The organism is Mucilaginibacter sp. P2_A4, assembly GCF_056405015.1.
Window position 1 is genome coordinate 115,343 of sequence record NZ_JBFUCX010000014.1, and the last position, 57,671, is coordinate 173,013.

Here is a 57,671-nt window from a genome sequence, read left to right on the forward strand (position 1 = left end):
CCATCGCTTTTTTTATTATATGAGAGCCTGCAAACTGCAAACCCAAAACTGCAAACTAACCTAAGCCGGCATTTGTTTCATGGTTTCTGCCAAATCAAGCTCAAGGCCTTTGGCAATAGCCATACCTAAGTTAATATCAGCCCTAAACCAGTGACAAAGCTGGCGGTTGGTGATAATGTCCTTCTTAGGGCCATCTATGCCACTCATAGAGTTCACGATATTGTTGATCAGATCCTGTTTGGCCTGCGCATCCATTAAACGGTATAAGTCGCCTGGCTGCGTGTAATGGTCGTTCTCGCCCTCTGCGTTCCTGTCATACCAATCGCCAACAGAGTTTCCAAAATCCCAGGCTGGTTCTTTGTAGCTTTGATCGGCTTCTATATCATCAAAGCTGTTTGGGAAATAGTTAGGTCCCGAACCACCATTGCCGTCAACCCTCATTTGTCCGTCCCTTTCATAATTGCTTACCAGGTAAGGGCATTTATTTACCGGAATTTGCTCATAATTACCTCCTAAGCGATAACGGTGTGCATCCGGGTATGATAATATCCTTCCCTGTAACATTTTATCGGGCGAGTAGCCAATACCATCTACCACATGCGCCGGGGCAAAAGCAGCCTGCTCCACATGAGCAAAATAATTGTCGGGGTTTTCGTTAAGTTCCAACACACCTACATCAATCAGCGGATAATCTCCATGTGGCCATACTTTGGTCAAATCAAAGGGATTAAGGTGGTACGTTGCAGCATCAGCTTCCGGCATTACCTGTATTTTCAGGCTCCATTTTGGAAAGTCACCGTTATCAATATGTGTCAGCAGATCGTGCTGGGCAAAATCAGGTGCTTTACCACGCATATCTGCAGCTTCTGCATCTGTAAAGTTTTTAATACCCTGCTGGGTTTTGAAATGGAATTTCACCCAAAATCTTTCGTTTTTGGCGTTGATGAACGAAAATGTATGGCTTCCAAAGCCATCCATATGGCGATAGCCGTAAGGTGTACCTCTATCACTCATCAGGATAGTTACCTGGTGAAGGCTTTCGGGATTAAGCGACCAAAAATCCCACATCATGGTAGCGCTTTTGCTATTGGTGTATGGATCGCGTTTTTGGGTATGGATAAAATCACCAAACTTTTTAGCATCCTTTATAAAAAACACCGGGGTGTTGTTACCAACCAGGTCCCAGTTACCATCTTCGGTATAAAATTTAATAGCAAAACCACGCGGGTCGCGCTCGGTATCTGCTGATCCCTTTTCGCCGCCAACGGTAGAAAAACGTAAGAATACCTTTGTTTCTTTACCAATCATGTTAAATATTTTGGCACGTGTGTATTGCGAAATATCATGCGTAATGGTGAGCTTTCCATAAGCGCCGGAACCTTTTGCGTGTACAACACGCTCAGGGATACGCTCACGGTTAAAATGCGCCATTTTTTCATGCAGTATAAAATCCTGCAGCAAAATTGGCCCCCTTGGTCCCGCGGTTTGGGTATTCTCATTTTCCGCATAAGGCTTGCCAGAGGCAGTGGTCAGCTTTCTTTTATTGGTTTCCATATAGGTTAGTTTTATTATATCAAACTTCACAATAATAAATCAATAGAAAAAATCAATAATTGCTATGTTTGTATAGAATTTATCTATATGACAATTACCCAACTCGAATACATAGTAGCCGTTGACACTTACCGGAGTTTTGTGTTAGCCGCCGAGAAATGTTTTGTTACCCAGCCAACCCTGAGCATGCAGGTGCAAAAGCTGGAGGATACCCTGGGCGTAAAGCTATTTGACCGCAGCAAACAGCCCGTAACACCTACCGAAATAGGTATAGAAATAATTACCCAGGCACGCGTTATGCTGTCAGAAAGTGAGAAGATTAAGGAGATCATCACCGACAGGCAAAAGGAACTATCCGGCGAATTACGGGTTGGCATCATCCCTACTATTTCACCTTATATATTACCCAAGATAATCCATGGCTTTATTGAAAAATATCCGCAGGTAAAATTGATAGTATGGGAGCAAACTACCGAAGAGATAGTTCAACAGTTAAAGCTGGGTATGATTGATTGCGGTATCCTATCTACCCCACTGCACGAAAATAACTTAACTGAGATACCCGTGTTTTATGAAAATTTTGTGGCCTACGTATCCAAACACAGCAAACTCTCCAAAAAGAAAAGCATCACACCGGATGATATTGATATGGAAGAGATCTGGATCCTGAACGAAGGGCATTGCATGCGCGAGCAGGTATTAAACATCTGCCAACGCCGTAAAGCGACCAAAGGATTTCAGCATTTTGAATATAATACCGGCAGCGTGGAAACTCTTAAACGCATGGTTGACCAAAACAATGGCGCAACCATACTGCCCGAACTTGCACTGGCCGAACTTTCTGACAAGCAATTAGACAAGGTGCGCTATTTTAAATCGCCAGAGCCCGCCCGTGAAGTGAGCATCGTGATACAACGCAATTTTTTAAAGCGCCGCATGATAGAAGCCCTTAAGAACGAAATACTTGAATTTGTACCCAAACGAATGAAAAGTAAAAAGAAGAAAGAATTGATGGACATTTAATTGATGTGCAGATTTCAGATGTGCAAATTCAGATGTGCAGATTTCAGATGTGCAAATATGCAGATGAAGATTGATATTGTTTAATGACTTCTTCATCTGAAAATCCGTTGCCCAGTTATTGCTGACCTACCGGCGCAAACTCCGCTTATCTGCAAGCCTATATTCCTAAGGTTTTGCTACTTGATACTAATTACCTGATACTTTCCCGGCGTCCTATTTATAATCTTTCTAAATAAATTTGGATGGATAGTCATGTTGGAGTATTTTTGGGCATTATTTTTAATTAGTCTAAATAAAATGAAGCAACCCCAACTATCTGGTCACAAACTATTCTTTTCTCTTTTTCTATCCATCGTATTACTCTCCAATACCATCCCGGCACTGGCTCAGCAAACCCGCGGAACAATTAAAGGGCATGTAATAACCAACACTAATCAACCGGCCGATAATATTTCTGTATTGCTTAAGGGTACTAAATACGGGGTGATAACCGATGAAAACGGGGATTACACCCTAAGAGCCCCTCATGGAAAATACACTTTAGCCTTCACACATGTGGGTGTTAAAGTATATGAAACCGCGGTTGAAGTAATAGCCGGCCAAACAATAATAGTAAACGCTACTTTAGAAGCTACTGCCAACCAGCTAAAGGAAGTAGCCATATCCGGCACCAAACAGAAATATAAAATCAGCAATCCATCGCCAAGCTTAAGGCTGAATGAGCCATTGCTGGAGGTTCCGCAGAATATCCAGCTGGTTACCTCACAAGTACTGGCCGATCAGCAGGTAATAAGCATGAGCGACGGTTTAATACGCAATGTTAGCGGTGCCGTAAGGTTAGAGCATTGGGGCGATTTATATACCAATATCACCATGCGCGGTTCGCAGATTCAGGCATTCAGAAACGGGTTTAATGTAGTAAGTTCATACTGGGGACCGCTTACCGAAGACATGAGCTTTGTTGACCATATTGAATTTGTTAAAGGCCCTGCCGGTTTTATGCTGGGTAACGGCGATCCGAGTGGTTTATATAACGTGGTTACTAAAAAGCCTACAGGCGAAACCAAAGGTGAGTTTAGCTTAACCACTGGCAGCTTTGGTTTGTACAGAAGTACGCTCGACCTGGACGGCAAATTAAGTAAGGACGGTAAATTTTTGTACCGGTTAAACCTGGCAGGCCAAAAGAAAGGTTCTTTCCGCGCCAATGAATTTAATAACCGTTACAGCATAGCGCCGGTAGTTTCATACCAGGTAGATAGCGCCACTAAACTAACCGCCGAATACACCCTGCAGCATGCTAACATGTCTGATGTGGGCTCATTCTACGTTTTCAGTCCTAACGGTTATGCCACTTTGCCGCGTAATTTTACAGCGCTGCCGGCAGGCCTACCTCCTACAAACATCAACGATCAAAGTTTTACCATAAACCTGCAACACCAGTTAAATAGCAACTGGAAACTAACCGCGCAGGCCGCTTACTATAATTACAGTCAAAAAGGTTCGTCCATGTGGGCCGATTCTGTTGGTGCAAGTGGTAAATACATCAGGAGTATAGGTATTTGGGACGCTAAAAGCGATATGACCCTGGCCCAGGCCTTCATTAATGGAAAGGCAAATACAGGCAGCATCCACCACAGGATACTTGCCGGTATAGACATGGGTACAAAAAATTACGATGCAGATTACGCTCAGTCGCACCCCTTAGACAAAGCGGGGGCTGAGTTTGATCCGCAAAACCCTAATCTTGGTGTGCCCAGCAACGGCTACCCCGTGTTTGATCGCAGCACCAACCTGGAAGCACGATCTGCAGCAGGTTACGGCAATATTAACCAAACTTACAGCAGCTTATATGTACAGGATGAACTTGGCTTTATTGATAATAGGGTAAGGCTTACTTTAGCCGGCCGGTATACTTATGTAAAACAAGGCGATTTCGGTAGCGCAGCTGTAACTGGTAAACATTTTACCCCGCGTATTGGCTTAAGTGCTTCGGTAGATGAGCACACATCGGTATATGGTTTGTACGACCAGGCATTTATACCACAGGGTGCAGCCAGGCTTTTAGATGGTGGATCAGTTAAGCCGATAACCGGCAGCAACCTGGAGTTCGGCATCAAAAAAGATTGGGCCGACAGCAAATGGAACACCACCCTATCGGTTTATCGCATAATTAAAAACAACGAGGCACAAGCTGATCCGGGCAGTACACCTCAAAGCCCGGTCAGCTTTTTGCTTGGTCAAAAAAGGGCTCAGGGTATTGAGTTTGATTTACGTGGCGAAATATTGCCGGGTTTAAACCTGACCGCCAACTATGCGCTTACCGATTCGAAAGTGAGCAAGGTTGACCAGTATACGCCTGCAACTATCAAAGTTGGCGATGTTGTGCCGGGTTATGCAAAACACACAGCCAACGCCTGGTTAGGTTATAAATTGCAAAACGGCGCATTAAAAGGCACAGGTGTATCTGCTGGCTTTACCTACCTGGCTGGTCGCCAAACTGATAGCTGGAGCGAATCGGACGTAAGATTGCCAAACTATTTTAAATTGGATGGTGGTATGTTTTGGGAAGGAAATCAAATGAAGATCACCGCCAACGTGTTCAACGTGCTTGATAAATATTTATACTCAGGTTCATATTACTCCTATTTAAAAGCGTTTTACTGGCAGGCGGAAGCGCCGCGTAACTATCGTTTAAGCATCGCCTACAAATTTTAATAATGACCCGGTTTAAAAAAGTCATATTATTTATACACCGCTGGCTGGGCTTTATTGCCGGGCTGGTGGTGTTTATTGTAAGTATCACGGGCTGTATATTTTGTTTCCAGGATGAGATACAGGATGCATTATATAATTACCGCAAGGTTGAATTTAACCATAAGCCCTACCTGCCTCCATCAACCCTAAAAGCCGAAGGACTGAAAGCACACCCTGGCGCTACGGCAAACTATATGTATTATTATGGCTTTGACAGGCCCGCAGCACTATTGGTAAATTTGCCCAAGGAGCAAGGGATGTTATATGTATACATGAACCCTTATACAGGGCAGATTACCCATACCGAAAACCCGGCCCGTAACTTTTTTATTGTTGTTGAATACATCCACCTTTACCTGTTGCTACCTCCCAGTATTGGCAGCCTTGTTGTAGGTATCTCTGTTATCATATTTATAGTACTGATGATCAGTGGTATCATCCTCTGGTGGCCCAAACGTAAAAGCGACCGTAAGCGCAGCTTTAACATTAAATGGAATGGCCGCTGGCGCAGGGTAAATTATGATTTACACAATGTACTGGGCTTTTATGCAACCAGCATTGCCCTTATATTAGCACTAACAGGTTTGTCAATGGTTTTTGAATCGGTACGGGAAGGCATTTATGCTACCGCTAACCTGGGCAAAAGTTATCCATCTGAAAAAGTATTCCCAAAATCCGATTCGTTGTTAAAGACCAAGACGGATAACCGCTTTGTTATTGATAAGGCATTTTCACAGGCACAAAGTAGTTCTCCGCAGGCTAAGATGTTCCTCGTTTATGACGATGCGGCGGCGGCAGGTACCATTGGGATAACAGCATACGCCAAAAGCCTGCATTTTTACAAAAGTGATGGCTATGTGTTTGAGAAATATACAGGCAAACTATTAAAACAAACCCCACATACCCAAAAAAGCCCGGGCATGAAGATGAATGATATGAATTACGATCTTCATGTTGGCCAGGTACTGGGGCTGCCCGGCAAGATCATTGCTTTTTTAGCCAGTTTGATTTGTGCCTCGCTGCCGGTAACCGGTTTTATTATCTGGTTAGGGAAGCGAAAAAAAGGCAAATCAAAAAAAGTAAAAGAGGTAGTGCATCGCAAGGTGCAGAAACAGCATATAGAAAAGAAATTCTAACCGCTGATAAACTATAAAATACCCCGGCTCAGTGCAAGTTTAAAAATCCTGGGATACTGAATGAAAAATAACATTTTGAAATATTTGTCATCCTGAACGCAGTGAAGGATCTGTTATTCGCCCTGTAAAGTCTGCGATTAGATCCTTCACTGCGTTCACTGTTGTCCGGTAAAAGATTTGAATAAAACTTTACCGGACAGCCGGTTGAGAAATGGCTGTGATATTTTCAGTGAAAACTTTTTTTTGAAGCTGTAGCGCATTCACAACAGGTTAAATGGCAAAAATATCGAGAATTGCGTGCTTTTTTTACCGGACAGCCGGTTCTTAAAAAAGAAATGAATTATTGAGTTTTTAGGGGGCTTGGTTTTGAAAATGCACAAAAAAAGGCCTTTTTTAAGCCTTAAGAGATGTTTTTATATATCAAACAAGATTTTACCGGACAACAGTGCACTGCGTTCAGGATGACAATTTTTTTCAAAAAATCGTCATAAGCAATGACGATAATAATCCTTACTTACTTCCCCTTTACCGCTCCTGATGGCTCGGCCAATAAATCATCTGTCAGTTTCTCAAACTCATTGATAAACCCGGTGTAATATTCACCTGTGCCAGGGCCGCTAAAACCGGTGTGGATCTTGCGCACATCGCCGCTTTTATCAATGATGATGGTTGTAGGAAAACCAACCACTTTTGATAACATGGGCAGGCTTTTTGATGTTTCAGCCTTATCACTGGTGTATCCGGTTATCAGTAGGGGATAAGGCACATTAAAGCGATTTTTTACTTGTTGCAAAGCTTTTTGCGATTTGGCAAAATCGGCGGTGCGCTCATAAGCCAAACCAACCACTTCTACACCTTTAGCCTGGTATTTTTTATAGTAGTTAACCATATAGGCTGTTTCATCCATACAGTTGGGGCACCATGACCCTAATATCTGTACAATAACTACCTTGTTTTTATATCTATCATCCTGTAAGGAAACCGTTTTACCGTCGATGTCTTTAAAAGCAAAATCTATCTTTTTAAAACCCGGCTTAAGCGCGGTTAACGAATAAGCATCCGGCAATTTAGCGTTCGGATCTTTTACCCCAGCCCATGATTGTACAGAGGAGGAGCCCGCGTAAAATTTACCATCAGTAATGGTTTGTTCATCTTTAATAGTTGCGGTAAACGTATAGGCATGGCCGCCATCAAAGCAGGAAAGGTATAGTTTATCTCCAGATACAATTCCTTCCAGGTAACGGTAATCGCCGGTGGTAGTTAAAAATGTACCTGTAAGCTTTGCGCCCACCTGCTTAAACTCACCAACTGTGGTATCCCGTCCATCACCCTCACCAATTACGGCCGACCATCTGCCTCCTATATTAAAGGCAGGCTTTACAGGGCTCTTTAAAAATCGCCAGGCCGTGTTGGGCTCCGCTGCAAACTTAACCAAAACATCCTGACTGGCCAGGTGCCTCACCCAGTTGCCGGTTAGCTTATCATTTTCCAGTTTCAGTTTAAATTCCGAATTGAAAAGGGGCATTTGTATAAAAACGGAGTCGCCCCGGGAAGTAACATCAGTTACCTTAAACCTTTCGGCGCCGTTAATAATAGCAAGCTGCTGTTTCCCGGCGGTATCTTTAACTTCAAAATTAAAAGGGATCTCGGTATCTGATTTAGTGGTCAGCGCTCCGCGCCAAACACCTGTTTTAAGCTTGGTTTGGGCTGATGCTACCTGCAAAAGCGCGGCGGATGATATGATGGTTATGATTGCCTTTAAATTCATGTCGATTAAAAATAGTCTACTAAGTCGATATACTTTGTCAAAAGTATAAAAATCAGCCCACTATTTCAACACTTCGCGCGAAATGACAATTCGCTGAATTTCTGATGTGCCCTCATAAATCTGAGTAATTTTAGCATCCCGCATTAAACGCTCCACATGATATTCCTTTACATAGCCGTATCCTCCATGTATCTGTACTGCTTCAACGGTAACGCGCATAGCGACATCTGATGCAAAAAGCTTGGCCATTGAACTGGCTTGTGCATAAGGTTTTTTATGATCTTTTAACCAGGCGGCTTTAACGCAAAGTAAACGGGCAGCCTCAATCTCGGTAGCCATGTCGGCCAGTTTAAATTGAATAGCCTGTAAATCGGCAAGGCTCTTTCCAAAAGCTTTACGATCTTTTGAATATTGTAAAGCCAGTTCATAAGCCCCGGCCGCTATACCCAAAGCCTGCGAGGCGATACCTATCCTCCCGCCCTCTAACATAGTCATGGCAAATTTAAACCCGAAACCTTCCTCTCCAATCCTGTTTTCCTTAGGTACTTTAACATCGGTAAACATAATTGAATGCGTGTCAGACCCGCGGATGCCCATCTTGTTTTCCTTTGCACCTATGGTAAAGCCTTCCATCCCTCTTTCAACAATAAGGGCATTAATACCATGATGCCCCTTTGAAGCATCCGTTTGGGCCATTACAATATACGTTGAGGCGGTGCTACCGTTAGTGATCCAGTTTTTCACCCCATTTAACAGGTAATGATCGCCCATATCAATAGCAGTAGTATTTTGGGAGGTGGCATCAGAGCCGGCTTCCGGTTCCGAAAGGCAGAAAGCACCTATCTTTTCACCTTTGGCCAGGGGGACTAAATATTTTTCTTTCTGAAAATCATTTCCAAACCGCTCCAGCCCATTACAAATCAATGAATTATTTACAGAGAGCACCACTGCCGTAGATGCATCTATCCTTGAAATTTCTTCCATGGCCAGTACGTATGATATAGCATCCATACCGCTGCCACCATATTGCGGCGAAACAATCATTCCTAAAAAACCAAGTTCGCCCAATTTCTTTATTTGTTCGGCAGGGAACTTTTGCTGGTCGTCGCGTTCAATTACGCCGGGTTTTAATTCCGTTTGGGCAAAATCACGGGCAGCCTGTTTAATCATCAGCTGCTCTTCTGTATATTTAAATTGCATAGTATGATAAAAAGCTAAATATAGTAATTACTATGCATGCATAGTAAAAAATAGTAAACAAAAAAAGAGAGCCTTTTTGGAAGCTCCCTTTCCCCTAATTAATTTAAACTATTGATTAAACCCAAAACAAAGAACAAAAAATCTCAACTTGGGCGTCTGAGAATTCAAAAAAAGTTTTTCACAGGTAGGTGATTTTAATTTTTTTTTTCACAGATTTTATGCAGGGCAAAACATACTAAACAAATTCGTTGCCACTAATTGTTGCGCGGCATATACTTTAACTTAAATAATAGTTGTTTGCACATTATTATTGCAAATATTTTTCACGAACTTTAAATACAAATTGCCAATTATTTTTGAAGCCCCTATCAAAGATCATTTTTTTCAATAAATCAAATTGAATTATGCTACTTACTGACTTTGAATATCTTAGCAACTCCGATGAGGCATTTAAGAAGAAGATCGCGCTTCAGATCAAAAATCTGCGCAGGCAAAATCAAGTTACCCAGGAAAAGTTTTTCGCCGAAACTAATATTAACATTGCCCGGCTGGAGTCTGGAAAAATAGATATCAGGCTGGATACCCTCAGAAAAGTATGCTATTATTTCGACGTTTCTTTAGCCGGTTTTTTTCAGGGCATTTATTAAAGTTGTCCTTTTTACTTAATTTGCTGTCCTGAATTCTATTATTCCATACAATCGTTGTATTTTTTTTTATACACTAATAAATCTATGATAAAAAAGTTTTCGTCATTGGCAATATTAACCGGTGCACTGAGCCTTACCTTAATTACAGCTTGCAAAGACAACGCAAAAATTTACGCCGAAAATGATCCGATAATTAAAAACATGGATCTCAAAGTGAAGCCGGGCGACGATTTCTTTAAATATGCAAACGGAACCTGGCTCAGGAAAAACCCTATTCCCGGCGCCTACTCCTCATGGGGTATAGGCAATGTTGTGCAGGAAGAGCTGCGCGATCGCATGAAAAAAATCAACCAGGACGCACTTGAAGCAAACGCTCCTAAAGGAAGCAGTACCCAAAAAATAGGCGATTTTTATTACAGCGGTATGGATACCGTTGATATTGAAAAGCAAGGCCTTTCCCCGCTTAAAGACGAACTGAAGAAGATTGATGATATAAAAGATATAAAGAGCCTGGTGGAGGAGTTTGCTCACCTCGACGGGATTGGAGTAACTACTCCCTTAGGCACCTATGCCGGGCAGGACAGCAAAAACAGTGATAAGATCATGCTGCAGTTGGGCCAATCGGGAATAGGATTGCCAAACCGCGATTATTATTTCAATAAGGATGCGCACAGCGTAACCGTGCGTACAGATTATCAGCAGAAACACTTACCAACCATTTTTAAACTGGGTGGACTATCTGCCGATGCCGCGAACGCCGCCGCTAAAAAAACATACGCTTTAGAAATATCCCTGGCCGATAGCAGCCGTAAACTGGAAGACCTGCGCGACCCATACCATAACTATAATAAAATGACCATGGCCGGCTTAAGCAAGCTGGCACCGGATGTTGACTGGAAATCCACATTTGATAAAATGGATTACAAAAATACAGATTCGGTAATTGTTGGTCAGCCGGAGTATTACCGCGCATTAAATAAAGCCTTACATGATTATAGTATTGACGATTGGAAAAATTACCTGCGCAAAAACCTGGTAACAACCTTTGGTTCTTATTTAAGTAAGCCTTTTGATCAGGAGCTTTTCCGCTTTTATGATATGGTGCTTTATGGCAACAAAGAACAGTTACCCCGCTGGAAACGGGTGCTTGATGCCGAGAACGGCTTGATGGGTGAAGTTTTGGGACAAATTTTTGTAAAAGAATACTTCCCCGAAAAAACAAAAGAACGCTATGTAAAACTGGTGGAAACCATGCGCGAAACTTTTAGGGAACACATACAAAAATTGGATTGGATGAGCCCCCAAACCAAAGAAAAAGCCTATTACAAGCTAAGCAAAGTAATGCCTAAAGTTGGGTACCCGGATAAGTGGAAAGATTTTTCGACCCTGGATATCAACCGCGGGCCATTTGCTTTAAACGTAATGCGTGCCAATAACTGGTGGCACAAATTTAACGCGGCCAAATTAGGCAAAGCTGTTGACCGTACAGAGTGGGGGATGACGCCGCAAACTTATAATGCTTACTACAATCCATCAAATAACGAGATTGTATTGCCGGCGGGGATCTTTACCATCCCCGGTTTTAAGGATGAGAATATTGACGATGCCATCATCTACGGCTATGCCGCCGCCTCAACCATCGGCCACGAAATGACCCATGGCTTTGACGACCAGGGTCGTCAGTTTGATGCCAAAGGAAATTTAAAAGCATGGTGGTTACCGCAGGATTCGGTAAAGTTTACCCAGCGCGCTCAAATGCTAATAAACCAGTTTAATGGGTATACCATTTACGGCCTGCATATCAACGGCAAAGCCACCCAGGGCGAAAATATTGCCGATTTAGGTGGCATTGTGATTGGGCTTGATGCGTTCAAGAAAACTGAACAATATAAAGAAGGTAAGCCTATCAACGGGTTTACACCATTGCAGCGCTATTTTTTAGGCTATGCTTTAGGATGGCTTGGGCAAGACAGGCAGGAATCACTATCCAGCCAAATCCTCACCAACGAGCATTCCCCCGGCTTTATGCGCGTAAATGGTCCGTTTACCGATGTACCCGAGTTTTACGAGGCTTTCCATATCAAAAAGGGCGACAAGATGTGGTTAGATCCGGATAAGAGGGTGAAGATTTGGTAACCTCTAAGTCGAAAATGGCGTTTGAAAAGTTTGTCATCCTGAGGAACGAAGGATCTATTCGCACACTGTACAGGGCGAAGAAGCATGGTAGAGAGTAGATCTTTCACCGCGTTCAGGATGACAAAAAGTTTTTTTTTTGCGACACGCTGATGGAAACGCTCGCAATGACATGACGAAAAATAATTCACACAACACTGTTACAAACGCCTTTTAATAAGGCGTTTGTTTTTTAATTAAATTTGATGCAAACGTATTTCTGCATGATGAAACATTACACAAAAATTATTTTAGGGTGCGTGACCTTAACCACGCTGGCACTAAGCGCGTACATAGCTATACCAAACGACCCAGTTTTCAACAACCTTGATCAATCGGTTAAACCAGGTGACGATTTTTTTAAATACGCCAACGGCGGGTGGTTGAAACGTAACCCTATCCCGGCCGCCTACTCCAGCTGGGGCATAGGCAATGTGGTATCAGAAGAACTGCGCGACAGGCTAAAGAAAATAAATGAGGATGCCTTAGCTGCCAATGCACCCAAAGGGACTACAACTCAAAAAATAGGCGATTTTTATTTTACCGGTTTAGATACTGTTAATATCGAAAAAAGCGCCATCGCTCCATTAAAAACACAACTGGCACTCATAGACCAGGCAAATGACATCACCGGGATACTAAACGCGGCGGCTGTTTTAACAACTACCGGTACACGTAACATGATTGGCAGCCGGGTTAGCCAGGATGCTAAGAATAGCTCCAAAATGATGCTGCAATTAGGCCAGGCAGGCCTGGGTTTACCTAACCGCGATTACTATTTTAAAACGGATGCCCGTACGGTTAAAATTCGTGCGGATTATACTACCAACCATCTGCCTGCCATGCTCAGGTTAACCGGCTATGATGAGCAACAGGCTAAAACGGGTGCCGAAAGTATTTATAAAATAGAAAAATTTTTGGCCGATAGCAGCCGGAAGCTTGAAAAGTTGCGCGACCCTTATGCCAACTACCATAAAATGCCCATTGCGCAATTAAACGCGCTTACGCCAAACATCAATTGGAATACTGTTTTTAAAACGCTGGAATTAAAACCTGTAGATACCGTAATTGTTGGTCAGCCGGAATATTACAGGGCTTTAAATACCGCCTTAAAAACTTTCTCTGCCGATGAATGGAAAGCGTACCTGCGCTGGAAACTAATCTCATCCTACTCGCCATACCTTAATAATGCTGCCGACCAGGAAAGCTTCCGTTTTGGGGGCAAGGTGATATCCGGTCGGAAAGAACAACTTCCACGTTGGAAACGTGTATTGGATACCGAAAACGGTCTGATGGGCGAGGCTTTGGGTCAATTATTTGTGAAAGAGTATTTCCCGGTTACAGCAAAACTCCGCTATACCGAAATGGTTGAAGCCATTCGCCAGGCTTACCGTGAGCATATTGCTAAATTGGATTGGATGACTCCCGAAACGAAGCAAAAGGCATTGGCTAAACTCAATGCTATCCACCCCAAAGTAGGCTATCCGGATAAATGGAAAGATTTTTCGACATTGGTGATGGACCGTGAATCATACGCCGGCAACGTGATGCGCGCCAGGCACTGGGCCTACATGGTGAACATCAACAAGCTGGGCAAACCGGTTGACCATACCGAATGGGGGATGACACCGCAAACCTATAACGCCAGTTACAGTCCATCAAATAACGAGATAACTTTGCCGGCAGCGCAGTTCACTATACCGGGTGTAAAAGACAGTGAAGTTGATGATGCTGTAGCTTATGGATATGTAGCGGCATCAACCATTGGCCACGAAATTACACACGGCTTTGATGATGAAGGCCGCCAGTTTGATGCTAAAGGAAACCTCAAAACCTGGTGGACACCAACAGACTCTGTTAAATTCACCAAACGCGCCACCATGCTTGCTGATCAGTTTAGCAGTTACGTTGTATTGGATAGTCTGCATGTAAATGGCAAAGCCACTTTAGGTGAAAATATTGCCGATTTAGGCGGGATTGTATTAGGTATAGATGCATTTAAAAAAACCAAACAATATAAAGATGGCAAGCAAATTAATGGCTTAAGCCCTATGCAGCGTTTCTTTTTAGGCTATGCACTTGGCTGGCTTGGGCAAGAACGCGATGAGGCCCTTGCCAACCAAATCCTGACCGACGTACATGCACCGGGCTTTTTAAGGGTGAATGGTCCGTTTAGCGATGTGCCGGAATTTTATGAAGCTTTCCATATTAAAAAAGGAGATAAGATGTGGCTTGATCCTGGCAAAAGAGTAAGGATCTGGTAAAACTTCATCTCACTAAAGCTATTGTAGTATACCTAAAGCAAATAAAAGTAAAGATGCTCTGTCGGGAGGCTACCTGTTTGCGGAAAAACCTGGCTCCGGAGTTATCTTCTAATCGCGGAGTTAATCCCAATGGGATTGTCTGAAAAATATAAGCATAAAAAAAATGCCCCCTCATAATTACACAAGGGGGCATTTTAATTTCATTTAAATCAACAGACTATCTTCCTCCCGGAGGGCAATGTTCTTTCAAATACTTGGTGAACATGGTATGTAGGTGTAGCGATGTGCCTGGTCCTTCAAAAATACCATGGGTACGGTTAGGGTATGCCATTAGCTCAAATTGGCGGTTATATTTAACCAATTCGTTAATCAGCTCTTCGGCATTTTTGTAATGTACGTTATCGTCGCCGGTACCGTGTATGTACAACAAGTTACCACGCAGGTTTTTAGCGTAAGTAATGGGCGAGCCTTTGATAAATGCTGCCCTGCCTTCGTCATTCACCGGTACGCCCATGTAGCGTTCCTGGTAAATATTATCATATGTTAATTGGTCGCCTACGGCGGCTACAGCTATCCCTGTTTTGTAAACTTCAGGAAATTGGAACATCAGGTTTAGGGTTGATGAACCGCCACCGCTCCAGCCGTGCACCGCTATGCGGCTTGAATCAACAAATGGCCATTTCAGGATCTCTTTGGCGGCCATCGCCTGGTCGCGAATGTTGATGATGCCAATGTTTTTGTAGATAGCCTTACGCCATGCAGTGCCTTTTGGTGCAGGCGCGCCACGGCCCTCAACCGACATATAGATGTATCCATCATCGGCCATGCTGCCTACGTATAAGCCATTACGACCTGCTCCCCAGCTATCGGTAACAGTTTGCCCTGCGGGTTCGCCATAAACGGTAAATACAACGGGGTATTTTTTATTGGGGTCGAAATTGGTTGGCTTCATCATCCAGCCATCCATCTCAATGCCATCGGCTGTTTTTACCTTAAAAAATTCCGGTTTGTTTTTGGCATTCTTGTTCAGTACAATCATATTACCGCCAATGTGTTTATGGTTGGGCAGACTTACTACCTCACTCACCGGCGGCGTGTAGCTATTGCTGAAATTGTGCAAAGCCACCTTACCATTTGGCGAAATATCATAACCATGAGTTCCCGGCTCATCGGCAGGTGAAACACGCTCGGCATTGCCACCAGCTATTTTTATGCGATAAAGGTATTTCTGGGTAGCGTTATCCGGCGAAGCCATAAAATAAATATAACCACCGGCCTCATCAATCAGGCTTACCGTGATCACATCATAATTGCCTTTGGTGATCAGGGTTTCTTTGCCTTCGCGATTTACGCGGTAAATATGTTTCCAGCCATCCATTTCACTCACCCATAAAAAGTCTTTCCCTTTGTTGATCCACTCCCATCCAATCGGGTCGCCATTATTCCAGCGTTCTTTACCATCTATCCATGAGTCGCTTTTTTCTTCACGAATGATGCGGGTTGTGCCGTTGGATATATTACCGATAAAAACGCGGCTTTCGGTTTGTGCGCGGTTCAACTGCTCCAGGATAATCTCGTTCGGGCTCAGCGTCCACTCCATGCGGGGGATATAATGTTGTACTGCATCGCCAGGTATATTGATCCATTTGGTTGCCGCTGTGTTAACATCAACCACGCCAATTTTGGCCGAGCTTGGGTCTTCGCCCGCAACAGGATATTCAACCGGTACTACAAATGGGTAAATAGAATCAGTAGTATTCAGCATCAAATAGCTTTTAATTTTGGTGGCATCTATTTTCCAGTAAGCTATATTGCGGCTATCTGGCGACCAGCGAAAACCATCGCGGCAGCCAAACTCTTCCTCATAAGCCCAATCAAAAGTTCCGTTGATTAAATGTGTGCTGCCATCAGTAGTGAGTTGCTTTACAACTCCGCCTGCCAAATCCTCCACATAAATATTATGCCCGCTTACATAAGCCGCCTTGCTGCCATCTGGCGAAAGCTTGGCAAACATCAGTGATGACTCTGGCAGGTTTTTACCTAATTGCCAAAGCTTTTGCGTGCCGGTATCAAATACCCAGTAATCGCCGCGGGTATCATAACGCCATACCTTTTGGGTGTTGGTGTTGATGAGTACTTTTTTACCGTCATCGGCTATCGTAAATCTTTTTATACCAATAGGCTTGCCTCCTTTGGGTGTAAGCATGGCACTGCTTATCCAAACAGTTTTTTTGCTGGTATCGCGGGTATCAAAAACGGTTATTTCGCCGCCTGTAATTTTATAATACAGGTAGCCATTGTTTGCCCAGTGGGTGAGCGCACGTTGTGCTTTTACCAAATTGCTGCTCAAAACGAATAAAACGATCAACAGGAATAATGATCCTGAACGGAAAAATCTCATATATTTTACTTTGAATGATGAATGCGGCATTATTTTGAGAATAATTAATGCCGTCGTAAAAATTGCGTTAATTTAGTACATTAACAAAGTATAAGATCTGTTGTAATGAAAAAAATACTCCTACCTGTCGTCCTCTGCCTTTTATTTATAAATTTTACCCATGCCCAGCATGCCGACAGGAGCAAATTCATCAGGGATAGTTTGGACCTTTATGTAAGCCGGGCGCTTACCAACTGGCGTATTCCGGGTGTGGCGGTATGTATTGTAAAAGACAACAAGGTAGTGTTGATGAAAGGCTACGGCATCAAAGAACTTGGTATGCCCAATAATGTTGATGTAAACACCCTGTTTATGATAGGCAGTAACACCAAAGCCTTTACAGCTACCGCTTTGGCCATGCTGCAGGCTGGCGGCAAGCTTTCACTTGATGATAAGGTAACCAAATATATACCAGAATTTAAATTGGATAATCAACTGGCCGGCGAGCAGGCTATAGTACGCGATTTGCTGTGTCATCGCCTGGGCTTGCAAACATTCCAGGGCGATTTTACTTTTTACAACACCAACCTCAGCCGCGACGAGGTGATTAAAAAATTAGGACAAATTAAGGCGCCCTATGCTTTCCGCACCAAATGGGGGTATACCAATGCGGCATTTTTAACCGCCGGGCAAATTATCCCTAAAGTAACCGGCAAGCCATGGGAAGTATATCTTAAAGAAAATATTTTTGCACCATTGGGCATGAGTAATACACTGGCTTTAACGGCCGATATGCCCAAATCATTAAACCGTACGGTGCCCCATACTTTTACCGATGGCAGGCTATCTGCCATACCTTATTGCCAGATAGATGGACTTGCACCCGCGGGGGCCATCAGCTCATCGGTAAATGATATGAGCAAATGGGTATTGGCTTTGCTGAATGATGGCAAGGTTGGCAACAGGCAGGTGATACCATCTGCAGCGATACAAGCAACCAGGCAGCCGCAGGATATTGTAAGCAGCATTCACCATTTAAATGGCGAAGATAATTTTGAGTTATATGGTTTGGGATGGTTTATACAGGATTACTCCGGTCATCGCCTGGTGATGCATGATGGTGGGGTAAATGGTTACCTGTCATCAGTAACGCTATCGCCAAAGGATAATCTGGGTATCATCATCTTAACCAACACCGATCAAAACCTTTTTTTTGAGGCTCTGCGCTGGGAAATTCTTGATGCTTATTTTGGACAGGGATACCGCAACTACAGCGAGGCTTACCTAAAAAACTTTAAAACACAAACGGCTACTGCCCAGGCAACCGATAAAAAACTGCGCGACTCTGTATTGTTAAACCTTCGCCCATTATTGGCTGCCAGTGATTATATGGGTAAATATAGCAACAGCCTATACGGATCAATGGAGGTTACCCAGGGCGAAAACAACGATCTGGAGATGCGTTTTGAACATCACCCTAAAATGTTTGCTAAACTACAGCCATTGGGCGGCAACCGGTTTTATGTAACTTTTTCAGATCCTACACTGGGCAAGGCTGTTTTTCCTTTCTCGGTACAAAATGGAAAGGTAACAGGTGTAAGAGTTAAGGTAGCTGATTTTGTAGAGTATAATCCTTATGATTTTAAGAAGGAATGAGCTGGTGAGTAGTATTTGGAGAACAGTGAGTAGTTAATGTAACCATCAACTACTCACCTAATCTTAAAACTTCAAATTGGCCTTTAGCCATTGCTGTACGTCTTCCTGGGTACTAACTTCTTCAGGTAGTTTATCATGAATGAGTTTTTCCATTTTATTGCCGGTGTTGGCAAAACGGTAATCCCATAATATCATCAGTTTGTTTATCAAATAAACAATTTCATTACCCTCGTCCTTAGCAAAAGGAGTTGCATCCGGTTTACCATTAACACGTGGATCGGTTGGGGTATAGGTTGTCCATTTGTAATCGGTATAGTGTAGGTTTCTTCGCGAAAAAAGGATCATGGATTAAAGAATTTCTTTAAAGGTACGCATAATTAGCCCGGTATTTTGTGAAAGACGTTTTTATATAGGTTCAAAAATTAAACTGGCGTTAATAAATTGTAACTTCTTATGTATAGTGGTTTCGTCCGCCGTATAGTTTAACAACTCAATTAGTTTCAGGCTAATCTTAGCCATGCTACTTCATCCTCACTCAAAAACACTCTTCTATCCTTATTCTTTTTACAAGATGTAATAATATTGATATAATACATTTCCGCTATTAGTTGTATTTTCAGCGCTGATAACCAGGATTACATGAAAAGATCATTTTTACTCGCATTTGCTACCTTATTTACATCTGTTGCTATAGCGCAGCAAGATGCCCCCAAAGCCATTTATTACGCCATATCGTTCCCTAACGCGGCTCATCACGAGGCCGAGGTATCCATAACCATTCCGCAGGCACCTACAGGGCCATTGCTGTTACGCATGAGCCGTTCATCAGCAGGCAGGTATGCTACGCACGAGTTTGGTAAAAATATTTACAACGTAGCTGCAACAGATGTTAATGGAAAAGCGCTTGAGCTTAAACAGCTGGAAGGCGATTTATACCAGGTAGAAGAACATCCCGCTACTGTAAAAGTAAGCTATACCCTGTTTGGCAACTGGACAGATGGCACCTACGCCAGCATTGACCCAAGCCACGCCCACCTTAACATGCCTGCCACATTTATGTGGGTAGTGGGGCAGGATAAAAGACCTCTTACCTTCCAGTTTAATGATCTTGAAAAATATGGATGGCATATTGCAACCCAGCTTAAACATGAAGGCAGTAATGTGTACAGTGCCCCTAACCTGCAATATATGATGGATTGCCCTACCGAACTATCTGATCATAAAGTAACCAGCTGGGATGTGGTGAACGCCGATAATAAAAAATTGAAAATAAACCTTACTGTGCACTCCGATGATAACCAGCAGGTGATTGATAATTTTGGTAAAATGGTTGCCAAAATGGTGTTGGAAGAAAAAGCTGTGTTTGGTGAGCTGCCTGCTTATGATTATGGCGAGTACACTTTCATCAGCGATATTTATCCAACTACATCAGGCGATGGTATGGAGCACCGTAATTCTACCTGTATCACTATCCCCGCGCCAAAGGTTGAAGGATTGGAGAAAAGATTGTTAGGTGTATATGCACACGAATACTTCCACAGCTGGAATGTGAAACGTATCCGCCCAAAAACGCTGGAGCCTTTTAATTTTGAACATGCCAACATGAGCAGTGAACTTTGGTTTGCTGAAGGTTTTACCCAATATTATGGCGAATTATTGCTGGTGCGCTCGGGCTTTGTTGATCTTGATGACTATACCGGAACATTGGGTGGCCTTGTCAACCAAATATTAAACACGCCTGCCGCTGCAAAATATCCGGCAACGCAAATGAGCCGCTACTCGGTATTTGCTGATGCTGGCGTATCTATTGATCCAAATAATAATGCCAACGATTTTACAAGCTATTATACTTACGGCGGCGCCATAGCTCTTGCGCTTGATCTGCGTTTGCGCAGCGACTTTAATATGACGCTTGATGATTACATGCGCCAGGTTTGGTTAACCCGCGGTAAAGTTATGAAACCTTATACCGTGCCTGATCTGCAAACCGATTTGGCCAAAGCAACCAACAACCCCAAATTCGCTGCCGATTTCTTCAAGAAATATATTACAGGCATCGATAAAAATAATTACGCCGAATTATTAACCAAAGCAGGTTTGGTTTTACGCAGGATAGACCCTGAGAAGGGATGGGCAGGCTCATTGGCAACTACTGCCGGTCGTGGAAGGGCTGGTCAGCCACGGGCCGCCAATGCTGATGGTTTACCTATATTATCAAGCACAATCATAGGCTCGCCCGTTTACAAAGCAGGGCTTGATGCTGGTGACATTATTTTAAAAGTTAACGGTGTTGATATTAAAGATCAAAAAGGATTTGACGATCAGCTAAACGGGAAAAAACCGGGAGATAAGCTTACCGTAAATTATAAAAACCGTACCGGTAATCACGAAACTACCATCGTACTGGAAGAAAATCCTAATTTTGAAGTACTTACTTTCGAAAAAGCAGGTAAACAACTATCTAAAGAACAGGAAACCTTCCGTAACAATTGGTTACAATCAAAAGTCAAATAATGATGAAAAAAACCTTTTTAGCAGCGGCTTTATTAGCTGTATCAACCTGCGGTTTTGCACAGGACGTAAATAAACTGATCAATCAGGATGATGTAGCGCGCATCATTAAAACACTTTCGGCAGATGATATGCAGGGCAGGGCTACCTTTACCCCCGGTATTGAAAAAGCCGCCAAATTTATTGAGGGCGAATATACCAAGGCCGGTTTGGTACCATTAACAGGTAATAGCAGTTTTAGGCAGAATTTTACTATGGTGCGTACCAAGCCGGTTAAGCTAACTGTGAGCATTAATGGCAAAAGCATAGCAGCCGACAGCGCTTTTACAACAGGAGGCGAATCATTTAGCTGGGCTACCAACGCCGATGTGCAGGTGGTACAGGTAACGGCTGATAAAAATTTCAGGCAGGAATATGGCGCTATTACCAAAAGTGGCAAAAAAACACTGGTACTGGTTGATCCTAAATTTAAAGACCTGTTTAGCCGTGTGTGGAGTTTTAACAACAGGGGTAGCATGAGCTTCAAGGGTAAAACAGCAACTCCAGTTGTATTTGTATTGGGCAGGTTGGATGCGGTAACTGCCTTTGATGTAAGTTACGAAAGCAAAACCGAAGAACTACCTCTGTTTAATGTGGCTGGTATGATTCCCGGCAAAACCAAACCCGAAGAGTTTGTAGTATTCTCGGGCCATTATGACCACCTGGGCATTTTAAAACCAATGGAAGGCGATAGTATCGCTAACGGTGCCGATGATGATGCATCGGGTACAACAGCGGTTTTAACCTTAGCCAAATACTACAAAAAGCTAAACAATAATGCCCGCACGCTTATTTTTGTAGCCTTTACTGCCGAAGAGATTGGCGAATACGGTTCACAGTACTTTGCCACACAGGTTGCGCCTGATAAGGTGACGGCGATGTTTAACATCGAAATGATAGGCAAGGCTTCAAAATTTGGTACAAACTCGGCATTCATCACCGGTTATGAGCGGTCTGATTTTGGCAAGATCCTGCAAAAGAACCTGGAAAAAACCACCTTTAAGTTTTACCCGGATCCATACCCTGAACAAGACCTTTTTTATCGCAGCGATAACGCCTCACTGGCCGAAGTGGGTGTACCCGCGCATACCATATCAACAGATCAAATAGATATTGATAAGCTTTACCATACCGTAAAAGATGAGTTTAGTTCATTGGATGTAAACAATATTACATCAACCATAAGGGCTATAGCATTAAGCTCGCGCAGTATAGTTGCCGGTACAGATACCCCTACAAGGGTGCCTAAACTGGAAAGATAGAAATGTTAATTGCTCTTAGTGATGGGTTTCAAATCATAGTTGTTCGAAAGATATAAAAAGCTGGGGAAACGTGCGATTCCTTCCTCGGGGAAGGGGAGGTAGGGGTTAAATCAGGCGTTCAAGCACTGTTCCAGATGGTGCGCCGGCGAAACCCCTCCCTGCCATTGCGCACATGACGGCCGCACCCCTCTCCCAAGGGTTACTGTGTGTACACAAGTTTTTAATAAAAGAAAATTGTCATTTCGATTGAGCAAGGGGAGGAATAGTGGTGGGGCGAAAGAGAAATCTTATGCGGTATGCTAAAGGATTTTGCATCTCGTACAAGATTTCTCCTCGTACCTCGTTCGAAATGACAATCGTTTATTATTCATTTCCATGAACAACATTCTCAAAATAGCAGTAGTAGGTCCAGAATCAACAGGTAAATCAACTATGTCTGATTATTTGGCGGCGCATTACCAAACGGTTGCTGTGCCCGAGTATGCGCGTGGTTATTGCGAAAAGCTTACAGATCCCTGTACCTGGCAGGATGAAATTAATATGTTTTATGGTCAGTTGGAACTGGAAGATGCACTGCTGCCCCGGGCCAATAAAATATTGATCTGTGATACTACTTTTATCACCGTAAAAATCTGGAGCGACGAAATGTTTGGCCAATCGCCGCAGGAGGTATTGGATGAATTGCCCAAACACCCTTATGATCTCTATCTGCTCCTCAATATCGATCTGCCCTGGCAAGATGATCCCTTGCGCAACTTCCCCACCATGCGCGAACATTTTATGGATGTTTGGTATAAAGAGTTGGATGCCCTGAACGCAAGATATGTGCTGATCTCAGGCACGGGTGATGACAGGTATCAGAACGCGGTGAAGGCGGTAGATGAGTTTTTGAAATGATAGCATTTCTTTAATGTTGTTTTTTTCACGTCATAGCTGTGAGTTTTAAAATCCGGTGAACTGTGAAGGGACAATGACGTAACAAAAAAGGCTGTCATCCTGAGCCTGTCGAAGGATAGTGGGCAAAGGCCTCTCCGCACGTGTCTTCGACAGGCTCAGACTGACAGGCCCACACGCCTCAAAATCCAATACGTCCTTGCGAGACACGAAACAATCTCCCTACTATACAGAGTAGGCAGAAAAGCTAAGCCTGCATATTCGCCCTGCCATCGTGGAGATTGCTTCGTGCCTCGCAATGACGCAGTTTTTTTCTTCAGTTGACGATGCTATATCCATTATTATCGGTAAAATCGATAATGTTCAAAAATAATCAAGCATTCGTGCAACGTTGTAAAATAGCCTGCGTCTATTATACTGAAGCTTAACAGATTTGGAAGCAATATTCATAGATAAACATTACAGCCTGGTGGTTGAGTGCAAGCAGGGAAGTAAAAAAGCCTGCTATGAACTCTACCGTCTATATTCTAAAGCGATGTTGAACGTCGCCTTTAGAATAGTGGGCGATATTGCCGAGGCTGAAGATGTTTTACAGGAAGCTTTCCTGGATGCATTTAATAAGCTGAAAGATTTTAGGCAGGAAACCACCTTTGGCTTATGGCTTAAGCAAATAGTGGTAAACCGTTCAATAAATCAGTTGCGCAAACGCAAAATGGAACTGATAGAACTGGATGGGAATCATTTGGAGGATATCCCCGATGAGGAGCCTGCCGATGATGATGAAATACAATACCAGGTAACAATGGTAAAAGAAGCTATGAAACAATTACCGGATGGTTACCGGGTTGTAATATCGCTCTACTTATTGGAAGGTTACGACCACGAAGAAATAGGGCAAATTTTAAATATATCAGAAAATACATCAAGAACCCAGTTCTTGAGAGCTAAAAGAAAACTAATGGAAATTTTAAGCAGAAAGGGAAAAGTGATATGAGCAAGCGATTTGAAGATTTCATGAAAGACAATCAGGACGATTTTGACGAGATCGAGCCATCGGCAGATCTGTGGGGTAAAATAGAGGCGCGTTTAAACGTGCTGGAGGCGGAGCCAAAAAAGCGCGAAGCCAAAACCTTTTCGCTCGCTTTTGTGCTAAAGGTGGCCGCATCCATCATCGTGGTGATGGGCATAGGTTTCGGGGTGTATATCCAAAGCCAAAAAGGCCCAAAAAACGTTGACCTGGCTGCTATCAACCCAGAGTATGCCAAACAACAAATACACTATGCATCATTGGTTGAAACCCAGCTTACTGAGTTGAAGGCAGCCTCAAAAGGCGATCCGCAACTGTTTAAGGAGTTTACTGCCGAGATTGCCAAAATGGACTCTACTTATAAAAAACTAAATAATGATTTAGCCACCAGCCCTAACCAGGAACGTGTTTTACGTGCAATGATCCGGAACTTGCAAATACAAACCGAGGTGCTTAGTCAGCAATTAAATGTAATAGAGCAGTTTAACGAAACTAATAAAGATCAAAAAGATGAAATCAAAAATATTTAACCCCTTCCTGTTTGCGCTGATGATTTTATTGGCCCTTGGTACAGGAAGTTTTGCACAGCAAAAAAAGCCCGCTAAACCGGCAAGGCCGGCCAAACCTGCTGCTGCGCCTAAAGTTGCCCAGACTGACGATGATGAGGATGACAGCGATGATGCCGACATGGACTCCAAAGACTATCAGCTTAAAATGAAAGACCTTCAAATAAAAATGAAGGACTTGCAAATAAAAATGAGCGCGCTTAACAAGCAAAAATTCAACAAAACCATGAAGCTGAACATGAAGAAATTCAACAAAAGCTTCAAAGGGCTCGATAAAAATTTCAAGCTGGATACCTTAAAAGGTTTCGCCTTTAAGCTTAACGATAGCATGTTAAACTTTGCCTATAAATTTGATACCAATATAGCTCCCATGATTGCTTATGGATTTAAGGATTTTGATAAAAGCTTTAACTTTAGCTATGATAGCAGCGACGACGATAACGACAAACAGCAACAAAGCGCTGAAGAAGTAGTAAAAACCAAAAGCTATAGCAAAAGCTATAATGTTGATGCTAATGATGTGATAAATATCGACAATAAGTTTGGTAAGGTAATCGTAAACACCTGGAACAAAAATGAAGTAAAAGTTGATGTGCAGATAAAAGTGACCACCAACAACGACGATAAAGCACAAAAGCTGTTGGATGATGTAAATATCAAAGACGGTAAAGATGGCAATGGCGTTTACTTTAAAACCACCATCAGCTCTGATGAGGACAGCAATGGTTCATGGGGCTCGCTTTTTAAGGGGAGCCGTAATTCGGTACGTTCAATTGAAGTGAACTATACGGTGTATATGCCGGCTAAAAGTCCGTTAACTATCAGCAATAAATATGGCAGTACAGATTTGCCCGATCTGAGCGGCAAACTCATTATCAATAACTCCTTCGGGAGCCTGGTGGCTAAAACGCTGAGTAACCCCGGTAACCAGATCAAGGTAAAATATGGCAATGCCACCATCGGGAACTTAAACGGCAGCGACCTTGATGTTGCCTATGGCAGCCTAAGCCTTGGTGATTGCGATAAGCTTAATGCAAACCTGAGCTACAGTTCGGCAAAAATTGGCCGCATAAAAACATCTGGTAACATCAATGTTAAATTTGGGGGCGGTATAAGTATTGAGGGTGTTGATAAAAACCTGAAAGACCTGTCTGTTAAATCAAGCTATTCAAGCATCAAGCTTGGCCTGGGCGACGATCAGACTGCCGATTTTGATGTAACTGTGCGTTATGGCAGCTTTAACTATGGCAACCGCGATGTAAGTTTGACCAGTAAAACTCCTGCAGATGGCGAACGCGGATTTAACCCGACCAAAAATTATAAAGGTCATTTTGGTAAAGGCGGTACCGATAAAACCATTACCATCAACTCCACCTTCGGAAGTGTAAACTTTGATTAATCAATAAATTTACCCTTTTACGCAAGCCTCTGCCCTAAACGGCAGGGGTTTTGTTATTTTTGGGCTTAACACATCACACCTATGGATTTAGAGATTTTTACCCAGGCCGAATCATGGATATCATTAGTTACGCTAACCCTTTTAGAAATTGTTTTAGGGATTGATAATATTGTTTTTATATCCATCCTATCAGATAAATTGCCCGCAAAGCAGCAGGCTAAAGGCCGCCGGGTAGGTTTAGGTATGGCCATGATTACCCGGATATTGCTTTTGCTTTCCATTAGCTGGGTGATGACGCTTACTGCACCGTTGTTTAACCTGAGCCACTTGTTAAGTATTACTGATGCCGGTTGGGTAGAAAAACTGGCCATTTCCGGCCGCGACCTTATTCTGATCGTCGGTGGTTTGTTCCTGATCTATAAAAGCACTGCCGAAATTCACCATAAAATAGAGGGCGAAGAAGAAGGCAGCGAAAACGTAAAACCACAGGGCTTTATAGCCACCATTATACAGATCATGCTGCTGGATATCGTTTTCTCCCTCGATTCGGTAATCACCGCAGTAGGTATGGCCAGCCATGTAGAGATCATGATCCTGGCCGTTGTAATAGCCGTAGGCATCATGATGTGGGCATCAAATAGCGTAGCTGCCTTTGTAAACAAACACCCAACCGTTAAAATGCTGGCACTTTCTTTTTTATTGCTGATAGGCGTATCGCTATTAGCCGAAGCATTTGAGCAGCATATCCCTAAAGGATACATCTATTTTGCCATGGCATTCTCGATGTTGGTAGAGATGCTGAATCTGAAAATGAGAGCGAAGAAAGCCAGGAATCAAGAGTCAGGAATCAAGAAGTAAGAGTCAGGAATCAAGATTCAAGAATCAAGATGAAAGCTCTTGCTCCGAAAAAAGCATTGGGCCAGTGCGATTCCCTCCCTCGGGAGGGTAGGGAGGGGTTTCTTGAAGCGATATTCCTGAAGCGATATTCTAATAGATTTAAACGATATGCCCAAAATCATCCCCTATAACCCCAAACTAAAGGCCTTAGCCCGCAAAATGAAAAGCGATATGCTAAATGTGATCAGAACCTTAGAAAGTACAATAATTGAAGTTGTTAAGAATGGTCCTGCAATTAAATTACCTAAAGAGTTTGACTTGGGGCTATTGAAATAGCTGCTTTGCTTGCATGGCGCAGAAACCCCTCCCTACCCTCCCGAGGGAGGGAATCGCACTTGACCCATGCTTTTAATTTTTTCCCTGTGCTTTTCTCCCGTCTTGACTCTCTCCTAAAAATTCTTGCTCTCTCCCTAAAATACTCTACACAGTAGCCCTTTTAAATACTCCCCTTCGGGGAAGGATGCCCTTACCGGGTGGTCCTCGGGTTGGTGAAATTGGTAAATGAACTGAACCTGTTTGCCGGCATCTAAGGCGGCCCAGGCAATTACCTGTTTAAAGGTTTCCATATCCATAGCACCGGAGCAGGAATAGGTAGCTAACAAGCCGCCTTCGTTCAGCAATAGCATGCCTAAGCGGTTCAGATCTTTATAAGCGCGGGAAGCCCTGGTTAGTGCAGAGCGCGACGGCGCATATTTTGGTGGATCGAGTACGATAACATCAAATTTTTCGCCATCGTCCCTAAACTTGCGCAATTGCGTGTTTACGTCCGATTTGATGGACGTGTGTTTATCGGCATCAAGTTTATTGAGCAGGATATTTTCTTTTAATGTTTCAATGGCCAGTGCCGAGCTATCCACGCTGGTTACAGATGCTGCGCCATTCTTCAGGCTGTTTAAAGTAAAACCGCCGGTGTAGCAAAAGCAATCCAGTACTTTTTTATTTTTTGCATAGGTGGCCAGGATATGGCGGTTATCACGCTGATCGCAATAAAAGCCCGATTTTTGGCCTTCAGTGATGTTGATACCGTATACTATATTGTTTTCCAGCACTTCCACGATTTCGGGCGGAGGGTTACCGGCTAAAACCTTATTTTCGGTTTCGCCCATACCTTCATGCGCGCGGGATGCGGTATCGCTCTTGTCCGAGATGCTTTCGGGGTTCAACAGTTTTTGCAGCTCATCAATAATTACAGGCATCATGCGCTCCATACCCGATGTAAGCACCTGTACGGCCAAATGCCCCGCGTATTTATCAACAATTAGCCCTGGCAGGTAATCAGATTCGCTGAAAACCAGGCGGCAGGTATTGGTGCCATTTTCCAGCACATTGGCGCGGCTTTTAACCGCGGTAGCCAGTTTACGGCGAAACCAGTCGTCATTAATTTCAACCGACTCGTCCCATTCTAAAAGGCGCAGAGCAACACGCGATTGATCGTTGTAAAAGCCATAGGCCATAAAATCGCCTTTGGCATTAAGCAGGCGTACTACATCACCATTTGCAGGTTTCCCTTTTACCTTATCAATAGCGCCCGAAAATACCCATGGGTGCTTTTGCACAACAGCTTTCTCTTTGCCTTTACTTAATACAACATCAATCATAGCCGCAAAGGTAATAAATTGGTAAGTAGTGAGTGGTTGATTTGTGAGTAGTTGCATAGTATTTAGATTTGAAAGCAGATTTCTTAATACAAGCCACTCACCTAATCAACCATTCACAATTCACCAAACGTCCATTAAACTATTACCAATATTATTACTCCAACACAATATTTCCCGATTAAAAACATTTGGTATCTTAGTATCGAAAACATAACATGAGAAAAACTTACTTACTGGTAGCCACCATGCTGTTAGCGTGTTTGAGCTATAAGAGCTATGCCCAGATTCCGCGCATTCCTGAGGCCAGTTCTACGCAAACTATTATCCAGGATTTTGGATTAGGAAAAATTACCGTCACCTACTCGCGCCCAAATGTGAAGGATCGTAAAATTTTTGGAAGTATTATTCCCTGGGGCGAGGTTTGGCGCACAGGAGCAAATGCCGCCACCACCATCACCTTTACCGAAAAAGTGCTTGTTGAAGGTCACAGTGTACCGGCTGGCACTTATTCATTTTTCAGTATCCCCGAAAAAAATGAGTGGACCATCATCTTAAATAAAGTGGTTAAGCAATGGGGCGCTTACAGCTACAAACAAAGTGAGGATTTTTTACGCTTTGTGATTAAGCCCATCCGCGTAAGCGAAAAAAGGGAAACCTTTACCATGGCTTTTGCCAACACAACCACCAAAGCAACCGATTTGTACCTTGTTTGGGACAAAACCGCGGCCATGATCCATTTAGAAACGGATGATGATGCAAAAATTACCGCCAACATTGATGAATTGATGAAGGGCGACCGGAAGCCTTATTATTTTAATGCTATCCAATACTATTACGAGAACAATAAAGATGTTGATAAAGCATTAGGCTGGGTTTACGAAGCCGAGAAAATAGATCCTAAAGGCCCATGGTATAAACTATGGAAATCCCGCCTGTTATTACGTAAAGGCGATAAACCTGGCGCCATTGCAGCGGCAGAAGAAGGTATAGCACTTTCAAAAGCAAGCAAAGATGATGAGTACGCACGTTTGAATAAGGAAGCTCTGGATCACGCGAAGGATTAACAACCCCACCCAAGTCCTCCCCGGTAGGGAGAACTTTAAAAAAGACCTTTTGCATTTGGCAGAAGGTCTTTTTTTATGGGTAATTACACCTATACACAGTAATTTTTAAAAGGAGAGATTACAGGACCATCGCTGGCGACGGAAGCTTTAGTATTAAACCACTGGTACTTCTACCGGGCTTTTTTGAGAGATAGTTTTATTCATGATATAAGCCACAATCATCACCAAAAAACACCCGATAGGGTTGAGCCATAAATAGGCCACTGTTTTGCTTAATCCTAAATATAATATGGCTGCCTCGCTGACAATGGCGCCAATAAATACCGATGTGCCGTTTATCCGTTTCATGTAAAAAGCAACCACAAATACTCCCAATACCGTTCCGTATACGTAGGAGCCTAACTGGTTTACAGCCTCCAGTAAATTGCCAAGTTTGCTGGCATAAAGGGCCATAATTACACATACAACTCCCCAAAATACGGTTGCTAAACGCGAGACAAGCAGGTAGTTTCTGTCTGATGCATCTTTATTTATAGTACGCTTATAAATATCAATCACGGTTGTTGAAGCCAGTGAGTTAAGCGCGCTTGCTGTTGAACCCATGGATGCCAGGAATATAATAGCTATCAGCAGCCCTACAAGTCCCTTTGGCAGGTATTGTTTTACAAAAGTGAGGAATACGTAATTGGTATCATTATCATCGGCAGCGGCGTTGTTCTTTTTCATCAGCGCAATAGCGTCCTGCCTGATGATGCGGGCCTGCATATCCGCCAGTTTCAGGTCGTCCTGGGCATGATCTATTTGGCCTTGGTTCTTGCTGTCAATAGCTGTTAACAGGTTGTTTGCTTTTGCTTTTCTTTGTTCAAAGGCCTGGGTATATTGCTGGTCCAGGTAATTATATTGCGTGGCGTAGCTGCTTTGTTTTACCTTATCAACCTCGTAATTGTTGAAAAACATGGGTGGCCTGTTAAACTGGTAAAAAGCAAATACCAATACCCCTATCAGCAGGATCAGAAACTGCATCGGGATTTTGATCAAGCCATTCATGATTAGCCCAAGCCTGCTTTGCCCTACCGAGCTGCCGGTTAAATAGCGGCCTACCTGGCTTTGATCTGTACCGAAATAGGATAGCTGCAAAAAGAAGCCGCCTATTAAACCACTCCATACATTGTAGCGGTTATCCCAATCAAATTTCCAGTCAATTACGTTCATGCGGCCCAGTTTGCCTGCCATTTTAATGGCATGGGTAAAGCCTACTCCCTGTGGCAGTAAATGCACTACCAATATGCCCGCCAGGAACATGCCGGCAAATATGATGCTCATCTGCAGCAGCTGGGTATATGATACCGCCTTACTGCCGCCATATACAGTGTAAAATATCACCAACCCGCCTATAAAAAGGGTGGTATAAACGGTATTGATATTTAAAATAGTTGATAAGATGATGGCTGGCGCGTAAATGGCCACCCCGGTTGATAGGCTGCGCAATACCAGGAACAGGAACGCGGTGAGCGCCCTTGTCTTTAAATCAAACCGTTGCTCCAGGAACTCATAGGCCGTATAAACTTTAAGGCGGTGGAAGATGGGCACAAAGGTGATACATAACACAATCATGGCCAGCGGCAAACCGAAATAAAACTGTACAAAGCGCATCCCATCGGAATAGGCCTGCCCGGGGGCCGAAAGAAAAGTGATGGCGCTGGCCTGGGTGGCCATCACCGAAAACCCAACATGGTACCAGGGCAAAGATCGGTTGCCCATTAAAAACTGATCGATGTTTTTATTGTTGCCGCTTTTCCACATGCCATAAAGCACGATGCAAAAGAGCGTTAAGCCTAAAACTATCCAGTCGGGTAAACTCATTCAAAAGACTTTGTAATGAGCCAAAATACAAAAACTAAAAAAACCAGCCATGCGACTACGATGCCGTAAAACTGGTTCCAATTACTTATAAATGAGGGCAGATCAGGATCAGGCCTTTTCACCACGGCCTCTAACCATAACATTCAGGAAGAAAGCGGCAGTTAATAAACCTAATACACCACCAACAAAGATCCAGGTATAACCCTTGTCAATGATTGCGCCTACAAACATACCCGATACTAATGCTACTAAGTAGTATATATAATCTAAGTTTTCTTTCTCTTCTTCGTGATGTTTCATATTTGTTGTATTATAACCCCGGCAAAAATAGGGGTTTAATTGAATTTTAGCAACAGTTTATTTAGGATAAGATGATTATTATAACTGTTATCCAAAGCGTGTATAAACTATGAGCTATACAGAGCAGGTTATGCCAGTACAATGAGCTTGTTTAGTGATTGCAAGGCTATTATTTATAATAACATTTTTACACAGTTTTGTAGGTTGTTTTATCATATAGGTTTATCAGCTCTACCAATATGAGGTTAGGTACCCAACTTAAAAAAGCAATAATGATGTAGTTGTTATTAAAGTTAACGCCATTGCCAAAAACATGGAATAGTAATATATAAAAGCGCAGGGTTACGGCGCCAAAGGCGAGGCCATAGCTCCTGCGCATCATTTTAACGTGCTCATCAACCCTGCCATTTTTAATTAGTAGGAATGCTGCCAGTGTTGATGCAACCCACAAGGTATTCTGGAGCATAAACGACGCAAAAACACCATTGCCCCGGTTAACAAACAAGGTCATGACATAGGCGCCCGGTGCGGCAATAAACAAAATTCCAAAAACATATATTTTTCCCAGTGCCTTATGCAGTTGCCGGTTATTATATACCTTTTTTGAAAACTGGAAAAAACCAACCAGCAGAATGATGCTACTGGCAAAAATGTGGCAGTAAAACGCAGGCATGTACCAGCCTGTTTTAATGGCCGCCTGCTTAAAGCCTAAAAAGAAGGCATGGTTATGGGCAAAGCTTTCGTAAAATGTGCCAACACTCAAAATGGCTATCCATACAAATGCAAAGTACCTTAATAGCCGGCCGGTAATACTCATTTAGCTGCCAGTGTATTTGTTTTTTGCCTGTTTAGCTTACTGTTGATGAAACTGATATTATATTTATCAATGGTGGTTAATGAATCATCTACATTAGCGTTGCGGGTTGTATCGCCTTGTGAAAAACGGTATTCAAAAACATCATTCCACTTTTGGTTTTTAAATTTGTATTTGTACGATGCATAGATCTCGTTTTTCATGTACTGCAGCAGGGATTGATTTACATGATCCATAGTTATTTTTTTTGCTGAACGATATGGCCCCGTTGAGATGGTGTAACAGCCCTGCAGGTATGAATCATCGAGTTTTATAAATTGGGTAGGGAAGAGCCTTTCGGACTTTAAATCAACCAGTTTGCCGTTCTTAACCTGCAGATAATGATAGGATGGGCCTTCTTCCAGGGTCTCATCTTCGTTTAATAAGGGCTGGTAAAAGTAAGATGAAGATTTAAACTCAAACAGCGAATCGTTAATTGCCCTTGTAGAGCTTTCCTTACAAGTACTGGAAAGGGAACCGGACCCTTCGCCTTCGCCTAAATCTATAGATGTATTAAATCCCAGGATCTGGTTATGCTTCTTATCAACCACGAGTAGGTTTTTGCTGGTATAAAGACCACCTCTGCCGCCCAGGTAATCATTAACAATGGTGTAATAAGCACTTTGGAACCAATTGGCATCATCATCGTTTTTATCACCATCAAAGGCAACGGCTATGGAGCGGCTGCCTTCACCGCCATCCTCGTCTTCATTACTAAATATTTTCCTCAGCGGATTTGGGAAATCAATAAATTTAGGCAGTATCTCCAGGCCGGTGAGATACGATGGCGGGATAATAAGCGAGGTGCCTTGTGTTCGTGAATTATATTCCATCACGTTTTTTGAGCTTTCTTCAGTTAGCGTATAGGATTGGCCAAGGGTTTTAATCTGCGAAACAATATCTGCTATCTTAAAATCAGCTATTTTTTCTGATAGTGTGGTGTCTGCCTTAAGGTAAAAGAAATTCTCTCCATTTTTTAAAACGGCCAAATTATCTCCTGCTTTTAATGGATAGATCTGGTCATATTCAACCTGTACTACCAGTTTACCGTCGAGGTTATAAAGCCCTCTTTTATCGGCTTTTTCAACCTCAATAAGCCCTTCAATGGTTCCGTTGATGTTATGTATCAGGTCGTACTCCGCCGGAATGATTTCCTTCAGCTCTGGATTTACAAGTCCTATTTTAAAATCATCGTGGTTGATTTTACGGTCGTCCTGGTAGTAGAAGTTTTCGGGTAGTTTACCTTTTACCACATAGTAATATGTTTTGTTGTTTATATGATCAAACCATACTACGCTATCATAGCGTGCTTTTAACTGTTCGGCAGTTTTAAACGCGGCAAGGGTAATTGGGCTATAAATATCTTTTTCGGGGATGGTTTTGTTAACCACTTTATTTTGGTAGGCAATATAATCTTTAACAAAGTCGGTAGCGTTTACCTGGGTTATTTTATATTGTTTGTTATCTATTTTATGAATAGTGAATAACAGGGATGATTTTTCTGTTGGCAGGTTGTCGTGGTTAAAGCTTGTAACTACCAAAGCTGTTGCAAACTCGGGGTTTACAACTGTAATAAGGGCGTCTTCGGTATTTAAGCTTACTTTAAATATAGGTTTCGCTTTACCACCGGTATTGGTTTTATTAGTAAGCACGCTTAACAGTACTTTTACAAGCTTACTTTTTTGCTTGTCTTCAAAGTACAAACTGGCCGAATCTATATTGCCTGCTTTAATCTGCACGTTAAAGGCATTTAAAAACTGCGTGATCTCTCCCTTTTTTGGTGATACTAAATTTTTGCTCCGGATAAAGAGGAATCCGCAGGCAGCTATAACAATAACTGCTATAACAACAATAACGACAGGTTTGGTTTTCATGATACCAATATAGATATATTAATGAACCGCAAAAAAACATTTATAAAATTGCCTGTTTTTTGTAAATAGCTAAAATAGATGATGTTTAATATGTATATCAATAAAATCTATATCGTATAGATTTTTAGTATGAAACGCTGACTTATAAATCAGTATATTTGCATATCTAATAAAAAAAGAACAAATATGTTAACGATAGGACAAAAATTCCCTCAATTTTCTAAAACTGCTGTAACAAGTCTTGAAAAAGGAAAAGAGTTTGAAACACTTACTTCTGAGTATCTTGTAAATGATGATAACGTTTGGACAGTAATGTTCTGGTGGCCAAAGGATTTTACTTTTGTTTGCCCAACTGAGATTGCTGAGTTCAACAAAAACTATGGCGAGTTCCGCGACCGTGAAACCCGTTTAATTGGTGCTTCTACAGATTCTGAATTTGTTCATGCTGCCTGGAGACGCGATCATGATGATTTGCGCGATCTTAAATTCCCAATGTTGGCTGATACTTCAAAATCATTAGCCGAAGATCTTGGTATTTTGGAGCCAACAGAAAAAATTGCTTACCGTGCAACTTTTATTATCGATCCTACAGGTATCATCCGTTGGGTATCAGTTAACGACCTGAGCGTAGGCCGTAACGTTAAAGAAGTTTTACGTGTACTTGATGGTTTACAAACTGACGAGCTTTGCCCATGTAACTGGGAAAAAGGCCAGGAAACCCTTACCGTTTAATTACCCCTATTAATATATATCCTCGTACAATTAATCATTGTGCGGGGATTTCTTTTTAAGCTGTGTATAAGCTGAAAGAAGAAGGCATAGGGCCGAAAGCCTAAATGCTGTTTAAAAAGACACAGGTCTTATTTGCCTTTGTGTTTTTGCAAAATTCGGAATGATGAAATGACGTTTTAAAGTTTTTTACAAAAACGTCAGGAAATAGATTTAGACAGCTGTTAAAAGGCTGCCTAAATGGTTTAAACGAATTACAACAATCAAATTTCGCTAAAAGCTTTAAGCTATCGGCTTTTTGCTTTAAGCTCAAAATAAATATAATGACCGAAAGTACCGAAGTGATCGAGGAAATACTGGAAAGTATTGGATTAGATAAAGATTATCGTACCAACAGCCTTACGCTGCTGGAAAAAGGTGAGTCACGCTACCTGCGCGATCTGAAACTTAATTTTACAAGCATTCTTACCTCTGCGCAGCTAAGTGCTAAGGAGTGTGCTCTATTAGGCTTAAGCATCGCTGTAAATAACAACAACGCGCCGCTAACTGCTTATTTTACTAAATACGCAGAAGCGCAGGAAGCAACCGCTGCCGAAATTGCTGAGGCTGTTGGCTGTGCATCTCTGTTGGCGTGCAATAATGTGTTTTACAGGTTCAGGCATTTTACTCAAAAGGAAAAATACACCCAGATTCCTGCCCGCATTCGTATGCAGCTGATGATGAAACCTGTAACAGGTAAAGAATTTTTTGAGTTGATGAGCCTTGCAGTATCAGCCGTTAACGGTTGCGAAATGTGCGTAAATTCTCACGAAGATTCATTGATAAAATTGGCTACTACCGAGGAGCGTATTTTTGATGCCATACGTATTGCATCATTGGTAACAGCTACCGGGAAAGTTATTTTTTAAGGCTTTAATTATTAATTTCAACAGAAAAGGCATGAGATTTAAAAATTTCATGCCTTTTTCATAAATAACAGTTTATTACTGAATTTAATTTGTGTTTGTTAATTAAAAACTTCTAAATTTATGCCTAAGATTAAACAAACCTCGATTACACTAATTTTTCATTAAATCAATTGTACCTCGGGGCGAGTTATTAAATTTTAATTGTTAATTTTTTTTGGGGAAAGCCGTTCCAGGTAATAGTGGAACGGCTTTTATCGTTTTAATGTGCGTCCACAGGGATTTTAACGTTTGATTTTTTGAACGGCTGCAGGTAAAGCAATGGTATTGAAAACAGCATCACTAAACCCGAGATCCAGTAAGCATCATCATAGGTTAATAATAGCACCTGTTTGGTTAGTGCGCCCTCAATAGCACCATAGGCCATACGGGTTGCATCCATCATGGAGTGCCCTTTTGCCATAAACCCATGCAGTGCAGCGTTGTAGCGTTCAACAAAGGCCGGGTTGGTTGCCGTAATGTTTGTTAACAGATTTTGGCGGTGCACCCCCTGGCGTATGTGGATAACGGTAGTTAAGGTTGCTATGCCAAATGAACCACCCAATTGGCGCATCATATTGTTTAAGCCTGTACCCTGCCCAACTTCGGGCCCTTTAAGGTCAGCAATAGCAAGTGTAGTTAATGGTACAAATAGCAAGGCCATACCAATACCGCGTATCACCAGCGGAATAAAGAAGTTTCCTGTACCCATGGCCAGTGTTGAATTACTGAGCATCGTTGTAAATACAAAGAACAGGAACATACCCGCGGTTGCCATAAACTGCGCCGGGATACCTTTATTGAGCATTTTACCAATAAATGGCATCATTACTATGGTACATAACCCGCCGGGGAACAGGATCTCGCCCGTTTGCTGTGCCGTAAAACCAAGCAGGTTCTGGCAAAATACCGGGAACACGAACACCGATCCATACAACCCGAAACCGAGAATAAAGGAGGTGAACATCCCTACAGCAAAACTCCGGTGCCTCAATATACTGAAATTTACAATAGGGTAGTCGATGCTCATTTCGCGCCATATAAAAAGGATCAATCCTAATATGGCAGTAATAGTTAATACAGTTATATAAGGCGTGGCAAACCAATCTTCAGATTCACCTTTCTCCAATATAGTTTGTAAGCTACCTACAGCTATTGCTAACAAGCCAATACCCCACCAGTCAACAGGTTTACCTTTTTCATCTTTGGGTGTTTCGCGCACAAAGGTGTAAGCAAAAAACGCTGCAAGGGCACCTACCGGAATGTTTACATAAAATATCCATCTCCATGAAGAGTGGTCGGTAATATAACCACCTATGGTTGGGCCAACAGTTGGGCCTACTACCGCACCTAAACCAAATAATGCTGTAGCTGTACCAATTTGCTCACGTGGCCAGGTTTCTATCAAAATAGCCTGCGAGGTTGATATTAAACCACCACCGGCAATACCCTGCAATATCCTGAACATTACCAGCTCATTTAAGTTGGTTGCATTACCGCATAAAAACGAGGCAATGGTAAACACTATAATGGAGGTAATGAAGTAATTTTTACGCCCGAAACGGCTCCCCAGCCAACCTGACATCGGGAGTACAATTACGTTTGCAACAGCGTAACCGGTAATTACCCAGGCAATATCTTCCAGGGTGGCACCAAGGTTACCCTGTATATCGGGCAGGGATACGTTCACAATTGTGGTATCAATAAGCTCCAGTAACGAAGCTATGATAACCGTAATGGTGATGATCCATTTTTTAAAGCCTGTTTCAGCCATTTTATTTATCCTTTAATTACAGAAACCTTTACGCTCATACCCGGACGTAACCTATCCATGGTAGCTTTATCGGCGGTTATTTTAATTTTAACAGGTACACGTTGTACTACTTTTACAAAGTTACCGGTTGCATTATCTGGTGGCAGTAAAGAGAACTTAGCGCCTGTAGCAGGGCTAAAGTTGTATACCTGGCCTTCCAGTTTCATATCAGGGTAAGCATCAACTTCCACTTCAACTTTCTGTCCGTTTTTCATATCGTTCAGCTGAGTTTCTTTAAAGTTGGCCGTAATGTATAAGCTGTTATCATTTACTATGCTGAACAATGTTTGCCCTGCCTGTACCAGCTGACCTAACTGAACGCTCTTTTTAGCAGCCAGGCCGCTTGATGGCGCTTTAATAGTAGTATAGCTTAATTGCAGTTTAGCATAATCAATATCAACCTGCTTTTGGCTTACACCTGTGTTGGTAACCTTTAACTGGCTGCGTGTAGTACCAATTTGCTCAACCGCGGCTTTGTATTGATCCTGTGATGCCCTAAGGTTAGCCTTCGCTACATCAAGATCGGCTTTGGCCTGGTCAAATTGCTGCTGGGTTACTGATCCATCCTTAATCAGGTCGGCATAACGTGCATAATCTTTTTGAACTTTATCTAAACGGGCAACATTTGATTCAACCTGCGCCCTGGCGCCTGATGAGTTTGCCTGTGTAGCATAAATTTGTGATTGGTTAACGTTAATGCCGGCACTTGCACCTACTTGTGCTGCCTGTGCCTGCTCTAATTTAACCTTGTAATCGCGGTCGTCAATTTTAACTAAAGTTTGACCAACGGTTACGTGTACGTTATCCTCAAAATAAATAGAGTCAACATAGCCGCCAACGCGGGCAACTACCGGGCTTATATCGCCGTCAATCTGGGCATCATCAGTATCGATGTGTTTGCCAAAGTATAAGTATTCTTTGATGCCGAAAATGATACCACCAATAAGTAATACGCCTAATATAATAGGGATAACTTTATTTGGTTTCTTTTTTGGTTCCTGTTCCTGTGTTTCTTGTGCCTGTGCCATTGTATTATGTGGTTTAGTATTATTTGTTGTTGATTCTTCCTGTTGATTTTAATAAAGTATAGTAAGCAAGACCGGCGTCGGCCTTAGCCAGCTCCAGGTTTATCTGTGCCTGGTAAAGCAATGTTTCTGCATCGGCCCTGTCTGTGGCTGAAGCTATGTTGCTTTTATATTTTGATTCGAGGATCTTGTTGTTCTCGCCTGCCTGCTCAATAGATGTTTGTAAAAGCTTAATCTTTTCCAAAGCCATGGTCCAGTTCTGGTAGTTTTGGTTCACTTCGTCCTTAATACGGTCAACAGTGATGCTTTTATTGATAACTACCTGCTCGCGCTCAATGCGGGCTCCGGTAACTTTGTTTTTATTGGTCCATATGTTGCCAAAATTCCATGACAGGGTTAAACCTACCGTTAGTGGAGTAATGTACTGACCGCTTTTAGGAAGTGGATTGGCATTTAAATCAACATAATAAGCGCTTCCGGATGCCGCTAAAGTGGGCAAAGTATTGGCTTTTATGTTTTTGATGCTGGTTTCGGCAACCTTGGTGCGCAAATCAGCTTGTTGCAATTCTGCACGGCTTGCGTAAGCGGTATCTAAATAATTGCTCAATGAGGCTACCGGCCTGTCTGCTTCAACTATCTGGTTAATGTTTAGTTGCGTACCTTCTGGTAAGCCCAGCAACACATTCAGGTTATAGTTAATGATCCTGCGGTTAGTTTCAAGGTCGATGCCGTTCAGCTCAACATTTGAGCGTTGCAGTTGAAAACGCAATACATCATTCTTGGTAACCAAACCTTGTTCAAAAAACCTTTGCGATTGTTTGATCTGTGCATCAATAGTTGATAAATTTTGTACTACTACCTTTTTGCTTTGTAAAACCTTATACAGGTTATAATAAGAAGAGATAATGTCATAAGTGATCTGGTCCTTATCATTGGTTACATCCAAACGGGCAACCTGTGTAAGCAATTCAGTTGATTGCTGCGCGTATTTGTATTTACCGCCTGCATAAATCACCTGGCTTAATGATAGTATGCCTAAATAGGCATCGGCCCGGTTAGGTAAATTAAAACTGCTTTCTCCAAGCGATAATTTGTTGGCTGGTATTTCGGCATGGTTGTATCCGTAGCTTACTTTACCAGTTGGCAGCGCCTCATCTTTTGCCTGTTTGTATTGTGATACAGCCTGGTCAATTTTTGATTGCGAAAGCTTCAGCACTTTACTGTTATCAAGGCCCAGCTTAATGGCCTCATCTAAAGTGATTGTGCGGTCCTGGGCCGTTGCTGTTCCTGCGAATAGCAAACCAGATACTGCAAGGGCAGTACCATACCTCAAAAACACGCGGGCTGTGTTTTTCAACAGTTTAAGGTGGTCGGTTTTATTATTTTGAGTTGTCATTTTCATTAACTAAATAAGCTTTTAAAAGTCTTTTCATGTATGTTTTAATCCTGGGCTTCAGTTCTTCTTCCATAAATTTTTCATCACGAATATCATGGCCTATTATTAAGGAGGATAGCTGCGGCGTATTAATTATATAATTTTTGGTACCGAAGATGGTAGCTATCACCATGGGAACATCAATGTCTTTGTAGAAACTACCGTTGTTGAGGCCTTCTTCAATGATTTTCCTGATCTCAACAATGTTCACCATCAGTATTTCGGTGATCTTATCGGTAAGGTCCCAGCGCTTGTTCATCGATATTTCCCTGTTAATCAGTTTCTGAAAGCAGTTATTTACGATGATACGCTCCACATAATTATCGATGCATTTATCAAGCTTGCACCATGCAGTCATGCTGTCGTCATTTCCGATGTTTTGAAGCAGTGTACGGAACGACGAGATCTTACGCTCAAAAATTGCCAGGAAGAGTCCTTCCTTTGAACCGAAATAATAATTGAGCATAGCCATATTAACACCGGCCTCACCAGAAATTGTACGGGTGGAGGCACCATCAAAACCGAAGTCAGCAAACACGCGTTCTGCTACGTCGAGAATGTGGTCTTTTTTGTCTATTTTATCTTTGTCCATTGTTTTAACGGCACAAAATTAATCAAACGATTGATTAATCAAAGACTTCGAACACCAAAAGTTAATCGTTTGATTAATGATTACTATTGAATGACAAAATTGTTTTTATCTGCTTTAATTTTTTTGAAATTGGCAATTATGTGTTTAAACGGTTATATTATTGACAATTCAGGTTTATGCTGAAACCATGCTTTGCATCATGTCTCTGTTATATTCTTGATACATCAAATTGTAAATAGGTATCTTTCAATATATTTGTTTCCATGAAGCGTACCAACCTCGTTATTGCCTTATTATTTTTATATAACTGTGTAATTGCCCAAACCTCGCCGCCTACGGATATGGGTACCATTCAACAAAATTTTAAAAAGCTTAATACGTTGGGCAGCGTATTATACCTGGCGGCCCATCCAGATGATGAAAATACCCGATTGCTGGCCTACCTGGCACAGGAAAAACATTACCGTACAGGTTATCTTTCTATTACCCGTGGCGATGGCGGGCAAAATTTAATAGGTAATGAGCAAAGTGAGCTTTTAGGGCTAATACGCACGCAGGAGCTTTTGGCAGCCCGCAAGGTTGATGGCGCTGAGCAGTTTTTTACCCGTGCCAACGATTTTGGTTTTTCAAAAGGCCCCGAAGAAACCTTGAAGATATGGGATAAGGAAAAGGTTTTGGGTGATGTGGTTTGGGTGATCCGCAAGTTTCGTCCGGATGTGATCATTTGCCGGTTTCCAACAACAGGAGAGGGCGGACATGGTCACCATACCTCTTCGGCTATATTAGCCAAAGAAGCTTTTGCAGCCGCTGCCGATCCAAGCCGTTATCCCGAGCAGTTAAAATATGTAAAGCCATGGCAGGTTAAACGCCTTTTGTGGAATACTTTCAACTTTGGCAACACCAATACTACCGCGCCTGATCAGTTTAAGATTGATGTTGGCGTATATAACCCAACCATTGGCAAAAGTTATGGCGAAATAGCTGCCGAAAGCCGCAGCAACCACAAAACGCAGGGATTTGGCTCGGCTAAACAGCGTGGAGAATCATTTGAGTTTTTCAAGACTATTTTAGGCGACGCCCCACAAACCGACCTGATGGATGGCGTAGAAACGTCCTGGAAACGTGTTAAGGATGGAGAGAGCATTGGCGAATCTATCAAGGTGATCAGGAGGAATTTTGATGCCGAAGCTCCAGAAAAATCGGTACCTGCATTGGTAGCTTTACTGAGCAGGGTTGAAAAGGTATCTGACGTTTACTGGAGAGCGCAAAAAACAAAAGAGCTGAGCAATTTGATAGCCGCCTGTGCGGGTTTATGGTTTGAGGCTTACGCCAGCGCTCCTACGGTTGCTATTCACGATACCGTTAACTTTACTGCGCAAGTGGTGAACAGGTATAACGATAAGGTGAAGATTAATACGATAGGTGCAGGATACAATACTTTAAATTTAAATTCCAAAGAAGTACCGGCTAATCAGCTGCAAGTATTTAGCGGATCAACTATAGCCGATAAAATTACCCAGCCATACTGGTTAGAAACTCCGCATAAAACAGGTACATACAACATTCCAGATACACTGGCCGGTAATCCGGAAAATCCAGATCTTACAAAGGTGAACTTTCAGTTTATTATTGAGGGTAAGCCGGTAAATTTTGAGCGCCGTTTATTATACAAATATGTTGATCCCGTTAGGGGCGAGGTTTATCAGCCGCTGGTTATTACTCCGCCGGTTACGGTTAATATGACAAACCATATATTTATATCCTACGGACCATCATCTCAAAGCCTGCAGGTAAAGCTCAAGAGCTTTAAAAATGTACATACAGGAAGCATCCAGTTAAAATTACCTAAAGGATGGAAGGCTAATCCGGCCATCATTAATTTTAAGGATAAAAATAAAGGTGAGGAATGGACGGAGCAATTCACCATAACACCAACCCGCGAGGCGCAAAACGGACTTGCAGTAACAGGAGTAGCTGTTGATGTTGATTCGCGTTTATATGAGTATGAAATAAAGGAGATAAAATACGAGCACGTGCCAACTATCACCTTATTCCCGCCGGCCGAAGCCAAGCTGGTGAGCCTCGACCTGAAAACTGCCGGAAAAAAATTAGGCTACATTGCCGGCGCCGGCGATCAAATGCCCGAAGCTTTACACCAGGTAGGTTATGATGTGCATATACTATCAGAAAACGAACTCATGAACAGCGATCTATCAGTGTATGATGCTATCATTACCGGTGTGCGTGCCTATAACGTGAATGAACGCCTGGCTTTTGAACAACCCAAATTGATGGAGTATGTTAAAAACGGCGGTAATCTGGTTGTTCAGTATAATAACAATTCTGGCTTAGTTACAAAGCAAATCGGTCCGTACCCATTTACCGTTGTAAACCGCAGGGTTACCGATGAGGATGCTGTAGTTACTGTTTTAGATCAGCAAAACCCGGTACTCAATTATCCTAATAAAATAACACAGGATGATTTTAAAGATTGGATCCAGGAACGCGGACTATATTTTGTAACCGACATAGACCCTAAATACCAAACCATTTTCCAGATGAACGATAAAGGCGAATCGCCCCTGAATGGTTCATTAATAGTTGGCGACTATGGTAAAGGCAGGTTTGTATACACCTCTTTGGCGTTCTTTAGAGAATTGCCTGCAGGTGTACCTGGAGCTTACCGCTTGTTTGTGAATTTATTGAGTAAACCGAAAAATTGATTAGTCAATCTCAATTTCCCACTTCTTAGAGGCTGTCTAAAAAAAGATTTATTAAATGTTTTTAGGCTGGTAATGAAGCTCATACCCCGCGTCATTGCGAGGCACGAAGCAATCTCTTTGCTGTACAGAGCGACTATGCAAGTCCGACCTGCCAGTGTAGAGATTGCTTCGTTCCTACCCATGACGTATTGAATTTTGAGGCGTGTCGGCCTGTCAGTCTGAGCCTGTCGAAGACTCGCGCGGAGAGGCCTTTGCCCGCTATCCTTCGACAGGCTCAGGATGACAGCCAGTTTTGTTACGTCATTTCCCCTTCAGAGGCCACCGAATTTTACCACTCGCAATGGCGTGTCTTCAAAAAAACTTTTTGTCATCCTGAACGGAGTGAAGGATCTGTTATACGCCATGCTTCTTCGCCCTGTAAAGTCTGCTAATAGATCCTTCACTGCGTTCCGGGATGACAAATTTTCAAACGTCATTTGACTTTTAGTGTCCTCCGGATTTTACGCCTTACAGCAATGACGACCTGTTTTTATTTTTAGACAGCCTCTTATAAACGACAATCGCGAACTATGCAGGTTTACCCTGTAAAGTTCGCGATTGCCGTTTAATGAAATTATTACCTACAATATAAACTTGGTACTCAGGAAATTGGATTCGTTGCCGTTCACAATTTGGTTGAGGATCTGTTTATTGGTCTCGGTCATTTTTGTGGTAACCAGTGATCGGATAGAGAATGATCTTAAGGCATCATGTACAGACAAGGTACCTTCGGCACTATCCTTACGCCCGGTAAAAGGGAACACATCTGGTCCGCGCTGGCACTGGCTGTTGATATTAACACGGCTTACCAGGTTCACAAACGGATCTATCAGTGATGCAATCTCTTTAGCATCGTTGCTAAAAATACTCACCTGCATACCATGCGGCGAATCTATCTGGTAATCAATTGGCTCCTCGATCGATTCAAACGGAACTACCGGGATAACCGGACCAAACTGCTCTTCGCGATAGAGTTTCATTTTTTCGTTAACCGGATACATAATGGCCGGGTAAAAGAATGAGGCCACAGTTTCGCCGCCATTTTCATTAATGATGCGTGCGCCATGGGCTATGGCATCTTCAACAATATCGGTCAGGAAAGCAGGTTTATGCGGCTCGGGCAGGGGAGTAAGTTTTACATCTTTATCCCAGGGTAAACCAAATTTTAGTTTGGCAACGCCTTCGCTCAAGAGTTTTAAAAACTCATCGGCAACTTCCTTTTGTACAAATATCATTTTAATGGCAGTACAGCGTTGCCCGTTGAATGATAGCGCGCCCAAAATACATTCGTTAACAGCTTGCTGCAAGTCGGCATGTTTGGTAACAATAGCTGCGTTTTTGGCATCAAGGCTCAAAACAGCACGTAAACGGTTAATTTTTGGATGGCGTTTTTTCAAATCATTGGCCACTTTGCTTGAGCCAATAAAGGCCAGTACGTTAACCTTGCCAGATGCCATTAACCCCGGTGTAACAACCGCTCCACGACCATAAATGGTGTTCACCACTCCCTTGGGGAATGATTCCTGGAAAGCTTTAAGCAATGGGTAGTGTAATAACGTACCATGCTTGGGTGGTTTAAATAATATGGTATTGCCCATGATCAAAGCGGGGATCAGGGTGGTAAAAGTTTCATTAAGTGGATAGTTGAACGGTCCCATACACAGCACCACGCCCAACGGCGAGCGGCGGATCTGGGCGACAAGCCCCTCGGCCATTTCAAAGCGGGAGGAATGGCGGTCGATATCCTTCAATGCATCTATAGTAGCATTAATATACTCGATGGTACGATCAAACTCCTTTGCCGAGTCGCCGTATGATTTGCCTATTTCCCACATCAGCAAATTGACAACCAGGGCGCGTTGCTCGCTCATTTTATAAATAAATTGCTCCATGCATTTAATGCGGTCGGCAATACTCATAGTGGGCCATTCGCCACGGCCGTTATCATAGGCGGCCAAAGCGGCATCTAATGATTCAAAGGCTTCTTTTTCTGTACAAACGGGGTAGGTACCTATTAGTTTTCGGGTAAAGCCATCGCCATTTAAAAAGCCAACGGGCGAGTAAACTTCGCTTACTTCACCGTGCCATGGCTTCATTTCGCCATTGCTTAAGTATTCGCGCTGGTGTACTTCTGTTATCCGGAATTCTGGCGGGATTAGGTTTTCCTCTACAAATATTGAACTGAGCTGGTCTTTAAAACTCATATTTTTCAGGGGTTTGATTTTTATAAAGATAAAAAAAGCCTGCTTTAATAAGCAAGCTTTTTATGGCGATTATGAATTATTGACAATTTTGCAATTCAGGCGCTCTCTTTATATAATACCATGCCGGCGTGATAAAAAACACCGTCTTTAAAGTCGCCATCGGCAGTAAAACCAGAGTCATCCAGGTATTCAACATGTTTACCCAAAATGTTATAATAGCCGGTGTAGGCGCTTTTTTTATTTCCGCGGGCCTCGTTGTAGCGGCCGTTTGGTAAAAACTCATGGCGTATATAACCGTCTTTGGTTACCCAAACGCCTATATGCTCATTGTTTTTCATTGTTAAAAACCAGTTGATGTTGTTAGTTCTTTCCATGTTTCAAGGTCTTTTTGTACCGCTGCTATTTTTTGGTTGGCCAGCTGGTAGGCATCGGCACCTAAAAATAAATTGAGCGGTGGGTTAGGGTCGGCTACAATTTTTATCATAGCTTCTGCGGCTTTTTCCGGGTCTCCGGCCTGTTGTTGATCTAAACTGCCCTGGTGTAAGTTTACGGTGTTGCGCACAGCCTGGTAGGCATCTATTTGATGCTTAGGTACTACCAATGATCCCGGCGATAGGAAACTGGTGCGGAAATAGCCCGGCTGTACAATTGTTACTTTGATGCCAAAAGGCTCAACTTCGGCCGCAAGTGCTTCAGAAAAACCGTTAACGGCAAACTTTGTAGAGCTGTAGATGCCGCCGCCCGGGAAATTACCTGTAAAACCACCTATTGAGGAGATGTTTAAAAAATGACCGGATTTTTGTTCGCGCAGGTAAGGCAGCGATTTGCGGATAACATTTAATGAGCCAAAAACGTTCACTTCAAAATTATCGCGGGCTTCTGCATCGGTTAGTTCTTCAAGGCCGCCCAGCAAACCGTAACCGGCATTGTTTACTACTACATCAATTTTACCAAAGGTACTGATGGTTTTTTCGATAGCTTCCTGTACACTTGCCTCGTTAGTGATGTTAACCGCCAGCGGTAAAAACTGATCATTGTTAACACCAACCGCGTTTTCCAGGTCGCTTATGTTTCTTGATGTGGCAGCTACTTTATAGCCTCCATTTAATAACCTTTTTACCAGGCTAAGCCCCAATCCTTTTGAAGCCCCGGTTACAAACCATACTTTTTGATTTTCCATTTTATATATTTTTTAGATGATTTCACCGGTTTTGATGGTGATTTCATTGATTAATGTTGTGATTGATTGTTGTTGTTGATTATCGTGTTTGGCCAAGCGGCCTTAGCACTACATCGTTTATGGTGACATTGCCGGGCTGGCTTATCGCGTATATTACCGCGTCGGCAATGGCTTCCTCGTCCATTTTGAGCATGTTTTTTAAATTCCCATACAAGGCCTTGATTTTAGGGCTGGTAATGTCATGCCCTAACTCTGATTGTGTGGCTCCCGGGAAAATGGTAGTTACTTTAATGGTTTGGGCAACTTCTTCGCGCAGGGTTTCCATGATAGCCTTCACTGCGAATTTGGTTCCCGAATAAACGCCAATACCCGGCGATGTTTTTATGCCACCTACTGATGACGTTGCCAGGATATGGCCTTGTCCCCTTTGCAGCATGTGTGGCAACACGGCATTAATACCATATAACACCCCTTTAATATTGATATCAATCATGCGGTCCCATTCATCTACCAATCCTTCTTCAAAAAAGGAGAGGGGCATGATGCCGGCATTGTTCCATAATACATCCACATGGCCAAACTTTTGAATGGCTTGCTGAATAAGGTTATCCAGGTCTGTACGTTTACTTACATCTGTTGTTACATAAATGGCGTTATCGCCCAATTCTGCAACCATAGTTTTTAACTGATCTTCCCGGCGGGCAGCCAAAACTACTTTGGCGCAAAGGGTAACTAATTTACGGGCCGCTGCCGCGCCTATGCCGCTGCTGGCACCGGTAATTACAATTACTTTATCTTTAATGCTTTCCATTTTTTTGTTTTGATAGATAGATGTTTATCATTAAAAATCGGTTGAACAGGTGAGGTCTTCCCATTGGTGAATCTCTTTGTATAACCCATCAAGCTTGGTTAAAGCCCGGTTAAAGGCATCGCCACCTAATAATAAATATAGCGGTGGGTTTTCTTCATAAACCATGTTAATAATGGAAGTTGCAGCCTTCTCCGGGTCGCCGGCCTGCTCGCCATTCATGCTCAGGTATTTACAGTGCGATAACCTCACATCTTCATAATCGGCAATAGGGTTCTGGGTAATAGCCAGTGAGCCAGGGGTAAGGAAGCTTGTACGGAACGCGCCGGGAGCAACCACTGTAACTTTAATGCCCAAAGCTTTAACATCCGCAGCCAACACTTCTGACAGGCCGATAACCGCATGCTTGGCTGCCGCATAAACCGCCCAGCCAGTGCCGCCGGTAATGCCTGCAATTGAAGCGATATTGATGATATGGCCAAAACGCTGTTTGCGCAGGTAAGGCATTACAAACCTGATTACATTAAGAGTGGCAAATACATTTATATCAAAGGCCTGGCGGGTTTCCTGATCAGTAACCTCTTCAATAGCGCCGCCAATGCCATAGCCGGCATTATTAATTACTACATCTATCCGGCCAAATGTTTCATAGGTATGCTGCAGGGCCAGTGATACACTGCTCTCGTTGACAAGGTTAACCTGTAGGGGTAAAAAATTAGTACTGTTTGAGCCAACTGCTTCGGTTAACTCTTGCTGATTCCTGGAAGTGGCGGCAACAAGCTGACCAGCATCCAGTAATTGTTTTACTAAACTGAGCCCAAATCCTTTGGAGGCACCAGTGATAAACCATACTTTGTTGTTGTCCATGTTTTTGTTTGTTTTGATAAAACAAAGGTAACATGGCAACAAAGGCAAAGCATTACGCTAATCAAACCAATGGTTACAAAATTCAAACATTTCTGAATGAAGAGGGGGTAAGCTGGGTGTTTTTTTTGAAAAAATTATTGAAATGGGTAGGCTCTTCAAACCCCAGGCAGTAACCAATCTCAGATATATTCCAATCGGTATGTCTTAGTAATGATTTGGCTTCGCTTAGCAGGCGTTCGGCAATATGATCAGTTGTGGTTTTGCCGGTAGTTTCGCGGATGGCCCTGTTAAGGTGGTTTACATGGACAGATAAACGCGTTGCAAAATCATTGGCAGATCGTAGAGCAAAGCGTTGCGACGGGGTTTCAATCGGGAACTGCCGCTCCAGTAATTCTGTAAAAACCGATGTGATCCTTGATTTGGCATCGGCATGTTTGTAAACATTTTCGGATGGCTGGGTTTTAAGGGCATAATAGCACAGTTCGGTAACGTAGTTACGTATCAGGTCATATTTAAAGTCATAGTCGGAGTTAATCTCTTCTGTCATCTTTAAAAATAAGCCCGTTACATATTCGTTCTGCGCCTCATCTAAAGAATATACCGGCTTTGCGCCCAGGCCAAACATGGGCAATTCGCTTATACCACCCCTAAATCTTTCGGCAAAAAACGACTCGGTGAATATGCAAAAGAAACCCGACCGGTTATCACTCATATGCTCAAATGTATAAGGCACATGGGGGCTAAAGAACATGAGCGAAGTACCCGAAAGCGTGATGCTTTTATCGGCGTAATGAATAATGTTTTCACCATGCATCAGGCTGATCTTATAAAAACTTCTGCGGCTATAAGTAACCGGTTTGGCATTGGGGCCAATGCAATCTTCAATCCTGAAAACATTAAAATGCCCTATGTTTTGCTGCAGATTGTCTGGCAGCCAATCAAATTTTTGGCGATAAAAATCCTCAAGTGATTCAGTGTTCATATTCAAAATTACAAAATTCAAACCGCATGTCAAGTAGTAGTGCAGTTTTTACATAAAAATTGCACTGCTTTTCGGCCATAATTAAATTTTTTAAATAACTTATAGTCAAATTTTTATCGCTTTTGTGCAAGTTCGGGCCAATTGCATAAAAACTTTGTATGGAATATGCAAACTTAAAATTCTACCTCACGGATCGAATCCGAATGGGGCCTCCTGAATTTTACCAGGCACTTTTTGATGTAACTAAAAATATCATAGTCGCTCATTTTTTTCACCTGTTCAATGGTAGGGCGGTATAGGTTAATAAAGTTGAACAGCGAATCGGCCTGCAGGTTGGTGAGTTGGGCTACCCTTTCGTCACTGAACCGGCTGTCTATATACTTTGTCTGTTCATCCTTTAGCAGTACTAGTTTAAATTTATAAGCGCGGCTATGTTTATAGGTAAGCGCGCCAATTAGCTGGCTTGGGCTAATGGTAACACCTGCAAAAGCTAATGGGCCACCTGGCATTGCCGGCCTGATGATATCCGAAAATTTGGGTGGATGGCTGTTAAAATCCTTTGCAAACTGGATACGGTTACTGATGGAGTCTTTCACCCTATCGCGGCGGGCGGTTATGTTTACCTGGTTAAGCAGAATGGTGGATTGCTCCAGCCGGATAATCAAATCTTTAATTTTTGAGGGGTCAATAGGTAAGGCAAATGATTTGTAGCCCTGCATCTTCACTTTAAGCGTATCTTTTTGTGGGCTAAGGCCTATGGTAAACCCACCCTCCATGCCACTAATTGCAGTTGAGCTGGTGGTTGTTATCCATGCCCCGCTGATGCGCTGCCCTGTTATTTTATCGGTTACTATGCCATTTATCCTTTGCCCATATGAGCAAAGGCAGGTACATATACAAGGTATAATAAGCAAGTACCGCATATTTGTAATGATTGGTTTAGTGATCAGTATATTACAAATATAACAAGCAGCCTGGCTTACTAGATTGGGTTTAACATCTTTTAACCATCAGTACTAATGGCTACGGAAAATATAATTTATGAGCATATAGCAAAACATACAGTAGCTACCCCGTGAAAAGACACACTAAAACTATTCTTATGATTGCTGTTGAATTAATCAGTTCGCAATTTTTAGTGAGCATCTATAAAATAGACCCCAGGGTTCCTGTTGAACGCATCTCCTTTTCTATTACTTAAGCTCTATAAGCCTGATCTGGTTACCATTTAACACATATATACGCCCGAAAATATCTGCGGCTACGTCAGTTGGCATTGTAAATGAAGCTGAAACGCCAGGGCCGTTAGCCGACCCAAACTCGCCGCTGCCTGCAAGCGTAGTTACCACACCTTGCGGGGTCACCTTGCGTATCTTATTATTGTTACGATCCGCCACGTATATATTACCGGAGGCATCTAAGCCCAAACCAATCGGAGTATCAAATGAGGCTACAGAACCCTTGCCGTCCGCTGCACCCTTGGCGCCACTTCCTGCAAGCGTGCTTACCACCCCTCCCCGGTTAATCTTACGGATCAAGTTATTATGGGTATCTGCCACATATACGTTACCTATGATGTCCACTGCTACATCATATGGCGAGTTAAATGAGGCTGTAGTACCTTTGCCATCCGCCGCACCGGTAGCGCCGCTACCTGCAAAGGTTGTTACTACGCCTTCCGGGTTAATCTTACGGATCAGGTTATTCGTGAGATCTGCCACGTATAAATTACCCGCGGCATCTAAGGCCACTCCTCTTGGATTATAAAATTTAGCTGTAGCGCCCGGGCCATCGGCAAATCCCTGAACGCCGGTGCCTGCAAAGGTTGTCACCAGGCCCTCCCGGCTTACCTTACGGATTCTGTTGTTATGACTGTCGGCCACATAGACAGTGCCTGAAGCATCCAGCGCTATGCCAGCCGGATACCAGAACAAATTACCCCGGCCATCCATGTCAACCTTGTCATTGCCGACAAGGGTTGTTACCACAGCTTTTGGGCTTATCTTGCGGATCAAGCCGGTCCACTCATCGGTCACGTATAAATTACCGGCAAAATCTACTGTAACAGCCGTTGGCGTGTAAAATGAAGCCAAAGTGCCTACACCATCTAATGAACCCACCAGTCCGCTTCCGGCAAACGTACTTACTGTTACCGTGGTTGGTTTATGGAAGTCTTTAAAATCTTTAATACATGAGGTATTGCCTAAAAGGAAGGCTAATCCTAAAATAAAAGTTATTTGAGTTTTCATGATATTGTGATTTAAATAAAAGATAACCTATTTAAATACAAACTTAAATAGGCACAGGAAAGGCTGAAATGACAGTCGTTACCAAATGCAGTGATCCTTGTTACTATTGAGAAAGCTGGATTGATTTCCCATTTCTGGGTAAGCATTCATTTTTATTTGATGAGGGCGTTAGAATTTCCCTGACAGCAAGTGTGATGAATTTGCCATTTATTGCCGTCGGCTTCGGTTGGGGTATTGTACAAAAAGGGCATAATCAAATCTCAGAATCTTACTAATCATGAGATTTAATTATGCAATAATTACAACAAGTAGTTTAGTTAGTATATAAATAATTGTGCCACGCCGCGTTCACGCATGCATAGGTCAACCATGTACTTTGCAATAATTGGTATATTAATTAAAACAGCAACTCATACTCCGGAAATGAATATCCTAATTTTTCAAAGGTGCTAGAATGTTGGCTTTTAAGGTCTTCATAAAGCTTCTTTCTTTCCTCATTTTTCATTCGTGTTTTAAGCAAATCGTCCATTACTATATTCATGAGGCACTTATATGCTTGTTGATTATCTTTCAAAGCAACTGCTGTATAGTAGTCGATTCTATATTGTTTTCTTCGATCTTCAGTAAGTTTGTCTAAGGCATCTGCCATATATTCCAACCTACCTACAATAATATCTACCTTCCAGTACCATAACATTACGGCCCGAAGAACTAAGAATAATACTAAGGTTATTACAATAACAACAAGAGCGCCTACAATTGAATCCATATTTATGATTAGGGTTTAGGGTCTAAATCTATTGGTTACTTACGATATAAACAATATTTATGTTACAAAAGGAAGCTTCAATTATAGTTCCATGCCGGTGCCCAATGTGGGGCTATTGCAAAATAACGGCATAAATTATGGAGCCTGGAATCTTGTGAATCAACCGACTGAGATTTTAATATTCAAGAAATTACAGAAAATGAGATTGTTAGTGAGCAAATTTCCCTGGATCAGGTAGCCATAGAGCGCTTTTTTTTGGCTAAGTTTTGCAACAGCAACTCAGTCAACGGATGAGCAGTAATAGCTTCGGGTTTTAACTAATGCTTTCGCTTTTTTTCACTCAGCCCTACCGCGCAGCTGCTACCTCATTGGTCAGCTTCACAAAATCTTCTACACTCAAACGCTCGGCCCTTAGGTCAAGCGTAGGGTTTTCAGTCATTTTTTCTTTGTTGATGAGGGATGATATGGCATTACGCAGCGTTTTGCGGCGTTGGTTAAAACCGGCTTTAACTATCAGCCAAAATAGCTTTTCATCGCAGCCCAGTCCTTCGGCGCTGTTGCGGGTAAGGCGGATCACGGCGGATAGCACTTTTGGCGGTGGATTAAAAACGCCTGCCTTTACGGTAAATAAATATTCCACTTTATAATATGCCTGCAAAAATACGCTCAGGATACCATACTCTTTGCTGCCGGGTTTGGATGCGCAGCGTTCTGCTACCTCTTTCTGGAACATGCCAACCACCTCAATTACCTGCTGGCGGTTATCAAGCACTTTAAACAGTATCTGCGACGATATGTTATAGGGGAAATTGCCAATAATAGCCAGCGGACCATCAACTATGGTTTTAAAATCCATCTCCAGAAAATCGGCATTGAAAAGGCGCGCACCCAATTGCGGGTATCTCTTTTTCAGGTAATGGAATGATTCTGTGTCGATATCAATCATCGATACCTCATACTCCGGTTTCTGCAATAAAAAATCCGACAGGATGCCCATACCCGGACCAACTTCAAGCACGTGCTTGTACCTGTCATCTGGTTTAAGGCTGTCAACAATTTTAGCTGCTATGTTTTTATCAGTAAGAAAGTGTTGCCCTAAATGTTTTTTTGCCCTTACCAACGTCATTATTAATCAAATATTTGAGCAAATTACGTCATATTTGTGCTTTAATCAGGAACAAATCTTTTATTTGTAGCTTGAAGGAGTATTAAGTAGTTAGTATCAAGTATCAAGACAGGAAGAAAAGGTGAGTGCAGATGGATGAATAGTGAGTGGTTGGATAAGGCAAAAACTCTGAAAATCTGTTGATCTGATGAATGGCAAATGTGAAAAATAAAGGACTTGTGAAAAATCCAGGTTCAGACAATTGCGTTAGGGATTGAAGTGGATACCGTCCGCCAGCTGGCGGATAAAGGCCTTGAGCAGTATGAACGTAAAGCCCGCCCGCAGAGAACGCCCTGGAAAGAGTGAAGAATCAAGGGGGCTTTTGGATTAAACAATAAGGAAAAAAGAATAAAATAAGCCTGAACGTAATTTTAGGTAAACCAATATAAATTAATCACGGTTATCATCAGTGAAATCACCCGAAATACAATCGGTGAAATTCCTCAATAACCGGTGAAATCATAAATAAGAAAATGAGCGATAAAATAAAAGTAGGTATCAGTATAGGTGATGTGAATGGTATAGGTTTAGAGATTATTATAAAAACCCTGGCCGATAGTAAAATTTATGATTATTGTACACCCATTGTTTATGGCCATACCAAAGTGGCGTCATTCCACCGCCGCGCTACAAGTGTGAGCGAACTTAATTTTCATGTTATAAATGATCCGTCGCAGGTTCAGCATAAAAAACCCAACATGATCAATTGCTGGGAAGAGGATGTAAAGATTGAACCCGGCGTAGTATCAGAAGCGGGTGGCAAGTATGCTTTTAAATCATTGGAGCGCGCAGTTTATGATTTAAAAGAAGGCTATATTGATGCCCTGGTTACGGCGCCGATTAATAAAGATAATATCCAGAGCGATCAGTTTAATTTTCCTGGTCATACAGAATATTTACAGGAACGCGATGGCGCTGCCGAATCATTGATGTTTTTGGTGAGCGATACCTTGCGTGTTGGTGTGGTTACCGGTCATATCCCTATCTCAAAGGTATCTGAAAGCATTACCGGCGATAAAATTGTGGCTAAGCTTAAGTTGATGAACCACAGCCTTCAAAATGATTTCTGGATTCGGAAACCTAAGATTGCGGTACTGGGGCTAAACCCGCATGCCAGCGATAATGGCCTTATTGGTAACGAAGAAAAGGATACCATTATACCGGCTATTGAAGAAGCCCGTAATAACGATATACTGGCATTTGGTCCATACTCTGCCGATGGTTTTTTTGCCAACGGAACTTATTTGCAGTTTGATGCTGTACTGGCTATGTATCATGACCAGGGCCTGATACCTTTTAAACAAATTGCGTTTGAAACCGGTGTTAACTTTACTGCAGGATTAAACTTTGTACGCACGTCACCAGATCATGGAACCGCGTATGATATTGCAGGCAAAAATATGGCATCAGAGATCTCTTTTCGCGAGGCATTATTTACGGCTATACATATTGTAAAACACCGCAAAGAAACGCTGGAGCTGAACGAAAACCCACTTGTATTTACCAAGCTAAGCCGCGACAGAGACTAAAAAACGGTCAGGTAACTATAATGTTTCAATTTAATTGCCGTTAAGTTAAAACATTTGCTTTGTTAATGCACTTACTCCCATAATGAATAATTTCACGGACAGGATACGATCTATTGATGCCCTTCGTGCTGTTACCATGTTGCTCATGATATTTGTGAATGACCTTGACGGCATCCCGGGCACACCACAATGGCTTAAACATGTTGCAGAAAACGCCGACGGGTTGGGACTTGCCGATACAATTTTTCCTGCGTTTTTATTTATTGTAGGCTTATCCATTCCTTTCGCGTTTCAAAACAGGTTAAAAAGTGGCAATTATAAAATACTATCCCGTATAGCAAGCCGCTCATTTGCGCTGGTATTTATAGGTTTTTTTCATGCCAATATGGAAACCTATAATGAACATACAACCATACTGCCCAAACCTGTATGGGAAAGCCTGGTAACTTTCAGCTTCTTTTTTATTTTTTTAGATTACGGTAAAGAAACCAGCAATCTTAAGCGTTACCTGCTCCAGGGCGTAGGTGTGGTGTTACTGATAACCATGTCTGTACTCTACAAAACCAGCGACCCCGGGCATACCTGGCTGCACTTTACATGGTGGGGTATATTGGGGCTTATTGGTTGGGCTTACCTCTTGTGTGCACTAATTTATTACTATTCTGGCGGGCATTTATGGATTCAGGCTGCCGCATGGATCTTCTTCATGTTTTTTAACATGGATGTTCATTTTGGGTTTCTTAACTTTTTGGCCCCGGTGCAAAAATACGTATGGATAGCCGGCAATGGCGCCATGCAGGCCTTTACCATGGCGGGGGTGTTTGTTTCGGTGCTATATATGCGTCTTAAGGCCAATAACGAGCTTAAGATGTTGGGGACGGCACTTTTCCTCATGGCTATTATACTGTTCAATATGGGCTTTATTGTACGCTATTTTAGCGGTGGTATTTCCAAAGCGCGGGATACCCCTTCCTGGGTACTGATATGTACCGGGATAAGCCTCATTGTATACGCCATATTTATTTATGTGGTTGATTTTAAGCATAAGTATAAATGGTTCAAGATTATTGAACCCGCGGGCACCAATACTTTTACCTGCTATATAGTGCCGTTTTTGTTTTACCCTATGTATGAAATGAGCAACATAGGCTATCCCGAATACCTGAGCCAGGGCACCGGGGGGCTTATTAAATGCATCGTGTTTGCATTTGCAATGGTTTGGTTAACGGGGCTGCTTGATAAAATAAATATCAGGCTGAAGATATAGATTTTTGGAGGGCGAAAGGGAAAAGGTTTGGCTTCTTTCGCTTAATCATTCTTGAAATTATAACATAGAATGCAAGGTAAAAGATAATTTATGTAACGGAAATGGCGCTGAAAATACCTTTACCTGCTACATTGTTTTGCCCCGCTTTTGCCAAACCTTTTGTTATGTGCTGTACTTTCGTTGGTAACGAAATGAATATAATTTATTGAGCAAAATACTATTGTTAGCTTTTACCAGGAGCCCGGTAACTGACAGATTTTTTAGATGCTGCGTCAATATCGGCTGCTGTAAGTAATACAGTTGTTGAAATCCTAACAAGACCTGAACAATTAACTGCTAACCCAACAGCCACCGCAGAAATATCGTCAGGGAGTTCTGCAATAACATACACATCTTCCTCCCCAAAGGCAAAATAAAATGACTCCACTTTACCTCCCATTCCTTCCAGCATTTTTTCAATGGCAGTTCTGCGTCCAGACCCGCCCTCTTGAATTAACCCCTTTGCTCCATCGGAGTTATAAGTTCCTTTAATCAAATACTTTTTCATGATTGTTATGTTTGAATTACCCTACTCTTATGGCTTTTCGGAAGCGCCCCGTTTTTAAAATGGTCTCTGGTCTCCATTTGTGTTGAGAAACAATGTTCGTTTA

At 42.5% G+C, this 57,671-nt stretch carries 46 protein-coding genes; 21 read left to right on the forward strand and 25 right to left on the reverse strand.

The genetic code is table 11. The features are described from left to right. Positions 1 to 60: 60 nt before the first annotated feature. Positions 61 to 1,554, reverse strand: a complete 1,494-nt coding sequence (locus AC1DYB_RS23315; RefSeq protein WP_477397075.1) for a catalase — start codon at positions 1,552 to 1,554, stop codon at positions 61 to 63. An 87-nt stretch (positions 1,555 to 1,641) separates the two neighbouring features. Here AC1DYB_RS23315 and AC1DYB_RS23320 point away from each other — a divergent pair, with 87 nt between their 5' ends. The 3 genes from AC1DYB_RS23320 (at position 1,642) to AC1DYB_RS23330 (ending at position 6,467) form a co-directional block, all read left to right on the forward strand. Continuing rightward, positions 1,642 to 2,577: a hydrogen peroxide-inducible genes activator gene (locus tag AC1DYB_RS23320; protein ID WP_295716494.1), complete on the forward strand. Its 936-nt coding sequence runs from the start codon at positions 1,642 to 1,644 to the stop codon at positions 2,575 to 2,577. Between the two features lie 297 nt (positions 2,578 to 2,874). After that, a complete protein-coding gene (locus tag AC1DYB_RS23325; protein ID WP_477438423.1) occupies positions 2,875 to 5,292 on the forward strand; it encodes a TonB-dependent siderophore receptor in 2,418 nt (805 codons plus the stop codon). A gap of 2 nt (positions 5,293 to 5,294) precedes the next feature. Next, positions 5,295 to 6,467, forward strand: a complete 1,173-nt coding sequence (locus AC1DYB_RS23330) for a PepSY-associated TM helix domain-containing protein (RefSeq protein WP_477438425.1) — start codon at positions 5,295 to 5,297, stop codon at positions 6,465 to 6,467. Positions 6,468 to 6,981: 514 nt separating this feature from the next. Here the strand turns inward: AC1DYB_RS23330 and AC1DYB_RS23335 are convergent. Beyond that, positions 6,982 to 8,235 (reverse strand): peroxiredoxin family protein, encoded by a 1,254-nt coding sequence (locus AC1DYB_RS23335; RefSeq protein ID WP_477438427.1) that lies wholly within the window; start codon positions 8,233 to 8,235, stop codon positions 6,982 to 6,984. Between the two features lie 60 nt (positions 8,236 to 8,295). Next, positions 8,296 to 9,435: an acyl-CoA dehydrogenase gene (locus AC1DYB_RS23340; RefSeq protein WP_477438429.1), complete on the reverse strand. Its 1,140-nt coding sequence runs from the start codon at positions 9,433 to 9,435 to the stop codon at positions 8,296 to 8,298. A gap of 404 nt (positions 9,436 to 9,839) precedes the next feature. Here AC1DYB_RS23340 and AC1DYB_RS23345 point away from each other — a divergent pair, with 404 nt between their 5' ends. From AC1DYB_RS23345 to AC1DYB_RS23355, 3 genes are all read left to right on the forward strand, one after another. Then, complete coding sequence (locus AC1DYB_RS23345; protein WP_295716485.1) at positions 9,840 to 10,082, forward strand: helix-turn-helix domain-containing protein; 243 nt, start codon at positions 9,840 to 9,842, stop codon at positions 10,080 to 10,082. Positions 10,083 to 10,166: 84 nt separating this feature from the next. Continuing rightward, entirely contained in the window at positions 10,167 to 12,218 is a 2,052-nt protein-coding gene (locus AC1DYB_RS23350) for a M13 family metallopeptidase (RefSeq protein ID WP_477438431.1), read from the forward strand. A 260-nt stretch (positions 12,219 to 12,478) separates the two neighbouring features. Further along, the gene (locus tag AC1DYB_RS23355; RefSeq protein WP_477438433.1) at positions 12,479 to 14,518 is read left to right on the forward strand and encodes a M13 family metallopeptidase; all 2,040 of its coding nucleotides are present in this window, start codon (positions 12,479 to 12,481) and stop codon (positions 14,516 to 14,518) included. Between the two features lie 217 nt (positions 14,519 to 14,735). Here the strand turns inward: AC1DYB_RS23355 and AC1DYB_RS23360 are convergent, their stop codons facing one another. Continuing rightward, complete coding sequence (locus AC1DYB_RS23360; RefSeq protein ID WP_477438435.1) at positions 14,736 to 16,919, reverse strand: S9 family peptidase; 2,184 nt, start codon at positions 16,917 to 16,919, stop codon at positions 14,736 to 14,738. A gap of 105 nt (positions 16,920 to 17,024) precedes the next feature. Here AC1DYB_RS23360 and AC1DYB_RS23365 point away from each other — a divergent pair, with 105 nt between their 5' ends. Next, positions 17,025 to 18,554: a serine hydrolase gene (locus AC1DYB_RS23365; RefSeq protein WP_477438437.1), complete on the forward strand. Its 1,530-nt coding sequence runs from the start codon at positions 17,025 to 17,027 to the stop codon at positions 18,552 to 18,554. Between the two features lie 63 nt (positions 18,555 to 18,617). On the opposite strand, the gene AC1DYB_RS23370 is transcribed toward AC1DYB_RS23365, so the two are convergent. Next, positions 18,618 to 18,899, reverse strand: a complete 282-nt coding sequence (locus AC1DYB_RS23370) for a hypothetical protein (RefSeq protein WP_295716478.1) — start codon at positions 18,897 to 18,899, stop codon at positions 18,618 to 18,620. 294 nt (positions 18,900 to 19,193) lie between these two features. Here AC1DYB_RS23370 and AC1DYB_RS23375 point away from each other — a divergent pair, with 294 nt between their 5' ends. The 8 genes from AC1DYB_RS23375 to AC1DYB_RS23410 all read left to right on the forward strand — a co-directional run bounded on the left by AC1DYB_RS23375 (position 19,194) and on the right by AC1DYB_RS23410 (position 27,425). Further along, entirely contained in the window at positions 19,194 to 21,068 is a 1,875-nt protein-coding gene (locus AC1DYB_RS23375; protein WP_477438439.1) for a M61 family metallopeptidase, read from the forward strand. Then, positions 21,068 to 22,366 (forward strand): M28 family metallopeptidase, encoded by a 1,299-nt coding sequence (locus AC1DYB_RS23380; RefSeq protein WP_477438441.1) that lies wholly within the window; start codon positions 21,068 to 21,070, stop codon positions 22,364 to 22,366. Before AC1DYB_RS23375 ends, AC1DYB_RS23380 begins: the two co-directional genes overlap by 1 nt. A 375-nt stretch (positions 22,367 to 22,741) precedes the next feature. After that, on the forward strand, positions 22,742 to 23,263 hold the full coding sequence (locus tag AC1DYB_RS23385; protein ID WP_477438443.1) for an AAA family ATPase: 522 nt from the start codon (positions 22,742 to 22,744) through the stop codon (positions 23,261 to 23,263). A 430-nt stretch (positions 23,264 to 23,693) separates the two neighbouring features. Further along, positions 23,694 to 24,254 carry an RNA polymerase sigma factor gene (locus tag AC1DYB_RS23390; RefSeq protein ID WP_295716471.1) on the forward strand — a complete coding sequence of 187 codons (561 nt, stop codon included), beginning with the start codon at positions 23,694 to 23,696 and terminating at the stop codon, positions 24,252 to 24,254. Continuing rightward, complete coding sequence (locus AC1DYB_RS23395; RefSeq protein ID WP_477438445.1) at positions 24,251 to 24,817, forward strand: hypothetical protein; 567 nt, start codon at positions 24,251 to 24,253, stop codon at positions 24,815 to 24,817. Before AC1DYB_RS23390 ends, AC1DYB_RS23395 begins: the two co-directional genes overlap by 4 nt. After that, the gene (locus AC1DYB_RS23400) at positions 24,798 to 26,252 is read left to right on the forward strand and encodes a DUF4097 family beta strand repeat-containing protein (RefSeq protein ID WP_477438447.1); all 1,455 of its coding nucleotides are present in this window, start codon (positions 24,798 to 24,800) and stop codon (positions 26,250 to 26,252) included. Before AC1DYB_RS23395 ends, AC1DYB_RS23400 begins: the two co-directional genes overlap by 20 nt. Before the next feature lie 81 nt (positions 26,253 to 26,333). Then, positions 26,334 to 27,110 (forward strand): TerC family protein, encoded by a 777-nt coding sequence (locus AC1DYB_RS23405; protein ID WP_477438449.1) that lies wholly within the window; start codon positions 26,334 to 26,336, stop codon positions 27,108 to 27,110. A gap of 147 nt (positions 27,111 to 27,257) precedes the next feature. Continuing rightward, on the forward strand, positions 27,258 to 27,425 hold the full coding sequence (locus tag AC1DYB_RS23410; protein WP_477438451.1) for a hypothetical protein: 168 nt from the start codon (positions 27,258 to 27,260) through the stop codon (positions 27,423 to 27,425). 134 nt (positions 27,426 to 27,559) lie between these two features. Here the strand turns inward: AC1DYB_RS23410 and AC1DYB_RS23415 are convergent, their stop codons facing one another. After that, entirely contained in the window at positions 27,560 to 28,747 is a 1,188-nt protein-coding gene (locus AC1DYB_RS23415; RefSeq protein ID WP_477438513.1) for a class I SAM-dependent rRNA methyltransferase, read from the reverse strand. A gap of 215 nt (positions 28,748 to 28,962) precedes the next feature. Between AC1DYB_RS23415 and AC1DYB_RS23420 the strand changes: the two genes are divergently transcribed. After that, positions 28,963 to 29,811 carry a DUF2911 domain-containing protein gene (locus AC1DYB_RS23420; RefSeq protein WP_295716463.1) on the forward strand — a complete coding sequence of 283 codons (849 nt, stop codon included), beginning with the start codon at positions 28,963 to 28,965 and terminating at the stop codon, positions 29,809 to 29,811. Positions 29,812 to 29,964: 153 nt separating this feature from the next. Here AC1DYB_RS23420 and AC1DYB_RS23425 read toward each other — a convergent pair whose 3' ends face one another. From AC1DYB_RS23425 to AC1DYB_RS23440, 4 genes are all read right to left on the reverse strand, one after another. Continuing rightward, complete coding sequence (locus tag AC1DYB_RS23425) at positions 29,965 to 31,674, reverse strand: sodium:solute symporter family protein (protein ID WP_477438453.1); 1,710 nt, start codon at positions 31,672 to 31,674, stop codon at positions 29,965 to 29,967. Positions 31,675 to 31,782: 108 nt separating this feature from the next. Beyond that, a complete protein-coding gene (locus AC1DYB_RS23430) occupies positions 31,783 to 31,974 on the reverse strand; it encodes a hypothetical protein (RefSeq protein ID WP_295716460.1) in 192 nt (63 codons plus the stop codon). Between the two features lie 187 nt (positions 31,975 to 32,161). Continuing rightward, positions 32,162 to 32,791: a DUF2306 domain-containing protein gene (locus tag AC1DYB_RS23435; protein ID WP_477438455.1), complete on the reverse strand. Its 630-nt coding sequence runs from the start codon at positions 32,789 to 32,791 to the stop codon at positions 32,162 to 32,164. After that, entirely contained in the window at positions 32,788 to 34,701 is a 1,914-nt protein-coding gene (locus tag AC1DYB_RS23440) for a WG repeat-containing protein (RefSeq protein ID WP_477438457.1), read from the reverse strand. The genes AC1DYB_RS23435 and AC1DYB_RS23440 overlap by 4 nt, the downstream gene beginning before the upstream one ends. A gap of 186 nt (positions 34,702 to 34,887) precedes the next feature. On the opposite strand from AC1DYB_RS23440, the gene AC1DYB_RS23445 reads away from it, so the two are divergent. After that, on the forward strand, positions 34,888 to 35,433 hold the full coding sequence (locus AC1DYB_RS23445; protein WP_295716455.1) for a peroxiredoxin: 546 nt from the start codon (positions 34,888 to 34,890) through the stop codon (positions 35,431 to 35,433). 320 nt (positions 35,434 to 35,753) lie between these two features. Further along, a complete protein-coding gene (locus AC1DYB_RS23450) occupies positions 35,754 to 36,338 on the forward strand; it encodes a carboxymuconolactone decarboxylase family protein (RefSeq protein ID WP_477438459.1) in 585 nt (194 codons plus the stop codon). Positions 36,339 to 36,597: 259 nt separating this feature from the next. Here the strand turns inward: AC1DYB_RS23450 and AC1DYB_RS23455 are convergent, their stop codons facing one another. From AC1DYB_RS23455 to AC1DYB_RS23470, 4 genes are read right to left on the reverse strand one after another with little or no spacing between them, the layout of a single operon-like run. Next, positions 36,598 to 38,148 carry a DHA2 family efflux MFS transporter permease subunit gene (locus AC1DYB_RS23455; RefSeq protein WP_477438461.1) on the reverse strand — a complete coding sequence of 517 codons (1,551 nt, stop codon included), beginning with the start codon at positions 38,146 to 38,148 and terminating at the stop codon, positions 36,598 to 36,600. Positions 38,149 to 38,153: 5 nt separating this feature from the next. After that, complete coding sequence (locus AC1DYB_RS23460) at positions 38,154 to 39,215, reverse strand: HlyD family secretion protein (protein WP_477438463.1); 1,062 nt, start codon at positions 39,213 to 39,215, stop codon at positions 38,154 to 38,156. Between the two features lie 19 nt (positions 39,216 to 39,234). After that, positions 39,235 to 40,614 carry a TolC family protein gene (locus AC1DYB_RS23465; protein WP_477438465.1) on the reverse strand — a complete coding sequence of 460 codons (1,380 nt, stop codon included), beginning with the start codon at positions 40,612 to 40,614 and terminating at the stop codon, positions 39,235 to 39,237. Continuing rightward, positions 40,592 to 41,239, reverse strand: a complete 648-nt coding sequence (locus AC1DYB_RS23470; protein WP_295716446.1) for a TetR/AcrR family transcriptional regulator — start codon at positions 41,237 to 41,239, stop codon at positions 40,592 to 40,594. Before AC1DYB_RS23470 ends, AC1DYB_RS23465 begins: the two co-directional genes overlap by 23 nt. Before the next feature lie 263 nt (positions 41,240 to 41,502). Here AC1DYB_RS23470 and AC1DYB_RS23475 point away from each other — a divergent pair, with 263 nt between their 5' ends. Continuing rightward, the gene (locus tag AC1DYB_RS23475; protein WP_477438467.1) at positions 41,503 to 43,962 is read left to right on the forward strand and encodes a PIG-L family deacetylase; all 2,460 of its coding nucleotides are present in this window, start codon (positions 41,503 to 41,505) and stop codon (positions 43,960 to 43,962) included. Between the two features lie 620 nt (positions 43,963 to 44,582). On the opposite strand, the gene AC1DYB_RS23480 is transcribed toward AC1DYB_RS23475, so the two are convergent. From AC1DYB_RS23480 to rsmA, 10 genes are all read right to left on the reverse strand, one after another. Continuing rightward, positions 44,583 to 46,205: an NADP-dependent glyceraldehyde-3-phosphate dehydrogenase gene (locus AC1DYB_RS23480; RefSeq protein WP_477438469.1), complete on the reverse strand. Its 1,623-nt coding sequence runs from the start codon at positions 46,203 to 46,205 to the stop codon at positions 44,583 to 44,585. A gap of 95 nt (positions 46,206 to 46,300) precedes the next feature. After that, complete coding sequence (locus tag AC1DYB_RS23485; RefSeq protein WP_295716441.1) at positions 46,301 to 46,579, reverse strand: Atu4866 domain-containing protein; 279 nt, start codon at positions 46,577 to 46,579, stop codon at positions 46,301 to 46,303. After that, positions 46,546 to 47,385, reverse strand: a complete 840-nt coding sequence (locus tag AC1DYB_RS23490) for an oxidoreductase (protein WP_477438471.1) — start codon at positions 47,383 to 47,385, stop codon at positions 46,546 to 46,548. Before AC1DYB_RS23490 ends, AC1DYB_RS23485 begins: the two co-directional genes overlap by 34 nt. A gap of 79 nt (positions 47,386 to 47,464) precedes the next feature. Next, complete coding sequence (locus AC1DYB_RS23495) at positions 47,465 to 48,196, reverse strand: SDR family oxidoreductase (protein WP_477438473.1); 732 nt, start codon at positions 48,194 to 48,196, stop codon at positions 47,465 to 47,467. 30 nt (positions 48,197 to 48,226) lie between these two features. Further along, positions 48,227 to 49,060: an SDR family NAD(P)-dependent oxidoreductase gene (locus AC1DYB_RS23500; protein ID WP_295716437.1), complete on the reverse strand. Its 834-nt coding sequence runs from the start codon at positions 49,058 to 49,060 to the stop codon at positions 48,227 to 48,229. An 82-nt stretch (positions 49,061 to 49,142) separates the two neighbouring features. Continuing rightward, positions 49,143 to 50,042, reverse strand: coding sequence for a helix-turn-helix domain-containing protein (locus tag AC1DYB_RS23505; protein ID WP_477438475.1), 900 nt, complete (start codon positions 50,040 to 50,042; stop codon positions 49,143 to 49,145). A gap of 173 nt (positions 50,043 to 50,215) precedes the next feature. Continuing rightward, entirely contained in the window at positions 50,216 to 50,965 is a 750-nt protein-coding gene (locus AC1DYB_RS23510) for a carboxypeptidase-like regulatory domain-containing protein (RefSeq protein WP_477438477.1), read from the reverse strand. A 270-nt stretch (positions 50,966 to 51,235) separates the two neighbouring features. Beyond that, complete coding sequence (locus AC1DYB_RS23515; protein ID WP_477438479.1) at positions 51,236 to 52,291, reverse strand: NHL repeat-containing protein; 1,056 nt, start codon at positions 52,289 to 52,291, stop codon at positions 51,236 to 51,238. Between the two features lie 397 nt (positions 52,292 to 52,688). Further along, positions 52,689 to 53,060: a hypothetical protein gene (locus AC1DYB_RS23520; protein WP_477438481.1), complete on the reverse strand. Its 372-nt coding sequence runs from the start codon at positions 53,058 to 53,060 to the stop codon at positions 52,689 to 52,691. A gap of 346 nt (positions 53,061 to 53,406) precedes the next feature. Next, the gene (gene rsmA / locus AC1DYB_RS23525; RefSeq protein WP_477394572.1) at positions 53,407 to 54,186 is read right to left on the reverse strand and encodes a 16S rRNA (adenine(1518)-N(6)/adenine(1519)-N(6))-dimethyltransferase RsmA; all 780 of its coding nucleotides are present in this window, start codon (positions 54,184 to 54,186) and stop codon (positions 53,407 to 53,409) included. Between the two features lie 512 nt (positions 54,187 to 54,698). Here rsmA and pdxA point away from each other — a divergent pair. Both pdxA and AC1DYB_RS23535 read left to right on the forward strand, forming a co-directional pair. After that, entirely contained in the window at positions 54,699 to 55,754 is a 1,056-nt protein-coding gene (pdxA, locus tag AC1DYB_RS23530; protein WP_295716431.1) for a 4-hydroxythreonine-4-phosphate dehydrogenase PdxA, read from the forward strand. A gap of 82 nt (positions 55,755 to 55,836) precedes the next feature. Next, positions 55,837 to 57,021 carry a heparan-alpha-glucosaminide N-acetyltransferase domain-containing protein gene (locus AC1DYB_RS23535; RefSeq protein WP_477394576.1) on the forward strand — a complete coding sequence of 395 codons (1,185 nt, stop codon included), beginning with the start codon at positions 55,837 to 55,839 and terminating at the stop codon, positions 57,019 to 57,021. A gap of 223 nt (positions 57,022 to 57,244) precedes the next feature. On the opposite strand, the gene AC1DYB_RS23540 is transcribed toward AC1DYB_RS23535, so the two are convergent. Next, on the reverse strand, positions 57,245 to 57,568 hold the full coding sequence (locus tag AC1DYB_RS23540) for a GYD domain-containing protein (protein ID WP_477438483.1): 324 nt from the start codon (positions 57,566 to 57,568) through the stop codon (positions 57,245 to 57,247). Positions 57,569 to 57,671: the final 103 nt, after the last annotated feature.

Coding starts and splice junctions, on each gene's coding strand:
- AC1DYB_RS23535 (WP_477394576.1), top strand. CDS start 55,837: ATGAATAATTTCACGGACAGGATACGATCTATTGATGCCCTTCGTGCT.
- AC1DYB_RS23420 (WP_295716463.1), top strand. CDS start 28,963: ATGAGAAAAACTTACTTACTGGTAGCCACCATGCTGTTAGCGTGTTTG.
- AC1DYB_RS23450 (WP_477438459.1), top strand. CDS start 35,754: ATGACCGAAAGTACCGAAGTGATCGAGGAAATACTGGAAAGTATTGGA.
- AC1DYB_RS23425 (WP_477438453.1), bottom strand. CDS start 31,674: ATGAGTTTACCCGACTGGATAGTTTTAGGCTTAACGCTCTTTTGCATC.
- AC1DYB_RS23375 (WP_477438439.1), top strand. CDS start 19,194: ATGAAAAGATCATTTTTACTCGCATTTGCTACCTTATTTACATCTGTT.
- AC1DYB_RS23405 (WP_477438449.1), top strand. CDS start 26,334: ATGGATTTAGAGATTTTTACCCAGGCCGAATCATGGATATCATTAGTT.
- AC1DYB_RS23510 (WP_477438477.1), bottom strand. CDS start 50,965: ATGCGGTACTTGCTTATTATACCTTGTATATGTACCTGCCTTTGCTCA.
- AC1DYB_RS23385 (WP_477438443.1), top strand. CDS start 22,742: ATGAACAACATTCTCAAAATAGCAGTAGTAGGTCCAGAATCAACAGGT.
- AC1DYB_RS23315 (WP_477397075.1), bottom strand. CDS start 1,554: ATGGAAACCAATAAAAGAAAGCTGACCACTGCCTCTGGCAAGCCTTAT.
- AC1DYB_RS23415 (WP_477438513.1), bottom strand. CDS start 28,747: ATGATTGATGTTGTATTAAGTAAAGGCAAAGAGAAAGCTGTTGTGCAA.
- AC1DYB_RS23490 (WP_477438471.1), bottom strand. CDS start 47,385: ATGGAAAATCAAAAAGTATGGTTTGTAACCGGGGCTTCAAAAGGATTG.
- AC1DYB_RS23360 (WP_477438435.1), bottom strand. CDS start 16,919: ATGAGATTTTTCCGTTCAGGATCATTATTCCTGTTGATCGTTTTATTC.
- AC1DYB_RS23445 (WP_295716455.1), top strand. CDS start 34,888: ATGTTAACGATAGGACAAAAATTCCCTCAATTTTCTAAAACTGCTGTA.
- AC1DYB_RS23540 (WP_477438483.1), bottom strand. CDS start 57,568: ATGAAAAAGTATTTGATTAAAGGAACTTATAACTCCGATGGAGCAAAG.
- AC1DYB_RS23500 (WP_295716437.1), bottom strand. CDS start 49,060: ATGGACAACAACAAAGTATGGTTTATCACTGGTGCCTCCAAAGGATTT.
- AC1DYB_RS23325 (WP_477438423.1), top strand. CDS start 2,875: ATGAAGCAACCCCAACTATCTGGTCACAAACTATTCTTTTCTCTTTTT.
- AC1DYB_RS23455 (WP_477438461.1), bottom strand. CDS start 38,148: ATGGCTGAAACAGGCTTTAAAAAATGGATCATCACCATTACGGTTATC.
- AC1DYB_RS23475 (WP_477438467.1), top strand. CDS start 41,503: ATGAAGCGTACCAACCTCGTTATTGCCTTATTATTTTTATATAACTGT.
- AC1DYB_RS23345 (WP_295716485.1), top strand. CDS start 9,840: ATGCTACTTACTGACTTTGAATATCTTAGCAACTCCGATGAGGCATTT.
- AC1DYB_RS23355 (WP_477438433.1), top strand. CDS start 12,479: ATGATGAAACATTACACAAAAATTATTTTAGGGTGCGTGACCTTAACC.
- AC1DYB_RS23430 (WP_295716460.1), bottom strand. CDS start 31,974: ATGAAACATCACGAAGAAGAGAAAGAAAACTTAGATTATATATACTAC.
- AC1DYB_RS23465 (WP_477438465.1), bottom strand. CDS start 40,614: ATGAAAATGACAACTCAAAATAATAAAACCGACCACCTTAAACTGTTG.
- AC1DYB_RS23365 (WP_477438437.1), top strand. CDS start 17,025: ATGAAAAAAATACTCCTACCTGTCGTCCTCTGCCTTTTATTTATAAAT.
- pdxA (WP_295716431.1), top strand. CDS start 54,699: ATGAGCGATAAAATAAAAGTAGGTATCAGTATAGGTGATGTGAATGGT.
- AC1DYB_RS23520 (WP_477438481.1), bottom strand. CDS start 53,060: ATGGATTCAATTGTAGGCGCTCTTGTTGTTATTGTAATAACCTTAGTA.
- AC1DYB_RS23380 (WP_477438441.1), top strand. CDS start 21,068: ATGATGAAAAAAACCTTTTTAGCAGCGGCTTTATTAGCTGTATCAACC.
- AC1DYB_RS23335 (WP_477438427.1), bottom strand. CDS start 8,235: ATGAATTTAAAGGCAATCATAACCATCATATCATCCGCCGCGCTTTTG.
- AC1DYB_RS23480 (WP_477438469.1), bottom strand. CDS start 46,205: ATGAGTTTTAAAGACCAGCTCAGTTCAATATTTGTAGAGGAAAACCTA.
- AC1DYB_RS23495 (WP_477438473.1), bottom strand. CDS start 48,196: ATGGAAAGCATTAAAGATAAAGTAATTGTAATTACCGGTGCCAGCAGC.
- AC1DYB_RS23440 (WP_477438457.1), bottom strand. CDS start 34,701: ATGAAAACCAAACCTGTCGTTATTGTTGTTATAGCAGTTATTGTTATA.
- AC1DYB_RS23470 (WP_295716446.1), bottom strand. CDS start 41,239: ATGGACAAAGATAAAATAGACAAAAAAGACCACATTCTCGACGTAGCA.
- AC1DYB_RS23410 (WP_477438451.1), top strand. CDS start 27,258: ATGCCCAAAATCATCCCCTATAACCCCAAACTAAAGGCCTTAGCCCGC.
- AC1DYB_RS23505 (WP_477438475.1), bottom strand. CDS start 50,042: ATGAACACTGAATCACTTGAGGATTTTTATCGCCAAAAATTTGATTGG.
- AC1DYB_RS23370 (WP_295716478.1), bottom strand. CDS start 18,899: ATGATCCTTTTTTCGCGAAGAAACCTACACTATACCGATTACAAATGG.
- AC1DYB_RS23330 (WP_477438425.1), top strand. CDS start 5,295: ATGACCCGGTTTAAAAAAGTCATATTATTTATACACCGCTGGCTGGGC.
- AC1DYB_RS23400 (WP_477438447.1), top strand. CDS start 24,798: ATGAAATCAAAAATATTTAACCCCTTCCTGTTTGCGCTGATGATTTTA.
- AC1DYB_RS23485 (WP_295716441.1), bottom strand. CDS start 46,579: ATGGAAAGAACTAACAACATCAACTGGTTTTTAACAATGAAAAACAAT.
- AC1DYB_RS23320 (WP_295716494.1), top strand. CDS start 1,642: ATGACAATTACCCAACTCGAATACATAGTAGCCGTTGACACTTACCGG.
- AC1DYB_RS23350 (WP_477438431.1), top strand. CDS start 10,167: ATGATAAAAAAGTTTTCGTCATTGGCAATATTAACCGGTGCACTGAGC.
- AC1DYB_RS23460 (WP_477438463.1), bottom strand. CDS start 39,215: ATGGCACAGGCACAAGAAACACAGGAACAGGAACCAAAAAAGAAACCA.
- rsmA (WP_477394572.1), bottom strand. CDS start 54,186: ATGACGTTGGTAAGGGCAAAAAAACATTTAGGGCAACACTTTCTTACT.
- AC1DYB_RS23435 (WP_477438455.1), bottom strand. CDS start 32,791: ATGAGTATTACCGGCCGGCTATTAAGGTACTTTGCATTTGTATGGATA.
- AC1DYB_RS23515 (WP_477438479.1), bottom strand. CDS start 52,291: ATGAAAACTCAAATAACTTTTATTTTAGGATTAGCCTTCCTTTTAGGC.
- AC1DYB_RS23395 (WP_477438445.1), top strand. CDS start 24,251: ATGAGCAAGCGATTTGAAGATTTCATGAAAGACAATCAGGACGATTTT.
- AC1DYB_RS23340 (WP_477438429.1), bottom strand. CDS start 9,435: ATGCAATTTAAATATACAGAAGAGCAGCTGATGATTAAACAGGCTGCC.